This is a genomic window from Microcoleus sp. S13_C3 (genome assembly GCF_036700905.1).
Classification (GTDB): domain Bacteria; phylum Cyanobacteriota; class Cyanobacteriia; order Cyanobacteriales; family Microcoleaceae; genus Microcoleus.
This window is the reverse complement of the sequence record NZ_JAUBPT010000015.1, coordinates 1-57671: the sequence shown is the minus strand read 5'-3', so window position 1 is coordinate 57671 and position 57671 is coordinate 1. Positions and strand designations below refer to the sequence as shown.

General features: G+C 46.4%; 46 protein-coding genes and 1 tRNA gene (1 of these 47 running past the window's edge). 21 read left to right on the top strand and 26 right to left on the bottom strand.

What is annotated here, in order from left to right:
- Nucleotides 1-731, top strand: partial view of a calcium-binding protein gene (locus QUA16_RS06730; RefSeq protein ID WP_333104482.1) — the 3' portion only. The gene continues 172 nt to the left of window position 1, outside the view; 731 of the gene's 903 nt are visible here — the last part of the coding sequence; its start codon lies beyond the left edge, outside the window; the stop codon is at nt 729-731.
- Between the two features lie 180 nt (nt 732-911).
- On the opposite strand, the gene QUA16_RS06725 is transcribed toward QUA16_RS06730, so the two are convergent.
- The 3 genes from QUA16_RS06725 to QUA16_RS06715 all read right to left on the bottom strand — a co-directional run bounded on the left by QUA16_RS06725 (nt 912) and on the right by QUA16_RS06715 (nt 2627).
- Nucleotides 912-1562 (bottom strand): nucleoside triphosphate pyrophosphatase, encoded by a 651-nt coding sequence (locus tag QUA16_RS06725; RefSeq protein ID WP_333104480.1) that lies wholly within the window; start codon nt 1560-1562, stop codon nt 912-914.
- A gap of 169 nt (nt 1563-1731) precedes the next feature.
- Nucleotides 1732-2271 carry a photosystem II reaction center PsbP gene (gene psbP, locus QUA16_RS06720; RefSeq protein WP_333104478.1) on the bottom strand — a complete coding sequence of 180 codons (540 nt, stop codon included), beginning with the start codon at nt 2269-2271 and terminating at the stop codon, nt 1732-1734.
- 143 nt (nt 2272-2414) lie between these two features.
- Nucleotides 2415-2627, bottom strand: a complete 213-nt coding sequence (locus QUA16_RS06715; protein ID WP_193973911.1) for a chlorophyll a/b-binding protein — start codon at nt 2625-2627, stop codon at nt 2415-2417.
- 326 nt (nt 2628-2953) lie between these two features.
- Between QUA16_RS06715 and QUA16_RS06710 the strand changes: the two genes are divergently transcribed.
- From QUA16_RS06710 to QUA16_RS06700, 3 genes are all read left to right on the top strand, one after another.
- The gene (locus QUA16_RS06710) at nt 2954-3571 is read left to right on the top strand and encodes a hypothetical protein (protein WP_333104476.1); all 618 of its coding nucleotides are present in this window, start codon (nt 2954-2956) and stop codon (nt 3569-3571) included.
- A gap of 840 nt (nt 3572-4411) precedes the next feature.
- Nucleotides 4412-4891 (top strand): sulfotransferase, encoded by a 480-nt coding sequence (locus QUA16_RS06705; RefSeq protein WP_333104475.1) that lies wholly within the window; start codon nt 4412-4414, stop codon nt 4889-4891.
- A gap of 400 nt (nt 4892-5291) precedes the next feature.
- Nucleotides 5292-15125: a DUF4347 domain-containing protein gene (locus tag QUA16_RS06700; RefSeq protein WP_333104474.1), complete on the top strand. Its 9834-nt coding sequence runs from the start codon at nt 5292-5294 to the stop codon at nt 15123-15125.
- Between the two features lie 138 nt (nt 15126-15263).
- Here QUA16_RS06700 and larB read toward each other — a convergent pair whose 3' ends face one another.
- Both larB and QUA16_RS06690 read right to left on the bottom strand, forming a co-directional pair.
- On the bottom strand, nt 15264-16043 hold the full coding sequence (gene larB / locus QUA16_RS06695) for a nickel pincer cofactor biosynthesis protein LarB (RefSeq protein WP_333104472.1): 780 nt from the start codon (nt 16041-16043) through the stop codon (nt 15264-15266).
- 171 nt (nt 16044-16214) lie between these two features.
- A complete protein-coding gene (locus QUA16_RS06690) occupies nt 16215-17975 on the bottom strand; it encodes an ABC transporter substrate-binding protein (RefSeq protein ID WP_333104471.1) in 1761 nt (586 codons plus the stop codon).
- 74 nt (nt 17976-18049) lie between these two features.
- Here QUA16_RS06690 and QUA16_RS06685 point away from each other — a divergent pair, with 74 nt between their 5' ends.
- Nucleotides 18050-18226 (top strand): hypothetical protein, encoded by a 177-nt coding sequence (locus tag QUA16_RS06685; RefSeq protein ID WP_333181062.1) that lies wholly within the window; start codon nt 18050-18052, stop codon nt 18224-18226.
- A 115-nt stretch (nt 18227-18341) separates the two neighbouring features.
- On the opposite strand, the gene QUA16_RS06680 is transcribed toward QUA16_RS06685, so the two are convergent.
- From QUA16_RS06680 to QUA16_RS06660, 5 genes are all read right to left on the bottom strand, one after another.
- Nucleotides 18342-18962 carry a PIN domain-containing protein gene (locus QUA16_RS06680; protein WP_333107834.1) on the bottom strand — a complete coding sequence of 207 codons (621 nt, stop codon included), beginning with the start codon at nt 18960-18962 and terminating at the stop codon, nt 18342-18344.
- On the bottom strand, nt 18937-19455 hold the full coding sequence (locus QUA16_RS06675; RefSeq protein WP_333107833.1) for a hypothetical protein: 519 nt from the start codon (nt 19453-19455) through the stop codon (nt 18937-18939). Before QUA16_RS06675 ends, QUA16_RS06680 begins: the two co-directional genes overlap by 26 nt.
- Before the next feature lie 33 nt (nt 19456-19488).
- Nucleotides 19489-19968: a 2-C-methyl-D-erythritol 2,4-cyclodiphosphate synthase gene (ispF, locus tag QUA16_RS06670; protein WP_333107835.1), complete on the bottom strand. Its 480-nt coding sequence runs from the start codon at nt 19966-19968 to the stop codon at nt 19489-19491.
- Between the two features lie 519 nt (nt 19969-20487).
- On the bottom strand, nt 20488-21183 hold the full coding sequence (gene trmD / locus QUA16_RS06665) for a tRNA (guanosine(37)-N1)-methyltransferase TrmD (RefSeq protein WP_333107832.1): 696 nt from the start codon (nt 21181-21183) through the stop codon (nt 20488-20490).
- Between the two features lie 169 nt (nt 21184-21352).
- Complete coding sequence (locus QUA16_RS06660) at nt 21353-21517, bottom strand: hypothetical protein (RefSeq protein ID WP_333107831.1); 165 nt, start codon at nt 21515-21517, stop codon at nt 21353-21355.
- On the opposite strand from QUA16_RS06660, the gene QUA16_RS06655 reads away from it, so the two are divergent.
- The 3 genes from QUA16_RS06655 (at nt 21516) to QUA16_RS06645 (ending at nt 29149) form a co-directional block, all read left to right on the top strand.
- On the top strand, nt 21516-22409 hold the full coding sequence (locus QUA16_RS06655) for a cyanophycinase (RefSeq protein ID WP_333107830.1): 894 nt from the start codon (nt 21516-21518) through the stop codon (nt 22407-22409). The two genes, QUA16_RS06660 and QUA16_RS06655, sit on opposite strands and share 2 nt — an antisense overlap.
- Before the next feature lie 338 nt (nt 22410-22747).
- Nucleotides 22748-25468, top strand: a complete 2721-nt coding sequence (cphA, locus tag QUA16_RS06650; protein WP_333107829.1) for a cyanophycin synthetase — start codon at nt 22748-22750, stop codon at nt 25466-25468.
- 234 nt (nt 25469-25702) lie between these two features.
- Nucleotides 25703-29149 (top strand): DNA methyltransferase, encoded by a 3447-nt coding sequence (locus tag QUA16_RS06645; RefSeq protein WP_333107828.1) that lies wholly within the window; start codon nt 25703-25705, stop codon nt 29147-29149.
- A 17-nt stretch (nt 29150-29166) separates the two neighbouring features.
- Here QUA16_RS06645 and QUA16_RS06640 read toward each other — a convergent pair whose 3' ends face one another.
- Complete coding sequence (locus tag QUA16_RS06640; protein WP_333107827.1) at nt 29167-29592, bottom strand: type II toxin-antitoxin system VapC family toxin; 426 nt, start codon at nt 29590-29592, stop codon at nt 29167-29169.
- Nucleotides 29589-29975 carry a DUF433 domain-containing protein gene (locus QUA16_RS06635; RefSeq protein WP_333107826.1) on the bottom strand — a complete coding sequence of 129 codons (387 nt, stop codon included), beginning with the start codon at nt 29973-29975 and terminating at the stop codon, nt 29589-29591. The genes QUA16_RS06640 and QUA16_RS06635 overlap by 4 nt, the downstream gene beginning before the upstream one ends.
- A 204-nt stretch (nt 29976-30179) precedes the next feature.
- On the opposite strand from QUA16_RS06635, the gene QUA16_RS06630 reads away from it, so the two are divergent.
- Nucleotides 30180-30422, top strand: a complete 243-nt coding sequence (locus QUA16_RS06630; protein ID WP_333107825.1) for a hypothetical protein — start codon at nt 30180-30182, stop codon at nt 30420-30422.
- Nucleotides 30423-30443: 21 nt separating this feature from the next.
- Here QUA16_RS06630 and QUA16_RS06625 read toward each other — a convergent pair whose 3' ends face one another.
- The 3 genes from QUA16_RS06625 to cbiE all read right to left on the bottom strand — a co-directional run bounded on the left by QUA16_RS06625 (nt 30444) and on the right by cbiE (nt 32621).
- The gene (locus tag QUA16_RS06625; RefSeq protein WP_333107824.1) at nt 30444-30833 is read right to left on the bottom strand and encodes a hypothetical protein; all 390 of its coding nucleotides are present in this window, start codon (nt 30831-30833) and stop codon (nt 30444-30446) included.
- Between the two features lie 4 nt (nt 30834-30837).
- On the bottom strand, nt 30838-31182 hold the full coding sequence (locus tag QUA16_RS06620) for a hypothetical protein (protein WP_333107823.1): 345 nt from the start codon (nt 31180-31182) through the stop codon (nt 30838-30840).
- 170 nt (nt 31183-31352) lie between these two features.
- Nucleotides 31353-32621 (bottom strand): precorrin-6y C5,15-methyltransferase (decarboxylating) subunit CbiE, encoded by a 1269-nt coding sequence (gene cbiE / locus QUA16_RS06615; RefSeq protein ID WP_333107822.1) that lies wholly within the window; start codon nt 32619-32621, stop codon nt 31353-31355.
- A gap of 79 nt (nt 32622-32700) precedes the next feature.
- Here cbiE and QUA16_RS06610 point away from each other — a divergent pair, with 79 nt between their 5' ends.
- Nucleotides 32701-32931, top strand: coding sequence for a hypothetical protein (locus QUA16_RS06610; RefSeq protein ID WP_333107821.1), 231 nt, complete (start codon nt 32701-32703; stop codon nt 32929-32931).
- A gap of 188 nt (nt 32932-33119) precedes the next feature.
- Here QUA16_RS06610 and psbA read toward each other — a convergent pair whose 3' ends face one another.
- Together psbA and QUA16_RS06600 are read right to left on the bottom strand one after the other, a co-directional pair.
- Entirely contained in the window at nt 33120-34202 is a 1083-nt protein-coding gene (psbA, locus tag QUA16_RS06605) for a photosystem II q(b) protein (protein WP_333107820.1), read from the bottom strand.
- A gap of 148 nt (nt 34203-34350) precedes the next feature.
- Nucleotides 34351-34599, bottom strand: a complete 249-nt coding sequence (locus QUA16_RS06600; protein WP_333181061.1) for a hypothetical protein — start codon at nt 34597-34599, stop codon at nt 34351-34353.
- A 67-nt stretch (nt 34600-34666) separates the two neighbouring features.
- On the opposite strand from QUA16_RS06600, the gene cofG reads away from it, so the two are divergent.
- Entirely contained in the window at nt 34667-35617 is a 951-nt protein-coding gene (gene cofG / locus QUA16_RS06595; RefSeq protein WP_333107203.1) for a 7,8-didemethyl-8-hydroxy-5-deazariboflavin synthase subunit CofG, read from the top strand.
- Nucleotides 35618-35706: 89 nt separating this feature from the next.
- Here cofG and QUA16_RS06590 read toward each other — a convergent pair whose 3' ends face one another.
- The 3 genes from QUA16_RS06590 to cpdA form a co-directional block, all read right to left on the bottom strand.
- Nucleotides 35707-36483: an SDR family NAD(P)-dependent oxidoreductase gene (locus QUA16_RS06590; protein WP_333107204.1), complete on the bottom strand. Its 777-nt coding sequence runs from the start codon at nt 36481-36483 to the stop codon at nt 35707-35709.
- 162 nt (nt 36484-36645) lie between these two features.
- Entirely contained in the window at nt 36646-38124 is a 1479-nt protein-coding gene (locus QUA16_RS06585) for an alpha-amylase (protein WP_333107205.1), read from the bottom strand.
- A gap of 203 nt (nt 38125-38327) precedes the next feature.
- Entirely contained in the window at nt 38328-39095 is a 768-nt protein-coding gene (gene cpdA / locus QUA16_RS06580) for a 3',5'-cyclic-AMP phosphodiesterase (protein ID WP_333107207.1), read from the bottom strand.
- A gap of 197 nt (nt 39096-39292) precedes the next feature.
- Between cpdA and QUA16_RS06575 the strand changes: the two genes are divergently transcribed.
- The 6 genes from QUA16_RS06575 (at nt 39293) to QUA16_RS06550 (ending at nt 45758) form a co-directional block, all read left to right on the top strand.
- A tRNA-Cys gene (locus tag QUA16_RS06575) sits at nt 39293-39363 on the top strand.
- 309 nt (nt 39364-39672) lie between these two features.
- Entirely contained in the window at nt 39673-40788 is a 1116-nt protein-coding gene (locus tag QUA16_RS06570) for a hypothetical protein (RefSeq protein ID WP_333107208.1), read from the top strand.
- A gap of 2 nt (nt 40789-40790) precedes the next feature.
- Nucleotides 40791-41327 (top strand): hypothetical protein, encoded by a 537-nt coding sequence (locus QUA16_RS06565; protein WP_333107210.1) that lies wholly within the window; start codon nt 40791-40793, stop codon nt 41325-41327.
- The gene (locus QUA16_RS06560) at nt 41327-42499 is read left to right on the top strand and encodes a helicase HerA domain-containing protein (protein ID WP_333107211.1); all 1173 of its coding nucleotides are present in this window, start codon (nt 41327-41329) and stop codon (nt 42497-42499) included. Before QUA16_RS06565 ends, QUA16_RS06560 begins: the two co-directional genes overlap by 1 nt.
- 14 nt (nt 42500-42513) lie before the next feature.
- On the top strand, nt 42514-43800 hold the full coding sequence (locus QUA16_RS06555) for a hypothetical protein (RefSeq protein ID WP_333107212.1): 1287 nt from the start codon (nt 42514-42516) through the stop codon (nt 43798-43800).
- Between the two features lie 5 nt (nt 43801-43805).
- Nucleotides 43806-45758 (top strand): RNA-binding domain-containing protein, encoded by a 1953-nt coding sequence (locus tag QUA16_RS06550; RefSeq protein ID WP_333107214.1) that lies wholly within the window; start codon nt 43806-43808, stop codon nt 45756-45758.
- Nucleotides 45759-45932: 174 nt separating this feature from the next.
- Here QUA16_RS06550 and QUA16_RS06545 read toward each other — a convergent pair whose 3' ends face one another.
- Complete coding sequence (locus QUA16_RS06545; RefSeq protein ID WP_333107215.1) at nt 45933-46403, bottom strand: DUF4079 domain-containing protein; 471 nt, start codon at nt 46401-46403, stop codon at nt 45933-45935.
- 96 nt (nt 46404-46499) lie between these two features.
- On the opposite strand from QUA16_RS06545, the gene QUA16_RS06540 reads away from it, so the two are divergent.
- Together QUA16_RS06540 and QUA16_RS06535 are read left to right on the top strand one after the other, a co-directional pair.
- A complete protein-coding gene (locus QUA16_RS06540) occupies nt 46500-47981 on the top strand; it encodes an ankyrin repeat domain-containing protein (protein WP_333107216.1) in 1482 nt (493 codons plus the stop codon).
- 132 nt (nt 47982-48113) lie between these two features.
- A complete protein-coding gene (locus QUA16_RS06535; protein WP_333181060.1) occupies nt 48114-48266 on the top strand; it encodes a hypothetical protein in 153 nt (50 codons plus the stop codon).
- A 43-nt stretch (nt 48267-48309) separates the two neighbouring features.
- Here QUA16_RS06535 and QUA16_RS06530 read toward each other — a convergent pair whose 3' ends face one another.
- Nucleotides 48310-49254, bottom strand: a complete 945-nt coding sequence (locus tag QUA16_RS06530; protein WP_333107217.1) for a 2OG-Fe(II) oxygenase — start codon at nt 49252-49254, stop codon at nt 48310-48312.
- A 236-nt stretch (nt 49255-49490) separates the two neighbouring features.
- Nucleotides 49491-51038, bottom strand: a complete 1548-nt coding sequence (purH, locus tag QUA16_RS06525) for a bifunctional phosphoribosylaminoimidazolecarboxamide formyltransferase/IMP cyclohydrolase (protein ID WP_333107219.1) — start codon at nt 51036-51038, stop codon at nt 49491-49493.
- A gap of 549 nt (nt 51039-51587) precedes the next feature.
- On the opposite strand from purH, the gene QUA16_RS06520 reads away from it, so the two are divergent.
- Nucleotides 51588-53405, top strand: a complete 1818-nt coding sequence (locus QUA16_RS06520) for a PAS domain S-box protein (protein WP_333181059.1) — start codon at nt 51588-51590, stop codon at nt 53403-53405.
- 204 nt (nt 53406-53609) lie between these two features.
- Here QUA16_RS06520 and glcD read toward each other — a convergent pair whose 3' ends face one another.
- The 3 genes from glcD to QUA16_RS06505 all read right to left on the bottom strand — a co-directional run bounded on the left by glcD (nt 53610) and on the right by QUA16_RS06505 (nt 56632).
- Nucleotides 53610-55085: a glycolate oxidase subunit GlcD gene (glcD, locus tag QUA16_RS06515; protein WP_333107221.1), complete on the bottom strand. Its 1476-nt coding sequence runs from the start codon at nt 55083-55085 to the stop codon at nt 53610-53612.
- A 69-nt stretch (nt 55086-55154) separates the two neighbouring features.
- Nucleotides 55155-56039, bottom strand: a complete 885-nt coding sequence (locus QUA16_RS06510) for a DUF6671 family protein (protein ID WP_333107223.1) — start codon at nt 56037-56039, stop codon at nt 55155-55157.
- 200 nt (nt 56040-56239) lie between these two features.
- Nucleotides 56240-56632 carry a transporter gene (locus tag QUA16_RS06505; RefSeq protein ID WP_333049640.1) on the bottom strand — a complete coding sequence of 131 codons (393 nt, stop codon included), beginning with the start codon at nt 56630-56632 and terminating at the stop codon, nt 56240-56242.
- A gap of 156 nt (nt 56633-56788) precedes the next feature.
- Between QUA16_RS06505 and QUA16_RS06500 the strand changes: the two genes are divergently transcribed.
- The gene (locus tag QUA16_RS06500) at nt 56789-57601 is read left to right on the top strand and encodes a glycosyltransferase family 2 protein (protein ID WP_333107224.1); all 813 of its coding nucleotides are present in this window, start codon (nt 56789-56791) and stop codon (nt 57599-57601) included.
- Nucleotides 57602-57671 lie beyond the last annotated feature (70 nt).

Genomic DNA, 57671 nt, shown 5'->3' with positions numbered 1-57671 from the left:
TTCTGCGGAATACTCCCGGAGGTTTGCGGGCTTTAGAGGGTAACGATTTTGTCAGAGGTTCCGGTGGTGCGGAACTGATGAACGGTAACAGGGGCACAGATACTTTAATCGGAGGTTGTGGCAGCGATACTATTCGTGGCGGTCAAGGTTTTGACAAACTTTACGGAGAATGCGGCAGCGACATTCTCAGCGGCAATCAAGGCAATGACTACGCCTACGGAGGAACGGCAAATGACTTTGTTAGAGGCGGTCAAGGAAATGACAATTTAGTAGGAAACAGCGGCAACGATACTCTGATTGGTGATGCGGGAATTGACAAACTTTGGGGAAGTGAAGGTGCAGATTTATTTGTCCTCCGCAGAGAAGTGGGAGCAACTTCGGGGGAAATTGGTTCGACAGAGCCGGATTTTACTCTAGATATCGTCCCGGCAGATTTTATTCTAGACTACAATCCGGCTGAAGGTGATGTAATGGGATTGGCGTCTGGATTGACGCTAAATGATATTGTTTTGAGCGAAAGGTTGTTGAAGGTTGCTGATGCTAGAGATTTCGACAGCAGTGGCCCTTTTCCTCCGGGCCAGGATCGAACTCTGGATTTTAGAGTGCTCAATACTAAGGCGACGGTGATTAGAGAAGCTAGCACCGGCAATATCTTAGGTTTGGTGAAGGATGTTTCGCCGGATCAACTTCAGTTTATATCTGTATCGGATGCGACGATCGCTCTAGGATAATTACCAACTGGTGGGCAAGGCTAATTTGCATAGCACGGACGGGCTAAACGCCCATTCCACAAGAGGAAAAGCAAAATTCATACTCTTCCTAGGCTATGCCTGGGAACGCATTTCACTGTTGCTCTGCCTCCCGATTTCTGAGATTATGGGCAATGTAAATTCTCCCCTGTCCACCAAACTTTAAGATTGCCAGAAATCCGCCACATCATATCCCATTTCGGTGAGCATTTGCCGCAGCAGAGGTAAGCTCAAACCAATCACATTTGTGTGACATCCTTCAATTTTTTCCACAAAAAAGCCGCCTTTACCTTCCAGTGCAAAACAGCCTGCACAGGCGAGGGGCTCTCCGGTAGCGACGTAAGTCGCAATTTGGCGCGAGGTAACTTCCGCAAAATGAACTTTTGTAACTTGATAGCGAATGACCGATCGCGACCTTGCCCGATCAAAGTCATCGAATCTAGTATCAATTAAAGCATGACCCGTATAGAGTTCGCCAACCTTACCGCGCATTTTCTGCCAGCGCGAGATAGCTTCTTCCGCATCCTTGGGTTTGCCGTGAATTTCGCCATCTATTAGCAAAATTGAATCGCATCCCAACACCAAACACGATTTGGGATGGGGGATTTGGGGGTGAGAATTAGCTAGTAAAAACTTAGCTACAGCCTCAGCTTTTCCCTCTGCTAAAACCTGCACTAAATTAGTGGCATCTTTCATTTGTATTTGCCCTTCATCAAAGTCGCTGGGGCAAATCACAGCTTGAATGCCGGCATTTTCTAGCAGGCGGCGGCGCGCTGGAGAAGCTGAAGCTAATACAAAAGTTGGAATTTTCATAAATTAAGAAGTCAGTTGACAGTTGACAGTTGACAGTTGACGGTTGACGGTTGACAGTTGTCAGTTGTTATTCGTAGCAGCTAACAAATGCCCCATGCCCCATGCCCCATGCCCCATGCCCCATGCCCCATGCCCCATGCCCCATGCCCCATGCCCCATGCCTTATGCCCTAATAAACAGAGAAAGATTTAACAACTTTCTCAAAAGCTTCTTTTACCTTTGGCCAGCGTTCTTCGGTAGTGGAAACGTTAAGCGTAAAAAGTTTGCCGCGGCTGACTGCTACACTCGCTAAGTTGTGCCGTTCTTGGTTTGGCAACTTAACGGCGTATTCTAAAATGTAATAGTTTTTCGATCGCGATTCACGAGCTTCTGCATTGACTAATTCAGCTTCGCGGCCCGAATCACTCGGGGCGATCGCACTTTTGCTGAGCTTGTATCCCACATCCGTCGGCGAGCCCAAATCCGCCAGAGTTTTGTCCTTCGCGACTGGACTGATTACCACGCTGACGTTCTCGGTTTGCTGAATCAAATCGCGGAACACCACATCGGGCCCGTTAGAAACCGCGATCGGCAGCCAGCCGTTAGGATAGAGAAATTGATAACCATCGCCAGTATCAACGTAGCTTTTGAGCCCGGTGACTTTAGACACACAACCGGTCAAGGTGAGGCTGAGAACCACCAGAAGTATTGCCGCAATTCGTTTGAGCATTCTTTTTACGAGTAGGGTAAAACAAAAATATTTAATTTTAATTGTCTCACCAAACCTTGCCGCTAAAAATAGTTAAGCTATGGATCGCTGTTTATGTAACGCCAGCGATCCATAGCCGTATAGTTTAATTGTTAACAAAATCATTACAGGTGAGTCAGCCAGCTAATCAGCCCGTGCTTGGTCGAAACTTCTAAAGCCAAGAGAGAAACAAAGCCAATCATGGCAAGGCGGCCGTTTAAGCGTTCTGCGTAGGGAGTGAAGCCGGTGCGGGGCTCGTCATCGATGTATACTGTCGGCTCGATCGCAAAATTGTTCATTTTGCCTTGGTCGTCCAGCATTAAGCCTCGGTTAGTCATGTTTTTTTTCCTAAATGGTTTTTAGTGTACTGTAAATAAATGTAACAGACTTGTGAAGATATGTAAAGGATTGTGAGAAATTTTTTTTAAATACCCCGATCTGACACCAGTTTATAAAAAAAATGCAACTGTAGGCAAGCTCTCAACCCTTATATAGTCAGTCTTTCCCAATTCTAAAATCTAAAATCTAAAATCTAAAATGGTATGACTGTGGGTAGACTCTGGGTCCCGGAGGGGGGAGGATAGAGTGGAGAGGCACAAAAGTCGATGGTGTATGGCAAATCCAGTCTGGGTTTGACGAAAATTGTGGAACGGAGGAAAAATTTATGCGGGCCAGTCTGGAAATGCGGTGGTTTTATAGCGGTGCACTGCCAAAATCTATCAATCAATGGTTTGGAAGCGAGAGTCTCGGCGGGTATCTTTCGCCTCCTGAAGAGCGGGAAGACATATATTTGCTAGTACCAAGCTGCGACTACTTGGGAGTGAAGCTGCGTGGGAAAACCTTGGAGGTAAAGTGGCGTCAGGGAGATTTGGGGACAATGCAGTTCGGCAACCGCTGGGAAGGCAAAGCCGAAAAGTGGCTGAAGTGGGTTTGTGCAGACACGATAGCGCCGATATCGGCGGATATTTTGGCGACAGGAAAGTGGGTGGGAGTCAAGAAAAAGCGAGCGCAGCGTCTTTATCAAGTTTCGGCCCCTGGTTCCCTGATGTCTGTGCCTGTGGAAGCCCCAATTCCCCAAGGTTGCACCGTGGAACTTACTCAGTTGAACATTAACGGCAGCGCGTGGTGGACTTTGGGATTTGAAGCGTTTGGCAGCGAAAGTTGTTTGACAGAAAACCTGCAAACCGTGGCTAATTGGACTAGCAAGAGCTATCAGGCGCAAAAATTGAAAGCTGAGGATTCTTCTGCTTATCCGATTTGGCTGGCAAGTAAGAGCAACTGAGGTTTTGTGAATAGTTTTGATAGGAATTACGCAAATAGTCCTGGGCCCACGCGGGGCTAAAAACCCGGTTTCTGCGTCAATATCTCAGGCGAGATATCCACTATTTTTCGGAGAAACCGGGTTTTTTTTGCCTTATACTAAATCCGGTGGCATCCGAATTGATATTACCCACAGTTGTAGGCGCGTACGAAGCGTTGCACTGAGCGAAGCCGAAGTGTCGAACCATCAGAACACGGCGCCGTACCCTTGGACTACAATTAATCGGACGAGGGTTATATCTCTCATCGAGTTCGATGGATTATTTGGGGGTAGAGAAACAGCAGGGTGCCGTGTCCAGAGTTGCCTGTTATAGCATTTCTAAATCATTCGTGAATAACAATATCCCCGACTTCTTTAGACCTCTTGCAAAAAAAATATGTGTTATCCTTAAAAGTTTGCTCAAGTGTAGGTCAAACTTTGAATTATTGGGTTGATTGGCATCTCCTTAAACTTGCCCAGCCTGCTAGATTATAAAACTTTCTAAACTTTCTAAACTTTCTATAAGAGCACAAAATTATTTTGCAAGAGGTCTATTGTAAAGATATCGTAAACCAGAAGTGTTGGGTTGCGAAGTGTTAAATAAAAATATGTTATAAAAGATATGTCGGTGGTATGATACATTTAGGTTGCATCTAATGTTAAAGAAACCCATTCCCCAGGAGGCCAGTGAAAGCCCACTTCATATCAGGACTACCCCCCTCATGCTCTACTTTACTGGCTGCACTACTACGACAAAATCCCCGGTTTCACGCAGCTATGACTAGCCCCGTCGGGGGTTGAGTGGAGAGAATGCTGGAAGCCATGAGCGAAGACAATGAGTTTTCCACGTTTATTTCTCTGGAACAAAAAGGGGCACTGATTCTCAGTATTTTTTCTGCCTATTACCACCCGCAAGCTGAAAAAGAAGTGATATTCGACACCAATCGTCTTTGGTGTAGCAAATTGCCCTTAATTCGGGAACTATTTCCTGAAGCAAAAGTCATCTGCTGCGTCAGAAATATCGCCTGGATTATGGATAGTATCGAGCTACTGATTCGGCGCAACGCTTTTGATATTTCCCAGTTATTTAATAATCCAGCGGAACGGTCTACAGTCTACAGTCGCACCGAGGCATTAAGTCAAGGTTCGCGTTTAGTTGGCTATGCCTATAACGCTCTTAAAGAAGCTTTTTACAGCGAACAGAGTGCATCTCTTCTATTGGTAGATTACGACTTATTAACTATAGGATCGGCTAAAACGATGTCGCTAATTTATCAATTTCTGGGCGAAGAGCCTTTTTAGCATGATTTCGAGAATGTTCAATATCAAGAGCCAGAATTTGATAATAAGCTCAAAACACAAGGGTTACATCAAGTGCGTGCCCAAGTCGAGTTTAAACCGAGAAAAACGATTTTACCCCCCGACTTGTTTGAGCGATTTGATAGCTTATCTTTTTGGACAGAGGCAACAAATAGTTGTGCCAGCGCTATTGTAGCGAAGCCACATTCCGGCAGAGAATTCATTCCCTGGCGGACTTGGCGGGCTCACAGCTTAAGTTGACACCAATTGGCACGGTGCCGTGTCCTGACTGTGGGTAATATCAATTCCAATGTCACCGGATTTGAGATTAAGCTTTGATGCGGGGGTTTCAACCCCTGCCGGACTTAAATGTAAACGATAGATATAAAGGATTGCAGCAATTATGAATTTATCAACCCCGAACAAGCAAATTATTTTCGTTGACCCCTCTGTACAGAATTATCAAAACTTGATCGATGGCGCAGATGCTAACGCCAAAATAGTCATTTTAGATGACAAGCGTAGTGGCCTTGAACAAATTACCAAAGCATTGGCTAGTGAAAGTGGCATTGAAGCTGTTCATGTAGTTTCTCACGGCAACCAAGGCAGTTTAAAACTCGGTGCCGAGGTACTTAATGAGAAGGATCTAGGAAATTTCAGTCAAAAGCTAAAACAGTGGGGACAAGCCCTCACCCAAAACGCCGATATTCTATTGTATGGATGCTCCATCGCCAAAGGAGAAGCCGGACTAAAATTTGTCAAACACTTCAGCGAACTAACAGGAGCCAACATCGCCGCCTCAGCCCACCCCACTGGCAGTGCCCAATTAGGCGGAGACTGGAACCTAGAAGTACAAATCGGGGATATTTCCACCCCAATAGCATTTAACGCCAAGGCCCTCAAAACTTACAGCGGCGTGCTAGGCTTCGCCCCCAAAGTTGACTTCCCAACTGGCAATAACCCCCAATCCGTCAGCATCGGCGACATCAACGGGGACGGAAAACCGGACTTAGCAGTGGCGAACTACGACGGCACCAGCGCCTCCATCCTGCTCAACACCACCGCCACCGGAGCCACCACCCCCACTTTCGCCACCAAAGTTGACTTTACTACTGGCAGTTACCCCATATTCGTCAGCATCGGCGACTTCAACGGGGACGGGAAACCTGACTTAGCAGTGGCGAACAAGAACAGCACCAGCGCCTCCATCCTGCTCAACACCACCACCACCGGAGCCACCACCCCCACTTTCGCCACCAAAGTTGACTTTACTACTGGCGGTGGCCCCAGATCAGTCAGCATCGGCGACATCAACGGGGACGGAAAACCAGACTTAGCTGTGGCGAACGCCAGCAGCAACACCGCCTCCATCCTGCTCAACACCACCGCCACCAACGCCACTACCCCCACTTTCGCCACCAAAGTTGACTTCCCAACTGGCGCTAGGGCCTACTCCGTCAGCATCGGCGACATCAACGGGGACGGAAAACCAGACTTAGCTGTGGGGTTAGGTCAGGTGTTAAACAGTAGCGGCTCAGGCATCTCCATCCTGCTGAACACCACCGCTACCGGAGCCACCACCCCCACCTTCGCCACCAACGTTGACTTCACAACTGGCGGTTTCCCCAGATCAGTCAGCATCGGCGACTTCAACGGGGACGGGAAACCGGACTTAGCGACGGACAGCAGCGGCAGCAACACCGCCTCCATCCTGCTCAACACCACCACCACTGGAGCCACCACCCCCACTTTCGCCACCAAAGTTGACTTCACAACTGGCAGTACCCCCAACTCCGTCAGCATCGGCGACATCAACGGGGACGGAAAACCGGACTTAGCAGTGGCGAACCGCAACAGCGACAGCGCCTCTATCCTGCTCAACACCACCACCACCGGAGCCACCACCCCCACTTTCGCCACCAAAGTTGACTTTACTACTGGCACTAACCCCTACTCCGTCAGCATCGGCGACATCAACGGCGACGGCAAACCAGACTTAGCTGTGGCAAACAGAAACAGCAACACCGCCTCGATCCTGCTTTCCACTACCCCCAAAGTTACTGCTGTCACCGCCACCACCCCTGACGGCAGCTACGGTGTAGGTTCTACCATCGCCATCACCGTCACCTTTGATGCTGCTGTCACCGTCACTGGTACACCTCAACTGCAACTAGAAACAGGCACAACTGACCAATTTGCCAACTACGTTTCTGGTAGCGGCGGTACTGTACTCACCTTCAACTATGTAGTGCAAGACGGAGACACTTCCCTCGACTTAGAATACGCCACCACCGCCCTCACCCTCAACGGCGGCACCATTCAAGATAGTTTGACTGCGAATGCTGATTTAACCCTCCCCGCCCTAGCCACAGCCAACTCCCTCGGCGGTAGCAAAGCCATAGTTATCGATGCTCTCAACGACCAACCGGGTTTCACCGCCACCAGCCCAGCGGCAGTCAACGAAGATGCTGGGGAACAAACATTAACAAGTTGGGCTACCTTCAACCCCGGCCCTGGCAATGAAGCCGCCCAAACGGCCACCTACACCGTCAGCAACATCGGCAACGGCGCTTTATTCTCCGGCGCGCCCACTATAAACAACGCCAATGGCAACCTCACTTACACACCCGCCCCCAAGGCCTTCGGCACCTCCACCTTTGACGTGCGAGTCCAAGACAACGGTGGCATTGTTAACGGCGGCGTCGATACCTCGACTACCCAAACCTTCACCATTACCGTTAATGGCATTAACGACCAACCCAGCTTCAGCAATTCCGGCAACCAAACCCTAGCCACCTCGACAAATACCCTCCAAACCGTTCCTAGCTGGGCTAGTGCCTTCAACTTCGGCCCCAACGAAGCGGGCCAAGCCGTCAACGACTTTCTCGTTAACATCACAAACGGCAACAGCTTATTCACCGCCCTCCCCGATGTCGCCAACGACGGCACCCTCACCTACACCCCCAACGGTAGCCCCGGCACCGCCACCATACAAGTCCAACTCCAAGACAACGGCGGCACTACCTATGGCGGCGTAGACACTTCCACAGCATCCAGCTTTACCATCACCATCCCCGCGCCCACCGTCAACCTCTCAGTTAGCCCCACCACCGGCACGGAAGCCGGAACCACCAGCATCACCGTCACCGCCACCGCCGCCGCACCTGTAGCAGGCAACCAAACCGTTGACCTCGCCTTAACGGGAGTTGCCACGGCTGCTGATTTCACCGGCACCATTCCCACCCAAATAACCATCGCTGATGGGGCAAGCAGCGGTTCTGTCACCTTCACCATTACCGACGACCAAATCACCGAAATTGACGAAACTGCCAACCTAACTATTAGCAACCCATCGGCAGGCCTTCAATTAGGAACAACTACCACAGGTAGTTTCACCATCACCGACAATGACACCGCTGGATTTGATCTCCTCCCGATTAGCGGCAATACCAGCGAATTCGGTGGTATTGCCACGTTTGACATCCGCCTGAAAAGCCAACCCACAGCCGATGTCATCCTTGGCTTAACCAGCAACAACACAGCAGAAGGCACGGTTTTACCTGCTAACCTCACCTTTAATTCCACCAATTGGAACGCTTACCAAACTGCCACCATCACCGGAGTAGACGATGCGGTGGCTGACGGTGATATTGCCTACCAAATTATCACCGCCCCCGACACCACCACCGCCGACACACACTATAACAATCTCAACCCAGCAGATGTCACTGTCACCAACACAGACAACGACTCTCCAGGCGTTACCGTCACTCAATCTGCTGGCAGTACCGAAGTAACAGAAGGGGGAATTACAGATACTTATACCCTACAATTGAACACCCTCCCCACCAGCAATGTTGACGTTACTGTGACGGCGGATACTCAAGCACAGGTTAGCTTAGATGGAACGAATTTTGCTGCCACGCAAATTCTAACCTTCACAAATGTTAATGGCCAAACTCCTCAAACTGTCACCGTTCGTGCTGTTGATGACACGCTACCAGAAAACAACCATACCGGTGCACTAACCCACGCTATTACCAACAGTACCGATCCCAATTATCCAACAACATTGGCGATCGGGCCTGTGAATCCACAGATTACCGATAACGATATTACTTACAGCATCGTCGGCAGTACCGCCACAGTGACTGAGGGAGATAGCGGTACTCAAGTGGTAAGTTTCACCATTACCCGCACCGGAGAAACGAACCAAAGTAGTAGCATTGATTTTAGTTTTGGGGGAACAGCAACCAATGCCGTAGATTACAATAACGCCAATGTTACCGGAACCGGAGTCACTGCTACTGGTAGTACAGTTACTTTTGCTGCCAATGCTACCATAGCAACAATCGCAGTGCCCGTTGTGGGCGATCGAATTACCGAACCTAACGAAACTCTAGCACTCACTCTGAGCAACGCCACTGCCCCTGGGACTGGTAACATTATTGGTTCTCCAATAACCACCACGATTCAAGACGATGATATTGCGGGAATTTATATCAATCCCACCAGCGGCTTAACAACGACGGAAGCAGGGGGGACGGCTACTTTTACAGTAGTTCTAGATAGCCAGCCTACAGCCGATGTGACTATTGGGATGACTTCCGATAAAACGGCTGAAGGGACTGTAGATAAACCGAGTTTAACTTTTACATCGGCTAACTGGAATACTCCCCAAACCGTCACCGTTACCGGAGTAGATGAGAGTGTAGAAGATGGGAATGTTGCTTACAACATTATCACCGCTGCGGCTACCAGTACCGATACTAATTACAGTGGTGTTAATGCGACCGATGTCGCAGTTACTAATACTGATAATGACACCAAAGGCATTACGATCACTCCCATCACTGGATTAACAACGACAGAAGCCGGGAGTACGGCTACTTTTACGGTAGTTCTAGATAGCCAGCCTACAGCCGATGTGTCAATCGGGATGACTTCGGATAAAACGGCTGAAGGTACTGTAGATAAACCGAGTTTAACCTTCACGAATGCTAACTGGAATACTCCCCAAACCGTCACTGTCACCGGAGTAGATGAATCAGTAGTAGATGGGAACGCTGCCTACAACATTGTCACCGCACCCGCTACCAGTACCGATACTAATTACAGCGGTGTTAATGCCAACGATGTCGCAGTTACTAATACTGACAACGACACCAAAGGTATTATCGTCACTCCCACCAGTGGTTTAACAACGACGGAAGCGGGGGGAACTGCTACTTTTACGGTAGTTCTAAATAGCCAGCCTACAGCAAATGTCACTATTGGGACGACATCGGATACAACGGCTGAAGGTACTGTAAATAAACCGAGTTTAACTTTCACTCCGGCTAACTGGAATACTCCCCAAACCGTCACAGTCACCGGAGTAGATGACTTAGTAGTAGATGGGAACGCTGCCTACAACATTGTCACTGCTGCGGCTACCAGTACCGATACTATTTACCGCAGTGTTAATGCCAACGATGTCGCAGTTACTAATACTGACAACGACACCAAAGGTATTATCGTCACTCCCACCAGTGGTTTAACAACGACAGAAGCGGGGGGAACTGCTACTTTTACGGTAGTTCTAAATAGCCAGCCTACAGCAAATGTGTTGATCGGGATGACATCGGATAACACGGCTGAAGGTACTGTAAATAAACCGAGTTTAACTTTCACTCCGGCTAACTGGAATACTCCCCAAACCGTCACTGTCACCGGAGGAGGAGATGACTTTGTAGATGGGAACGCTGCCTACAACATTGTCACCGCACCCGCTACCAGTACCGATACTATTTACAGCGGTGTTAATGCCAACGATGTCGCAGTTACTAATACTGACAACGACACCAAAGGCATTACTGTCACTCCAGGTAGTTTCACCATCACTGGATTAAGAACGACAGAAGCGGGGGGAACTGCTACTTTTTCGGTAGTTCTAGATAGCCAGCCTACAGCAGATGTGTTGATCGGGACGACATCGGATAACACGGCTGAAGGTACTGTAAATAAACCGAGTTTAACTTTCACTCCGTATAACTGGTATTTTCCCCAAACCGTCACTGTCACCGGAGTAGATGACTTTGTAGTAGATGGGAATGTGGCATACAACATTGTCACCGCACCCGCTACCAGTACCGATACTATTTACAGCGGTGTTAATGCCAACGATGTCGCAGTTACTAATACTGACAATGAGACTGATATCATCGCTCTTGATTTAGGCTTCAACAAGCTGCAAGAGTCCCTGACCAACAATCTGGCGGCTCAAATCCCGGTGGTGGGTGATAAACTCAACGCCATTGCCCCTGATTTTCTAAACAGTATTAAGAACAGGCTAATCACCGACCTGAAAGCCACGCCAAGCTTGGATAACATGAAGTTTCAAGATACTATCAAGACTTCTCTTGGCAAAGACTTCCCCAACCTGAAAATTACGGGTTCAGTTGGGGCAAACGGAGAAGCCAAAGTTCTGGTCAGCCTCAGCAAAGAGTACGCAAAGACCCTGAGACTGAATGGTAATTTGGGACTGCCAGCGCTGGGATTGAATACTCAGGGCGATGCCAGCGCCAAATTCAAGTACGACTTTTCCTTGGGATTGGGTCTGAATCAGAATGGGATCTTTTTCGATACTACGAATACAAAGCTTGCCCTCAACGCTGAAGTCGGGTTAGCCAATAATTTTACGGGCAAGGCCAATCTAGGTTTCTTGCAAGTGGATCTAGCGAACAACGGTGCTAACCCCACTAAAATTACCGGTGACTTTAAGGCATCTCTGAAAGATTTAACTACCGCCCAAGGAGGGATAAATGACGGGCGACTGACATTCACTGAACTCAGCAAGGGAAACTATAAACTCTCGGACTTGATTGGTACGAGTTTAGACACCAAAGCCAACCTCGGCCTGAGTGCAAAAACCAGCATTAATGGTAGTGCGGCGATTCCGTCATTCAACTTCGACCTCAACGCAGGTTTTTCGCCGCTTTCGTATAAGGATGGGAAAGGCAGTGGGCCGCAAAAACCCAGTGTTGAGTTCAAGAATATGCAGCTTGACTTGGGGAGTTTTGTCACGAATTTTGCGAAACCTGTTATTACCAAAGTCAATGAAATTGTTAAGCCAGCTCGTCCTATCATTAATGCACTCAACAGCGATATTAAACCGCTGTCTGAATTCAATGCTATCAGGAGTTTGTTTGACCAAAACCGTGATGGCAAGGTCACGCTGGTCGAAGCAGGTGCCAAGTTGGCAGGCAAAAATATTGATACTCGATTCCTAGATGGCCTTGAGTCTATCGGCAAGGCTAGTGATTTACTCAAAGATATTTCCTCTAAAGATAGCAACATTGCTATAGACCTGGGTGACTATGCGATAGATTTCGACGCCACCGATCCCAAGGCTGATACTAAAACCGCTAAGACAACTCAAACCAAAACAGCGGCATCTCCTACTGACCAAGCTAAATCGAAGTCGAAGGGAAAGACTCAACAGTTGCTTACCCTATTCCAAAAGATGGATGGGCTGAGTGTACCTATATTGAGCAATCCTGGTACCGCGATCAATTTACTGATGGGTAAACCGGATGTCACCCTGTTCGCCTATAAAGTGCCGAAGCTAGACTTTAAGTTCACAATTGACCAAACGTTTCCTATCTACTCAATTCCCGTTGTAAATGTAGGTGTCAACGGCAAGTTACAGGGAAACTTTGAAGCTAAAGCGAACTTTGGGTTCGGCTTTGATACTTCTGGACTTTCTCAATGGAAACAATCTGGCTTTAAGGCCTCAGATGCCTCTAAAGTTCTCGATGGCTTCTACGTGAGCGATCGCCAAAATGCGGATGGTACGGGGCCGGATGTAAATGAACTCAAGCTCAAAGCTAGTATTAAGGCTGGGGGCGGGGTTGATGCTAAAGTGGCAAGAGCTTATCTTACGGGCGGAATTGAGGCGAATGCTAAGTTTGACTTGCTCGATGTCGGTGAAGACCTGAGCAAGGGCACTAGCGGCGATGGCAAAATTCGTGCCTCAGAAATTACTTCCCGTATTAGCAAACCGCTGAGCCTGTTTGAAATCAATGGTGATGTCAAAGCCGCCCTAGATTTTAAGGCTGAGTATTACAGGCCCTTTAGCTGGAAAACGGCTTACGAGAAACGCTTGGGTGAAATGAAACTGGCCGATTTCCGGTTGGGAACTGGTTCGACGCGCAAGAGTCGTGCCATTGACGGTTACATCAGTGGCGGAAAAGTCTTCTTCGATGGCAACTTCAATGGCGTGCAAGATGATACTGAGTCCTTCGCCTTTACCAACCCTGATGGCAGCTTCGACCTCACAGTAGAACTAGAAAAGTTTGACAACAATAAAGATGGCAAGCTCGACTATACCGAAGGCAAAATTGTCATGGCCGACGGGATAGATATCTCTACCTTTTTGCCCCTAGACACACAGTTGTCTTCTACTCCCGAGTCTGAGGTGGTGACACCTTTAACTACCATCATTGCTGAGTTAGCCCAGCAAGGCATTGACCCTGAAACTGCTGAAACTCAAGTGAAATTGGCGCTGGGGCTGCCGGCTGATGTTGATTTGGGCAGCTACGACCCCCTGGAAGCGATCGCCAATGGGGACGCGAAGGGTGTGGCAGTGTTTGCCTCGATGATCCTGGTGCAAAACACGATCGTCCAGACGGCGAAACTTATTGAAGGGGCTTCGGAAATACCGCTCACTCAACTCGGAAATAGGGCAGCCGCCGCGATCGCCGATACGCTTAAAGCCGGTACTCCAGTTGACTTGAGCAAACCAGAGACAATTCAGGCGATCGTACAGTCGGCGATCGCTGGTGTGGTCACGCAAGACAGCAATCTCATCACACAGCAGTTAGCTAGGGTCACCTCGGCTGCTGCACCAATAATGGCCCTAGGCAATCAAATTGTTCAGGAGCTCGCCGCTAGCGGTCCCTCATTAAGTGAGATCGCTACGGAAATTACCAAATTGCAGGCAGTATCAGTTGGTCAAATCGCAGTCGGACTGGCGCAATTGGGAGCGGGAACCCAGACTATCGAGCAGTTCCTCGCTGACAACACCAAAGAAAAGATCCTGGAGAAGATGGCACAACTGAGCGTGAATGACCCCACCGTTCGCCCCACCTTCGAGACGATTGACCCCAAAGACCTGATCGTTCCCTATCAACCTACCTCTGGCGAAATCGGCACCGAAATCCGCACCGAAACCCCAACAGCGATCGATCCGATCGGATCAGGAACCCCGATACCATCAGGAACCTCGACACCATCGGAAACACCCACACCATCGGAAACACCCACACCCACGCCAACAACTAATAACCTCTCAGACGATGAGTGCATCTGCGACCAAATTACCTATCCCAACTTAAACCGACCCAACTCAGTTGAAAACACCATACTCGGCGCATCCGGCCTTCAAATAGGCACTGCCCAAAACGATGAATTACTAGGTAGCAATGCTGCCAATATATTCGAGGGCAAATCCGGGGATGACAACTTATACGGTGGTGCCGATAATGACATTATTAATGGCAACCAAGGCAATGACTTCATCGCCGGAGGTAAAGATGAAGATATTCTCTACGGAGATCAAGGTAACGACATCATCCTTGGCGAGTCGGGTAACGATTTAATCTTTGGAGGCAAAGGCAATGACTTGTTACATGGTCGCGAAGGTATTGACATCATTTATGGCAACAAAGAGGATGACTTCATCGATGGTGGTAAGGATAATGACACCTTATATGGAGGCAAAGGTAATGACATCATGCTTGGTAGTCAAGGGGATGACTACCTGTTTGGACAGTTAGGTTCAGATACCATCTGCGGCGGTGAAGGCAATGACTTAATCAACGGTGATGAAGGAGCAGATATCCTGGGAGGGTGTGCCGGAAATGATACTCTTTTCGGAGGCGCAGATAACGATACTCTCACTGGAGGGAAAGGCAACGATCTCCTTGACGGAGGCATGGGCAATGATAGTTTGATTGGCGGTAGCGGCAACGATATCTTTGCCTTAAAAGCCGGTCAAGGATTTGATATAATCGCTGATTTTACCCTCGGTCAAGATTTGATTGGATTAGGTGGTGGTTTGAGTTTTGGACAGTTAGAAATAACTCAAAACACTCAGGGAACTATCATCAAAAACCTCTTGACAGGGGAGCAGTTAGGTGTGATAAGTGGAGTGAGTGCCAATACCATTAAATCTGCTAACTTCATGCTGATTTAGGAAAGGAAGGAAAAGTACGATCGCCCTTAAGTAAAAAATAAGTTAAAAAGGGCGATCGCCACAATCTACCGGGATAGGGGCTTTTCAATGGAGATGGCCCCTATAAACGCTATATGTAGATGCTGTGCCTCCAGGACTTTATTTGTTAATTTTGCCCACTTTGCCAGCAGTTCTCAGAATTTGACAAGCCAAAATTGCCGCCCCAAACCCGTTATCAATATTCACCACACCCACACCAGCCGCACAAGAATTAAGCATAGTTAAAAGAGGAGCAATCCCGCCAAAACTCGCGCCGTAACCCACACTCGTCGGCACAGCAATCACCGGACAATCTGCTAAACCCGCAACCACACTCGCCAAAGCACCTTCCATACCCGCAACCGCAATCAACACATCAGCATCGGCAATAACGTGCCGGTTGCTCAGCAAACGGTGAATCCCGGCAACTCCGACATCCCACAAACGTCGCACCTGAAAACCGCAAAGTTCCGCAGTAATTGCTGCCTCTTCCGCTACAGGCAAATCCGCCGTTCCCGCACTGATAATAGTCACAGTACCCGGATGCTGCGGAGTTGGGGAATTAGGAGAAATTGCACAAATTCGAGCCTTTTGGTAGTAGCACAAATCGGGTATTTTTTGTTGCAATTGCTCGAAAACTTCCGGTTCGATTCGCGTCGCCATCACTGCAGGATTTCGCCCCCGCATCGCCTCGATAATTTCAATAATTTGGTCGGGCGTTTTCCCTGGGCCCCAAATTACTTCAGGAAAACCAGTTCTTAAAGTGCGGTGGTGGTCAATTTTGGCAAAATCGCCGACTTGTTCAAAGTCAAAATGCTTTAATTTATCCAAAGCTGCGATCGGGCTAACATCGCCGGCGGCCACAGATTCGAGTAACTTCTGTAAAATTTTAGGTTCCATAAACTAATAACTAATGACTAATAACTAATGACTAATGACTAATGACTAATGACTAATGACTAATGACTAATAACTAATGACTAATGACTAATGACTAATGACTAATGACTAATAACTAATGACTAATGACTAATGACTAATGACTAATGACTAATGACTGCTGACTGCTGACTATTCTGCTATTTTCAGTTCGTACAAATTCCAGAAAGCACCGCCGAGGGCACTGTAGCGAATTCCCGAAACGCGATCGCGCACCGCCTCAAAAGTCAGCGGATTCACCATATAGATAAACGGCACTTGTTCCGCTATAATTCGCTGCGTATCCCCATAAAGCTCCTTGCGCTTCGCCTCATCAAGCTCCTGGGAAGCTTTCACGTAAAGATCATCGATTTTCTGCTCCCAGTCGTCAACTTTCCAACCCTTAATCGGCGGTTCTCCGGCTTGCGGCCCCTGGTTGAAACTGTGCAGTGTGCCGTTAACAGACCAAATATTGTAGCCGCTGTGCGGTTCAGTACCTCCCGTAAAACCGCCGAGGTAAGTATCCCAATTCCTCGTCAACCGCAGCTTTTCCACATAAGTGTTAAAACTCAGGAACTGCGTATCAATTTGCATCCCCAGTTTGCCCAAGTCTTGCTTAATTTGCGTTGCCATTTGTTCCCGCACTTTTTTACCCGCAGCCATCAACAAAGTAAATCGCACCTTGTTGCCTTCAGCATCCAACAATTCGCCGTTACTATTATACTTGAAACCAGCACTTAACAGTAACTCTTTCGCTTTTTGCCGATCGTAACTGTAAGTTTTCAATCCCTGTTCTGGGGACAGGTAGAACGGGCTTTGCGCCGGAATTGGGGAATGTAGGGGCGCGCCCAGTCCGCGATAGATATTGTTAGTCATGGCGGATCGGTTGATGCCGTAGGCGATCGCCTGCCGAAATTCCTTACTCGCGAACCACCGAGACTTAATTGGGTCTACAAACGGCTGATTTTGAGCATTGCGCCCCTTATTCAGATTGAAACACATAAACACGCTGCCAGTATCCGGCCCGCCGTTAAAGACCGTATATTTGCCGCGTTTTTCCTCCCGTTTCAGGAGGGGAAACACTTCCGGCTCCACATTCAGAGTATCCAAGTCACCCGATCGAAAATTCAGCAGTTGATTGTCAGTATTTTCGATAATTTGCCAAACAATTTGCTGGATGTAAGGTTGAGGATTTCCCTCTGCATCTTTGCGCCAAAAATACGGATTTCTTTCCAAAACCACGCGCTGATTAGGAGTATAACTCAGCATTCGGTACTGACCGTTGCCGACAATTTTTTTAGGGTCAGTATCCGTGCCCCAAGTAGTCAGGAATTTAGGATTGCCGTCTGTATCTGTATTTTCGACAGCTTCCTGTAAAATATGAGCTGGTAAAATTGGGATTCCCCCAGCATATCTAATAAATGGAGCAAAGGGTTCTGCAACGGAAAATTCAACGCGGCGGCTGTCAATTTTTTTAACTTTTGGGAATTCGCGACTCATCCCAACTCTCAGAGTATCTTTCAAACCGCTAGGAATTTTGTCATTGAAATAAATCTTTTCATAGCTAAAGATAATGTCATCAGTAGTCAGGGGTGCGCCGTCCGACCATTTCAAACCCTCTCGCAGGGTAAAGACAATCTTTTTGCCATCTTTAGACACTTCCCAGGACTCGGCTAAACCGGGTTCTAACTCCGATGTCAAGCCATTTTCGTTAATCAATCCCTCGTACATATAGCCAAAAACGCTGTATGCAGATTGATTTAGCGGGTAGTTAAAGGTACCCGGACCGCTGGGGGTGGGAACGATGAGCCTGTTTACTAAGTTCGATCGGGCTGGAGTACACGCAGACAGAGTTAGGGTGGCAATTGCAGCCAGTAAAATCGCCAGCCAGCGCAGTCTTGAATGTAGCATCATAGAAATTTTCATAATTTTTTAGTTTACCACCTGCGTGCAACTACGAGGAACCAATCACCGGGAGCATCTCACCTTTGCAGCCCTCCGCTAGAAATTGGAGTTTTGAGGCAGGAGGCAGGAGGCAGGAGGCAGAAGGAAAGAGGAAGAAGGAAAGAGGAAGGAGGAAGGAGCCAGAAGAAGGAAGGAGCCAGAAGAAGTATTTTTACAAATATGAGATGCTCCCCCAATCACCAATAACAAATAACCAATGACCGAAAGTAATATGCTCACAAGCCCCTGGATTCATCTGTAGAGACTTTAAAAAGCTCCGCATCATTCCTAACAAGCCCCCGGATTCATCCGTGGGATGAATCTAAAATCTACAATCTAAAATCTAAAATTGGTTGACTGAGATTGTAACCAACCGAGAAAGTCTTCAGTGCGCGAAAAATACTTGGTTATCCCTACTTCCCGCAAAGCATCTCGAACTTTGGGCAGACCAAATTCTTTTGTATTATTACTCAAAAATACCTTGACTTCATTAGGATGTAAGTGTGCGTGATTCAAGATGCAGTGCAGAATCAAATTGTCTGTAGGGTCTTCTTCAATAAAAATTGAATTCAAACTTGCTTGAAGTATGCCTGCTGTTAAGGAAATCATTTCTATCTTTGTGGCTAACAAATCAAGAGCTGCAAAAAGACGTGCATTAATATCATTTATCAGAGCCTCGTTTTCAGTGAGTGATTGCTCTAAGTGGAAGACAAGAGACTGGGCAGAGGGGGAAGTTTTATCTCGCTTTAGCTGACTAATTTGTTTTTCCATTTCACCTAAAAAACGGTTGCGTCGCTTAATTTCGTCTTCTAAAGCCGAAAGTGATTCCATGCAGCAAATACTTGGTATGGCTATGCTGACTGATGTAGGTACACTCACCAACAAGTTGTTAGCGTCAGGGTCGCGTCCCGTAGCAATGCTCATCAGAAAGTTAGTCTCGATATATAAAATTGCCACCAATTTCTACCCCAGATTTTGTCGTCCCACCTGCTAGCAGTGGCAGCAAGCCGATTTTTGCTATCTGTTCTGACGCGGTTGGAATCTCAGACTTCCAATTATAAGCTAAGTCGCGCAGCCATGCTTCAACCAGTCTAGTTAGGTATCGCTTAAATATCCGTTTGTTGCCAAATTCAGGCTCATAAGGGCGAAGGATCTCAGCAGTGTTTAGAGAGCAAACAGGTTCAGATAAATTTCCTCCGTCCCATTTGAAAATCAGAATCTGTTCGGTGTCAACAAACATCGCATAGGGAATGATGGTGCGTTGCTCGGACATTTTCGCTAACGCAGCTTTCATCCAAGATATCATGTAATCAGCAATCCTCTGCTTTGCTGCTGGTTCTTGAGCTTCAATAATTTTGACTTCGATTAGCACGACTACCCGATCGTCCTTATCCAACGCGATAATATCCGCATCTATGGGTAACTCTAAATCCAAGGTTTCAGTTTGCATGGTTTTGGCCTTCCTAAAACGTAGATTAAAGTTTTATTTTAGCACTAACAAAACTACAGCATAGGCTGCAATTCCTTCTTCTCTCCCCACCGGGCCTAGCTTTTCGTTTGTAGTAGCTTTGATGCCGATTTGGTCTGGTTTCAATTGTAGGACAGCAGAAAGCCGATCGCGCATTTGCTCAATATGCGGTTTCAGCTTTGGACGTTCGGCCACTACCACCGAATCAATATTGCCGATTTCCCAGCCTTTATCTAATATTAACTGATTGACTTGTGCCAGCAATACGAGACTATCAGCACCTTTCCATTTCGGGTCAGTTGGCGGGAAATACAGCCCGATATCTCCTAAGCTCAGAGATCCAAGCATCGCATCCATGATAGCGTGAGTAAGTACGTCGGCGTCGCTGTGACCGAGTAAGCCTAATTCGTGGGGAATGTGCACGCCACCGAGGATGAGGGGGCGTTCAGGAACTAAGCAGTGAATGTCGTAGCCATTGCCGATGCGGATGTTCATGTAAAAGGAAGGTTTGGTAAGTATAGTAGAAGACAATTATTTCATATTTTCAGGGAGATAAGTGAATTTATTTTTTAATGCCGAGCCGAGTGTTAAATATTTTTTTTTGCTGCTTTCCTCAGCCGCTATGGCAATCCTAAAGCTGTTGGAGGGGGGAGAGAAGGGTTAATGCTGGAAACGCTAGAAAATTATGGGGACTTCTCGATCGCTCTCCTGAACTCAAAGACTTACAAACGCGAATCCAAAATTTATTAGGCTTTTAAATATACGGTTTTGGACGCATCAAGACCAAAGAAACCTGGTTTTTTACCGAATCTGTGGACTACAACGAAGTATTACCGCAAAAAACCAGGTTTCTGACCACGAATTTCAAAGGTGGTACCCGCCACGTGATTTATCCGTGGAATCAATCCAAAATCTCAAATCGAAAATCCTCAAGCCCCCGCATTTATCTCGCGCAAGTCAATCGAAAATCGAAAATCGAAAATCGATTGACCACTCGTGCGATCGCCCTTTCTCCTATTCTTCCCTCTCCTGCAACCAAACCTCATACAAATCCGATCGCCTTTGGCGCGTTCTTTCAATTTGCTGTTCCCTGCGCCAGCGAGCAATTTCTGCGTGATTACCCGACAGCAACACGTCGGGCACCTTCAATCCCCGAAAATCCGCCGGTCGAGTGTACTGCGGATAATCCAAAAGTCCGTCCTCAAAACTCTCAAACTTTAGGGAATCTTCCTTCGCCACAGTTCCCCGCAGCAATCGCAAAACCCCATTAATCAAAGCTAAAGCCGGAATTTCGCCCCCCGTGAGCACAAAATCCCCCAAAGACACCTCGCGAGTGACCAAATGCAGCACTCGATCGTCCACACCCTCATAATGACCGCAAATCAACACCAACTGATCGCGCTCTGCAGCCAACTCCCGAAACATCGCCTGCTGCATCGGTTCCCCCTGGGGAGTCAGCAAAATCACCTCCCGCCTCGGCAAAACCGGCAGCGACTCCACCGCAGCAAAAATCGGTTCCGGCTTCATCAGCATCCCCACTCCGCCCCCGTAAGGCTCATCATCGACTCGCTGGTGTTTGTCTGTGGTAAAATCGCGGGGATTGACAAAATTCACCTCAGCAATCTTTTTAGCTAAGGCTTTGCCCATCAGTCCCGACTCTAGGGGAGCCCGGAAAAATTCTGGAAATAGGGTAACAACGTCAAATCGCACAATTATTGGAATTTCATTGAGACTTCACCTCTAGTTTGACCTTTAGAGGGAGTTCAGTTTTCAGTAATTGCTTTATTCTTTATAATTTCTTATAATTTCTGAAAATTTTGGCAAGTTAAATTCTCTTCCTGTGTCGGCGGGTCGGTTTTGTACAAAAATAATCTGTTTTTCATGACAGCGACTGCAAGTAAACTAGCCCCCAAACAACTGCCGGATCGCGCGATCGGCGATCGCACCTCACTTGCACCAACAAAAATTTATTCTTAAAAAGCCCTATTGTACCCACAGCAACGGCAAAATTGAATTTCACATCCAACAGAGGAAGACACACCATGCAGCAGTTGACATCTCAAGCCCTTGAACACAATATTCCCCAGCGCACAAAAACCTCGATAATGGTCATCGGGGGAGCCGAAGACAAAGTTCACGGGCGAGAGATTTTGAACACCTTTTTTTGCCGTGCTGGGGGTGCAAACGCTCGGCTGGCGATCGTTCCATGCGCTTCGCGAGATCCCGAAGGAATTAGCAACCGCTACCGCACAATATTTGACGAAATGGGCGTTAGCGCAGTCAAAGTAGTGGACATCCGCGAACGCGAACAAGGCGAAAACCCCGTCTGGAAAGATTACTTAGAAGACTGTACGGGCGTATTCATCACAGGTGGCGACCAACTGCGGCTTTGTGGGCTGCTGGCAGACACCCCGCTGATGGAGAAAATTCGCAAAGAAACTCTCGAAGGCAAGATTACCCTCGCTGGCACCAGCGCGGGTGCTGCGGTGATGGGATATCACATGATTGCAGGCGGTGGGAGTGGCGCCCCGCCGAACCGCTCTTTAGTAGACATGGCAAACGGACTTAACATTATTCCTGAGATCATCGTAGATCAGCATTTTCACAACCGCAACCGCATGGCTCGCTTGCTGTCGGCTGTGGCTTGCCATCCAGATCGCCTCGCTATTGGTATTGACGAAGACACCTGCGCCTTGTTTGAGGGAGACGATACTATGAAAATTCTCGGTAAAGGCACTGTGACTATTGTTGATTCTAGGGAAAATTTTTATACCAATGAGTCTATGGTAGGAGCGACAGAACCCTTAAGTCTGTTCAATATGCGCTTGCACGTCCTGTGTCACGGAGATTGCTACAATATGCCCCTAGGCAAACCAATGCCATCGGGAGCGTGTTCCGAGTCGGGCTGGCCCCCCGAATGCCGCACAGCCAACTAACGTAGAACATCTCTTGTCATTGATTCGGCAGAAATTAGGCGGCATTCCGGCCGAATCATGGATACCACAATAGAATAGATTCCGAAGCAGCCACGGTCTGACCCCAGGAGGCCGAACCACAGAAAATTCTAGCTTCGAGCTTTGAGTTTTTGCTAGCCATGTACCTGTACTTGTTTTTAGCCGATCGCATGAGCATAAATTTTAAATTGGGTAGCCCATAACTGGAAATTCACTCCCAAACTGTTCGCAGCGAACAGTCTATCGAGCAATCTAGATCGAAATTGAATAAATGCTCCAATTATCTATAAGATTTCGCGCCCCATACCCCTCTAACTGCCATGAAAATACTTAAAATCCAGACCTTACGCGGCCCCAACTACTGGAGCATCCGACGCCAGAAACTCGTCCTGATGCGTCTGGATTTAGAGGAGTGGGCAGATAAAAAAACATCCGAAATTCCTGGCTTCTACGAAGGGTTGATCGCCGCACTTCCGAGTTTGAACGACCATCACTGTTCACCAGGCCATCAGGGAGGATTCCTGCAACGGGTCAGAGAAGGCACAATGATGGGACACGTAATCGAACACGTCGCCCTAGAACTTCAGGAAATGGCAGGAATGCCGGTCGGGTTCGGCCGCACCCGCGAGACTGCGACCCCAGGCATTTACCAAGTAGTAATCGAGTATCAAAACGAACAAGCAGGTCGCTATGCAGCCCGGGCGGGCGTGCGGATGTGCCAAAGCATTGCCGAGACAGGCACTTATCCAGCAGCAGAATTAGTCCAAGATTTGAGAGACCTGAGAGAGTTTGCTGCGTCGGCGGCCCTGGGGCCGAGCACGGAAACACTGATTAAGGAAGCAGAAGCGCGCGGCATTCCTTGGATACCTTTGAGCGCCCGGTTTATGATTCAACTCGGCTACGGGGTTCACCAAAAGCGGATTCAGGCAACTCTGAGCAACCGGACGGGAGTTTTGGGAGTAGAACTTGCCTGTGACAAGGAAGGTACCAAAAATATCCTCGCCAGCGCCGGTGTACCGGTGCCAAGAGGAACGGTGATTAATTATTTGGACGAACTGCGCGGGGCGATCGAAGATGTCGGCGGTTATCCGATCGTCCTCAAACCCCTAGACGGCAACCACGGCCGTGGCATTACGATCGACATCAATTCCTGGGAAGCAGCAGAAGAAGCCTACGACTTAGCCAGCGCCGCATCAAAAACAAAAAGCGTGATAGTCGAGCGCTATTACGTCGGCCGTGACCACAGAGTATTGGTAGTCAACGGGCAAGTCATAGCAGTCGCAGAACGAGTCCCTGCTAACGTCGTGGGCAACGGCAAGTCTACAGTAGAACAGCTTATTGAAGAAGTAAACCGCGACCCGCAGCGAGGAGACGGACACGACAACGTACTCACCCGGATCACGATCGACAAATTGTCGCTGGATTTGCTGGAAAAACAAGGATACGCGATGGACTCGGTAGTGCCCGCCGGCGAAAGAGTATTTTTGCGGGCGACAGCAAACTTGAGTACCGGTGGAATTGCAGTCGATCGCACCGACGAAATCCACCCAGAAAACGTCTGGCTGTTTTCCAGAGTCGCCAAAATTATCGGTTTGGACATCGCCGGCATTGACGTAGTAACTCCCGACATCTCCCAACCCCTGCGCGATGTCAACGGCGTCATCGTCGAAGTCAACGCAGCACCGGGTTTCAGAATGCACGTCGCCCCTAGTCAAGGTTTACCCCGCAACGTCGCCGGTGCCGTCTTCGATATGCTTTTCCCCTCGCCTCAACCCAGCCGGGTGCCGATTTTAGCGGTAACGGGAACCAACGGCAAAACTACAACCACTCGCCTGCTAGCCCACATTGTTAAGCAGACCGGTCAGATTACCGGATACACGACTACCGACGGCACTTACATCGGCGATTATTTGGTCGAAAGCGGAGACAATACCGGGCCGCAGAGTGCTCAATTGATTTTGTCTGACCCAACCGTAGAAGTGGCAGTGCTGGAAACGGCTAGAGGCGGAATTTTGCGATCGGGCCTCGGCTTCGATCAGTGCGATGTCGGCGTCGTCTTGAACGTCGCGGCCGATCACTTGGGAATTGGCGACATCGACACCGTGGAACAGCTTGCCAAACTCAAGAGCGTCCTCGTCGAGTCGGTAATGCCCAAAGGCTATGCAGTTTTGAATGCAGACGACCCGCTGGTATCACAAATGGCGCAGCGTGTCAAGGCTCAAATTGCATATTTTTCGATGAACCCGGACAACGAACTCGTTGCCAAACATACCGCTGCGGGCGGGCTGGCAGCGATTTACGAAAATGGCTATTTGTCGATCTTGAAAGGCGATTGGACGCTGAGAATTGAGCAGGCTGTGAACGTGCCGCTGACGATGGGCGGGCGCGCGCCGTTTATGATTGCCAATGCTTTAGCAGCTTGTTTGGCTGCTTTTGCCCAAGGATTGAAAATAGAAGATATTCGCGCTGCTTTGTCAAGCTTCCAAGCATCCGTCGGTCAAACTCCCGGAAGGATGAACTTGTTTAATTTGGGCAGCTATCACGCTTTACTCGACTACGCCCACAACCCCCACAGCTACAAAGCTTTGGGCAGTTTCGTGCTGAATTGGCCGGGGCAGCGGATCGGGGTAATCGGCGCCCCTGGAGACCGGCGAGATGAAGATTTTGTCACCCTGGGCAAACTTTCGGCCGAGATGTTCGATCGTATCATTGTCAAAGAAGATATTGACAGGCGCGGGCGAGAACCCGGTGTTGTGGCAAAGTTAATTTGCCAGGGAATTGCCGAGGCGATTTCTGCCGGAACCGCAAAGAAATCTCAAGTTGAATACGAGTTGATTCTCGACGAAACAACGGCGGTTAACAAGGCTTTAGACGAGGCGCCGGCCGGCAGTTTGGTAGTGGTTTTACCTGAAAGTGTCAACAAAGCTTTGAGTTTAATTGAAGCCCGGAAACCGATTAAGGAATCTGTGGAAGTTCAAAATGGTTTAGATCGCTCTAAGTCACAGGAAAGTTTAAAACCGACTGTGGTGAATCAAGGCTAAACTCTGAAGTTTGATTTCATTACATTATTAATAGGTTGGGTTACTTGTGTTAAACCCAACCTATTTATTTTAAAATTGTTAGCCATTTCCGTTTGATTGGGACTTGTATGATGGTAAATTTTGTAGGGGCGGGTTCACCTACAATAATTGCCCATAATTTACAATCTCATAAACCCGCCCCCGCGTGCGTCGAGGACTATAGAATCAGGAAAAAGCAAGCAGCAGAATTGAAGCATGAATGAGGCCGATCGCCTGCGTGTCGAAACATTCATCACGCGCTGGGCAGGTTCTAGCGGTAACGAACGGGCAAACTACCAGTTGTTTTTTGCCGAAATGTGCGATGCGCTGGGAGTCGACCGCCCTTTTGATAAAGGCAGAATTCCCAACGATCCCTACTGCTTTGACAAAGATGTCAAAATTTTTCACCCCAGTGGCAAAGTAACTCCGGGGTTTATTGACTTTTACAAAGCCGAGCATTTTTTAATCGAGGCAAAACAGGGCGGAACAACGAGCAAAAAGGGAACGGCAAAGCGGGGGACAAATACCTATTTGCGAGAGATGGAAAAAGCGTTTGTGCAGGCAGTTGCCTATACCCGCAGTCTCAGCAGCAAACCGCCGTTTTTGTTAACTTGCGATATTGGCGATCATTTTGAATTATGGATGGGTTTTAGCGGCGATTATGGCGGCTATGGGGCGCGGCGAGAAATCGGGCTAATCGAGTTGCTGAAAGCCGATGTTTTCGATTTGTTTGTCGATATTTTTAGCAATCCGCAGCAGCGCAACCCAGAGAAAATTGCGGCGCGGGTGACGCGGGAAGTGGCAGCAGATTTGGCAGAGTTGGCGAAGCGGATGGAGGCGAATGTCGATCCGCAGCAAGTCGCCCAGTTTTTGATGCGCTGTATTTTCACCATGTTTGCTGAGGATGTGGGGTTGCTGAAAGAACATTTGTTTACGCAGGCGCTGGAAACGCGATGGATTCACAACCCGAAGACTTTTAAGCCGGAGGTAGAGGCGCTGTGGGAGGCGATGAATGAGGGGACGAGTTTTGGCTTTCATGGCAAACTGTTGCGGTTTAATGGGGGATTGTTTGCGGAGTCGCAGGCGTTTGCTTTGACAAAGGCGCAGTTGGAAGTGTTGTTGCAGGCGGCGAAGCGGGATTGGTGCAATGTGGAACCGGCGATTTTTGGGACGTTGTTGGAAAGGGCGCTGGATTCTAGGGAACGGAGTAAGTTGGGGGCTCATTATACGCCGCGATCGTATGTGGAACGGTTGGTAAAGCCTGTGGTGATGGAGCCTTTGGGCGATCGCTGGATTGCGGTACAAGCGGAGGTTAAACAGTTGCTAAACGCGGGGGAATCGGAACCGACTGCAAATCAAAGGAAAAAGGCGAGCTCAGTTTTAGAAGCATTTCTGACGGAGTTACAACAGGTGAAGATTCTCGATCCGGCCTGCGGATCGGGTAATTTCCTTTATGTGACGTTGGATTTGTTGAAGGGGTTGGAGTCGGAGGTGTTGCGGCGCTTGGAGGATGTCACAGGGGCGGCGCAGTTGCGGTTAGATATTGCTCAAGTTAATCCGAGTCAGTTTTTGGGGATTGAGATCAATCCTAGGGCGGCGGCGATCGCAGATTTGGTGATTTGGATTGGGTATTTGCAGTGGCATTTTCGGCGGTTTGGGGACATTCCGCCGATCGAACCCGTGTTGCGCGAGTACAACAATATTGAATGCCGGGATGCAGTGTTGGCCGATGACGGGAGGGAACCGGATGTGGATGCGGCGGGGAAGGTGAGAACTCGCTGGGGCGGACGGATGATGAAAAGTCCGGTGACGGGCGAGGATATTCCCGATCCGACAGACAAAGTAACGATTTATCGGTATTTGAATGCAAGGGCGGCCGAGTGGCAGGAGGCCGATTATATTGTGTCGAATCCGCCGTTTATTGGGAATGCGAGAATGCGGGAGATGTTGGGAGATGGCTATGTTCAGACATTGAGAGAAATCTACAAAGAAGTTCCGCAGACAGTAGATTATGTCATGTACTGGTGGCATAAAGCAGCCACTCTTGTTCGTGATTCAAACTTAAGTTCAAATCTAAAAATATTCGGATTTATAACAACTAACTCAATTGGGCAGCCTCGTCTTAGGAATCTGCTAGAGCATCACATGAACAGTAACGAAAATCCTGTCGCAATCATTTTTGCGATTCCAGATCATCCTTGGTCTGACAATGGTGCAGCAGTTCGGATCTCTATGACAGTAGCGACAACTTTAACAGAGCAAACAAGATCGATTGCTGTAAAATTAGGCAAGGTTGTTCGTGAAATAAAAACTGAAATTCCCGAAGATGACTCTCAGGAAGTAGTGTTGGATTTCAAAAATGTAGGAAAAATTTTCAGTGACCTTACGACAGGGACTGATACAACTATTGCCAAGCCACTTTCTGCACAGTCAAAGCTATGCTGTAACGGAGTCAAGATATATGGCTCTGGATTTATATTAATCGCAAAAGAAGTGAAACAACTAAACACATCAGACATGGGATTGATTAAACCGTATCGTAATGGAAAAGATTTATCTGGAAGCTGTAGAGATGTATTTGCTATCGACTGTTATGGCATAAAAAATAAAGATTATTTACAGCAAAATTATCCTGCCATTTATCAAATATTGTTAGAAAGAGTTTATCCGCGTCGAAGCGTTGAAAAGGACAAAACTATTAGAGATAACTGGTGGCTTTTTGAAAGAAATAGACCGGAATTAAGAAATGCTGTATCTGATATAAGTAGGTACATCGTGACTCTCGATACGTCAAAGCACAGATTCTTCTTGTTTCTAGGAAGTGATGTTTTACCAGACGTTCAGCTTACAGTTATTTCTCTTGAAGATGCTTACTTTTTAGGTGTTCTTTCTAGTAAAGCTCACGTTACTTGGGCATTAAGAACAGGTGGAACTTTAGAAAACAGACCTCGTTATAAGAAAAATCGTTGCTTCGACCCATTCCCCTTCCCCGACCCCACCGACACCCAAAAACAAACCATCCGAGAACTCGGAGAACGCCTCGACAGCCACCGCAAACGAGTCCAAGCCACTCACCCCGAAGTCACCATCACCGCGATGTACAACCTCCTCGAAAAACTCCGCCAAGGCGAACCCCTCGACGACAAAGACAAAGCCTTCAACCAAAAAGCCCTAGTCTCCACCCTCAAACAAATCCACGACGAACTCGATGCCGCCGTATTTGCCGCCTATGGTTGGGAACCCACCCTCACCGACGACCAAATCCTGGAAAACCTCGTCACCCTCAATGCCCAACGCGCCGAAGAAGAACGCAACGGACAGATTCGCTGGCTGCGTCCCGACTACCAAGCCCCCGGCGAAACCTACGTGCAACCATCCCTTGCAGGCATCACCACCGAAACCGAAACCTCGATCGCCCCCACGGAACAACAACCTTTCCCCAAAACCCTCAAAGAGCAACTTTGGGCCATCCGCGACTTATTCCGCACCCAAAGCGGCGAATGGACAGCCGCCCAAGTCACCGCCCATTTCAAAGCAGCCAGCCGCAAACAAAAAGTCATTCTCGACTGTCTGGAAAGCCTGGAAGATTTGGGGATTTTGCTCAGTCATACTGAAAATGGGATGACTTTCTGGCATCTGGCAGAAGTTGGAAATGCCACATAAGCGGGGCTTGGCAATTGTTATGTCCAATCCTCCAAAACCAGTCCTGGCACTTGTGCAAAATCTTGTCGATTTCGCGTCACTAAAATTGAGTTATTAACCAAAGCAATGGACGCAATCCGCAAGTCTTGTGTCCCAATTCGTATTCCCTGACGGCGCAGCGCCAAATATTGCTCGTAAGCTGACTCGGTAAAATCCAGAACGAGAATATCGTTGAGAAATTTAACAGCCGATCTCAAACCTACATAAGCCCAAGTTAAGCGTTGCTTCTGTCCGGGTTGCGAAGCTTGACGAATTGCATTGAACCAGCCCTGAATCAATTCCTCAACATTGATGACAGTAATAGCAACCTCCCTGGTATGGAGAGCTTCAAAACGTTGCAATATGAGTGGATTAGAGTGTTGCAGCAGTGTGATATGGTCGGTATCGAGAATATATTGAGTCATAGGGTCTCAGACTCAGGAAAATCGATATCGGCATTTCGATCGTGGCGATATGCTTCAACATATTTCGTGACTTCATTCAGCAACGGATTACATCTCAAAAGAGGTGAAACATTCAACATCGGACGCGCCTCATACCAAGCAATCCGATCGTCAATTTCTGGCTGATTATCCAGATAAAAGCTAATGGCATCAAACACTTGAGCCGCCGTCACGAGTTGAAGTAACTTCTGTGGGATTTCTTCAGGCTTTGTTCCCGATTTCCAAAACACCACAATATCCCGTACAGTAACTTGAGTGTCTGCAATAATCGGTTCCCCCTGCAAAACTTCAGGATTGCGGGTGACATAGCGAGAAAGGCTTGTAGATGATAGCGAACTGGTCATAACGACCTCATAAGACAATGTAAACCTGCCTTCATCTTAGCGTAGTGGACAGAAGATGCCTATTTAGTCAGCCACGAGGAAATGTTTGATGCTTATGCTGTTCAAAGATTATGGGCATAAACTAGACTATTATCGCCAATGGCATTGACCCAATCGATTGTAAAAGAGTAAAATAAATTATAGAGTTACGCCCAAAAAGTTTCCATGCCTCCCCAAGAAATCCTCCTACAATACTGGCGCGAACTTGCCCCCGCCGATCGCGCAAAAGTCCTTCAGTTTACCCAAGCTCTAGCGCTCAAATCTTCACCTGAATTTACCCCCAAAACACAACTCGGTCAAACCCTGTGGAAACTTCGCCAACGGGCGATCGCCAACGGTATGAAACTCCTCAATGAAGTTGAGTTAGAGCAAGAAATTGCCGATGATCGAGGTGGCTACGGTGTCTAGTAAACTAACTTATCTGGAACTCTATTCCATCTGCAAATATTCCAAAACGAGCAGCCGCAAATAGTCTAGCATTCGGATATAAGACCGCATTTGAAGATAGCCCGATCGCGTTTCAGCATAAAACTCAGCAATCGCAGAACGATCGAACACCCTAAGCTGATGTAAATTTGCGATCGCTTGCTCGCGATTCTCAACCTCTGCGCGCTCCTCAATCTGACTAGCATAACCGCGAATACTTACTGTTACTAACTCAAGCTCCTCCAGAAACGAAAAATCTTCCTCAGAACCAAGATACCTCTGAGATATCTCTTTGCGCTCTGATTTAGTGTTTTGATAGTCAACCCTCAACTGTGCCAAAAGTTGCACAATAATATCTTGTTGAATCGCTAATTTGTTCTGAACTTGTGCCATATCGCTATTCCTCATTAATGCCATAAGTCACGATTTTCTCAACACCATACTGGTCAGGTCGCACAATTAAAAACTCATAGCCCTTTCGGTAAACAGCGGCTCCATCCTGCCGATATCCCATGCGAGGAACTCTTACAGCACCTCTGGTGTTGAAGTTGTGTGCTTTACGCAAATATTTGAGTGGATCAAATCCTTTTCTTTGTGAATGGTCTAACACACTTTGGGCCACAGTTCGATAAGTTCCTCTATCCCATTCAGACAGATATTGCTGTAGTTCGAGAACTTCAGTGTTGGAATAGTCTTCAAACAGTCGATCTAAATAAGGATCTACAGATGATTCGTCTGGCATTATCACTCTCATTTCAGAGGATATTATTGATTATAGCTTTATTGGAAAAAGATCGATCGCCTTTTATATCAAATCCACTCTTCATCGGAATGATTCATCTCTCTCATCTCTTCCTCTGTGTTCTCTGCGTACTCTGTGGTTAAATCATTCCGATCCCATCAGAATTGGTATTACCCCTTAACAACCGCCCACTGAGTCACCGGCGCAAGCGGCTTCCAACCCTGAAAAGAACCGATCGCCCCTACTCGCTGAATACCAATTCTAATTAGTTCCCCACCATAACGATCGTGCCATTGCAAAACTTTAAACTCGCTCTCAACTGTCACCGCATTAACAACTAATCGCCCGCCTTCACCTAAAGCATTCCAACAAGTTTCCAGCAAAGCTTCTGCAGTGACACCGCCACCGATGAAAATAGCATTCGGTTGAGGCAAATTTCTCAGGGCTTCCGGCGCTTCTCCCGCAACGATTTCGAGTTCGGGAACGCCGAAAGTCGAGGCATTTTCAGCGATGTATTCCAATCGAGTCGGATGGCGTTCGATCGCGATCGCCCTGCACCGAGGATGACTCCGCATCCATTCGATCGCGATCGAACCGCAGCCCGCGCCCACATCCCAAAGCAACTCTCCGGGAATCGGTGCTAACGTTGACAGAGTAACGGCTCGAACCTCCCGCTTGGTAAGTTGTCCGTCGTGGCGATAAGCAGCATCCGGCAAACCGGAGGTACGAGGGAAAATCACAGTTGGTCGATCGGCTGCAACTGCGATCGCGATCGTGTTCAAATCAGCCAAATCCGCTGCATTCCAGGCTGCTGCTACCCCTTCGATCCGCCGTTCCGATCCCGCTCCCATCCGCTCGAACACGGTCATCAAACTGCTGCCAAACCCCCGCTGCGTCAACAATTGGGCAACTTTTGCTGGCGTATGTCGGTCAGCGCTCAACACCAGCAAGCGCGCCCCCGGCGACAAAGCAAGGGCGATCGATGCGATCGGGCGATTTGTCAAACTGAAAGTCTCAGCTTGGGCCAGCGGCCAACCCAAACGGGCGCAAGCAAGACTAAAAGCCGATGCTGCCGGAATCACAGTCATTTCCGAAATGGGAATCTGGCGCGACAGCGTGACGCCGATGCCGTGACACATGGGATCGCCGCTTGCGAGCACGCACACAGATTGTCCCCGCCGACGGAGAATCTCGTCAACTGTTGTCTGCAAAGGCGATGCCCAAACCAATTTTTCGCGGGTGTCATCGGTTGGTAGCATTGCTAGGTGACGCGCGCCACCAACAACGATTTGAGATCGAGAGAGGAGGGTAGAGGCGATCGGGCCGAGCCCCGAAAGTCCATCTTCGCCAATCCCCACCACCGAAAGCCATTTGTGCATTGAATCCTTACCGCTAATCTCGTTTCCGGCTGCATCGGAATCATCAAACTCGATCGTCATCACTCATTAGTTATTAGTTATTAGTTATTAGTTATTAGTCGTTAATCATATTATGTCCGCTCGAACAACCAGAATAAAATTGGTTTATAGTGAGGACGGAAGTCCTCATAAAACTCGCTCGGACTTCCGTCCTCACTACAAAAGTTATAACGGTTATTTTACCAGACTAGATAGGGAGCATCTCAGTTTTGCTTTTACTCTGGGTGCGATCGTCCCCCTCGCTATATGTATATACTGTGCTGTGCGGGATGCTCGCACTCCAAAAAAACGGTTTTTACTCGCAGCACAGATGCTCCCACTAGATATGTGATATCAAATCCGGTAGCATCGGAATTATTCATCTCTGTATTCTCTCCCTCTGCGTTCTCTGCGCCCTCTGCGGTTAAATCATTCCGATGCAACCGGAAACGATATGAATAAAGTCTAAAAAAATATTTTTTCCCAAACAAAAAGCGCCCCTATTTCTAGGAGCGCTTTTTGTCAATCTCAGACTAAAACTTAGCCATTGATAGAAGGAGCAACCAAAGCTACTGGAGTGACTTCACTAGCAGCCAAGTCGAGAGGGAAGTTGTGAGCATTGCGCTCGTGCATTACTTCCATACCCAAGTTAGCGCGGTTAATGACATCAGCCCAAGTATTGATGACACGACCTTGAGAGTCGATAATCGATTGGTTGAAGTTGAAACCGTTCAAGTTGAAAGCCATTGTCGATATACCCAAAGCGGTAAACCAGATACCGACAACTGGCCATGCACCTAACAAGAAGTGCAAAGAACGGCTGTTGTTGAAAGAAGCGTATTGGAAAATCAAACGACCGAAGTAGCCGTGGGCTGCAACGATGTTGTAGGTTTCTTCTTCTTGACCGAATTTGTAACCGTAGTTTTGCGATTCGGTTTCGGTTGTTTCACGAACCAAGGAAGATGTTACCAAGCTTCCGTGCATGGCGGAGAACAAGCTACCACCGAAGACACCAGCAACTCCCAACATGTGGAACGGGTGCATCAGGATGTTGTGCTCTGCTTGGAACACGATCATGAAGTTGAATGTGCCGGAGATACCCAAGGGCATACCGTCAGAGAACGAACCTTGTCCAATTGGGTAGATCAAGAATACTGCGGTTGCTGCTGCAACAGGTGCAGAGTAAGCGACGCAGATCCAAGGACGCATACCTAAGCGGTAGGACAATTCCCATTCACGACCCATGTAGCAAAATACACCGATCAGGAAGTGGAAAATTACCAATTGGTAAGGGCCGCCGTTGTACAACCACTCATCGAGGGAAGCTGCTTCCCAGATTGGGTAGAAGTGCAAGCCAATGGCGTTAGATGAAGGAACAACAGCACCTGTGATGATGTTGTTACCGTACATCAAGGAACCTGCAACGGGTTCGCGGATGCCGTCGATGTCCACTGGAGGGGCAGCGATGAAGGCGATGATGTAGCAGATGGTGGCGCTCAGGAGGGTAGGAATCATCAAGACGCCGAACCAACCGATGTAAATCCGGTTGTCGGTTGATGTGACCCACTCACAAAAGCGTTCCCAGACATTGGCGCTTTCGCGTTGCTGTAAGGTTGTTGTCATTTGTTTATGATTGCTTTATTTGGTTTTCAATGTTCGTGACGGCTTTGTGTTCCGCCATGTAAATAAACATAAAGCTTTTATTTCAGTTTGTAAAGGCCTTTTAAGCACAGTTTTTCTTATAGGTGTCATAAACTATGCTTGTTAAAAGCTACAAAGCCTGCTGTATAAGGACTTTAAAAGCAGGAGGCGGAATTGGTGGACGATCGCCCACCAATGAAGAATACTCATAATCTACCGGGGCAACGAGATTCGGGAGGGGCGTCAGTGTTAAGATAGATGAAGGGTTGCGATCGCCAACCGCAAAACTCGCAATGCACAGATATATGTTACTGCGTAAGGAATGAGAATTAAATAACTTCCACTCTTGAAAGTGGGACGGGCGGGACGCCCATCCCACAATAACAATTAAAATTGTAAGTTATTTAATTCGCGATCCTAAGTCCGATCGATAATTATCCCAAGGAATGTCCCGCAACGTCACCTACAGCCCTGCTTATACTCTGGTTCCCACTTACGAGTGTTTTAACCGCTGCACCTATTGCAATTTTCGGGCAGAACCGCTGCAAAGTCCTTGGCTGACACTCGCAGAAGCCGAAAAACAGCTTTTGCTGCTGCAAACTCAAGGTGTAATTGAAATTCTCATCCTCAGCGGCGAGGTACATCCTCAAAGTAAACGGCGAAAAGCTTGGTTGCAGCGGATTTACGATTTGTGCGAACTGGCACTTGCTCTGGGATTTTTGCCGCATACTAATGTGGGGCCGCTCAGCTTTGAGGAGATGGCACTGTTAAAAGAGGTAAATGTATCGATGGGGCTGATGCTAGAACAGCTTGCCCCACATTTGTTACAAACTGTTCACCGACACGCACCGAGTAAAGTGCCGGCGCTGCGGCTGCAACAGTTAGAATGGGCTGGGGAATTAAAGATTCCGTTTACAACTGGTTTGCTGCTGGGAATTGGAGAAAGTGAGGCTGATTGGATTGAGACGCTGGAGGCGATCGCCCGCATTCATTCGCCCTGCAATCACATTCAAGAAGTTATCATCCAGCCACACAGTCCGGGAAATCAGCAAAGTTGGGACGGTGAAGTTTTTGATGCTACAAAAATGCCCGAAGTAGTTGCGATCGCCCGCAGCATTTTACCATCTGAAATCAGGCTGCAAATTCCCCCAAATTTAGTTGCACAGCCAGACATATTACTTGCTTGTTTAGAAGCAGGTGCTAGAGATTTAGGAGGAATTGGACCGCGGGATGAAGTTAATCCCGATTATCCTCACCTGCAACACCAAACTTTAACAGAAATTTTAGCAACATCGGGATGGCAACTCGTAAAGCGTTTGCCTGTTTATCCTCAGTACGATAAGTGGCTGCCCCAGACATTGCAAACTGCTGTTCAACAAAGGAGAGTTAGTCATTAGAAATTCTTATTTCTTAGTCCGCGCAGGCGGACTTCGTTTGACAAGAAGCGGTTTCAACCGCCGAGTGATAAAAATAAACTATAGAGATTTTAAATCAAAGAACCGCCACCATCAATCCAGACTTCAGTACCTGTAATGAAGCTGGAGGAATGTGATACCAGAAACAACACTAATTGGGCGACTTCTTCGCTAGAACCTGCGGTATTATCCGTCAAAGGAATCATGTCTTGAATGGAATCAGGCGGGACTGGAATGCGATCGAGATGGCGCTTAACGGTGCTTTCTTCAATTGCAGTTAGCACACCGCCTGGACAGATCACATTGACTCTAATTTGGCAGGCTGCGAGTTCTAGCGCCAGCATTTTTGCAAAGGCTACTTGGGCAGCTTTTGAACAAGCGTAGGCCGTTGCACCAACTTTCCTGAAACTTCTGGTGCCATTAATCGATGATGTAATTACAATTGAACCTCCTTGTTTTTTCAGATGAGGAATAGCATACTTAACAGTCAAAAATGTTCCTCTGATGTTGGTGTTAATTGTCCGATCCCACTCATCGGGTTCTATCTCCTCTATCGGCGACCATACACCGTTAATACCAGCATTTGCAAACACAATATCAATTCTTTGATATTTGTCAAAAATTGTTTGAAATGCTTGTTGCATTTGCTGAGAATCCCCAACATCTGCGGCAATAGCCAGCCCGCAGCCTCCTTCATTGACCAACTGGCGGACGGTTTCTTGCCCCGTTTCCAAAATGTGATCGATAATAGCAACTTTTGCACCTTCCTTGGCCATTAAAATTGCTGCTGCATGACCAATTCCCGACCCACCGCCGGTAATAACTGCAACTTTTTCTGAAAGTTTCATAATTTTTTATGTAAAATAATATTATACACGATCGCATCGCCTAAAAATAGGACTAAAGAGAGAGCTTTAGTCCTAACTATAGATAGATTTTAGCTATTAAAAATATGAAACCAAAAAGTAAAAAGATATCTTGCTTTTTACTTTTTGCTGTTAACACAGTCCTTACGCCTGCGGAACCCAGACAGAAACAGAACCGGCGTTACACCGAAAATCTGCCCAACCATCCTCATTCGTGGTGATGGGTTCTTTGATGTGTTCGGTGATGTCAATATAAGTTCGATTCGGTTGTCCGACTTCCATAAACTTAGTGCCATCGCCTCCGTTACTGAGTACCACAGCCATGCCGCCCGGATGTTCTTCATTTCCGAGTCGCGTCCAGCCAATAGTGTTGGCGTGGTCGAAGTAATCGTACTGATTGCCGTAGGAATAGGTTTGGCGCGCGAACAAGAATTTATCTACCATAAACTTATGTTTGTCTAACCAAATCTCGTATTCATTGCCATCATTTGCTGTATCCTTATAGTTTGCGCCGTAATAATCCGGGTAAAAAATGCACGGATATCCTTCGCGCCGCAGCAGGATTAAAGCATAAGCAAGGGGTTTAAACCAAGCCTCGACAACTGATTCTAGGGATTGTAAGGGTTGGGAATCATGGTTGTCAACCAAGGTAACGGCGAGGGCTGGTTGTTGTTGGACGAGGGTATTATCAAAAATTGTTCGCAAATCATAGCTATTACCGGCTTTGCTAGCAGCGTGGAAGTTGTAGTGGAGGGGTGCGTCAAATAAGGCTACTTTACCGTCCGTTGCTTCTAGGAAGTAGTGCAAAGCTTCCACTTCATAAGACCAATATTCGCCGACGGCAAATAGGTCGCGTTGGGCATAGTGGCGGACGTGTTCCAACCATTCTTGGAAAAATTCTGCTGCTACGTGTTTGACGGCATCGAAGCGAAAGCCGTCAACGTTTGTTGTATCGACATACCACTCACCCCAGTATTTTAATTCCCCGGTGACTTCTGGGTTGTCCATATCTAAATCGCAACCCATCAGGTAGTCATAATTGCCTTTTTCTAGGTCTACTCCTCGATCGAATTCTTTACCTTTAAGCAGGTAAACGGCATGGGTTTCTGTGTTGTAAACGTTGTAATCAATGGCGTCAAAATGCCACCAATGCCACTCCATGCTGGAATATTTTTTGTCGCGGCCGGGGAATGTAAAATGCGTCCAAGCTTTGATGTTTTGATATTCGCCTACGGTGTCATTCCGGTTGTCGGGATTGAAGGGTGTGGCTTCGGCTTCTTCTTCTGCATCTGCACCTAATTTGTGGTTGAAGACTACATCGGCATAAATCCGAATTCCTGCATCTTGGGCAGCTTTTATCGCGGCCAAATACTCATCTTTTGTCCCGTATTTCGTGCGTACTGACCCTTTCTGGTCGAACTCGCCTAAATCGAATAAGTCGTAGACGCCGTAACCCACATCCATACCGCCGCCGGTTCCTTTATATGCTGGCGGCAACCACAGGGATGTAACGCCTATTTTGGCTAAATCTTTTGCTGATTTCGCTAGCTGATTCCACAGGCTGCCGTCAGCGGGTGTGTACCAGTGGAAATACTGCATCATGACGCCATTTAGTTCAGACATATATTTAGTTTTTCCTGTTTTGTAATGTTGCCAGATAGATTTTTGTTCGTAGCTTGCTAGTTTACGTAGGTCTGCAATCTATCGTTAATAAATATAATAATAGATGGGGTTGCTCACCACAATCTATCTGTTGATGGATTGACAAAAAAATGTAAATTTGATAATAATTATTTTAAGGCTATGGAAAATTATTAAAAGGGTGGCTATGCTTCGGCAACTCGCTCAAGTCTGGTTTTCCAAGTACCGTCGATCGCCAATTCAAGCAATCTAAATCCCGGCGGGATTTCGTCAAGGATAATGGGATGGCTTTTGGGTAAAAGTTGGATGCAGGTGCTGGGTGTCCCCAAGTAGGTAACTGACCCCCGCTGTTGTTGAAATTCTTGGTGAATGTGGCCACAAAGAACGATTTTGATTTGAGGGTATCGATCGACAATTGCGAAAAATTCATCGGCATTGTGCAGCATCATTCCATCCATTATTTCAGAGTCGATCGGCAAAGGATGATGGTGCAAGGCAATGATAACAGGTCGATCGCCCGTTTGTTGCAGTTGAGAGTCGAGCCAATGCAAGCTTTCTGGGGAAAGCCGCCCGCCGTCGCATCCGGCTTCCACACTCGAAAGTAATAGAAATTGCCAGTTTCCTAGCATCCATGATTTTTCTGGGGAAAGAGGCGACTGATTTAATATTTCTGCCATAACTGGGATGTTGTCGTGGTTCCCAGGTATCCAGTACGCGGGTATTCCGAGGGGGGCGATGAGGGAGACGAGGCGCTGGTAGGATTCTGGTGTTTCGTCTTGGGACAAGTCGCCTGTGAGTAGGAGTAAGTCGGGCGGCGGCTGTATCTGTTGCAAGCGATCGAGAACTGCTTGGAGGGTGCGGGCTGTTGAGAGGCCTTTCCATTCTCGATCGATCTCTGCAAACAAGTGAGTGTCGGTGATTTGGGCGACGAGTAGGGGAGAAACTGGTGTCATGGCTGGTGTTACGGGTCGTTGCTATAGTTCTAGATTACCTTCCCACAAGGGTTTTGGGGATATGGAAAGGGCGATTCCCTACCCTTGGGAAACCCAGGCGCGTTGGGGATAGCTGCGCTTCACGAAATTTTTGACAGGTATGTTAAAATTTTCGAGATTTGGTGTACTATAAGAAAACGTCAAATTTCAGACGTGACGGCGGCATAGCCAAGTGGTAAGGCAGAGGTCTGCAAAACCTCCACCCCCAGTTCAAATCTGGGTGCCGCCTTTTTTAATTTCTACAGTAACAAACTGTTTGTCACTGATGACAGAGTTTTGTCCATTGAGGGAGAAGGAACCAGAGTTTACGCATCCGGTTTCGCCGTGGAGGTTTATGCTGTGGTGAAACTCATTCATGGCGATCGATCTGGTAGAGTTTGATATGGCAAGGGCGATCGCTTCCTTGAGCTGTGGTGAGCCTGTGATTCCGGTTTGGTGCGATCAGATACATCAGCGTTTAGTAAGTCGATTGAGGGGGTAAGTGCGATCGCCAGTAAACCTTAATTTAAAAACTAGAAAATGTTAGGTATGATATGATATGAATCAAAATTCAAATCCACAAAACTTAAACACAGTCACATTTTCACAAATTGTAGACAATGAATTTGACATTACTGAAACCTATTGGCATCCTGATATGGGTGGATTAGTGCCTGAATTAATCCATGCTACAGAGACAATAGATCCTTGGATTCCAGGCTTGCGTCAGATTATGGAGCAAAACCTGAAACAATCTGGTCAAACTGTTGGCGCTCCAGCACTTTTGAGACGAGATGAATGGGCAAACATTGAATCGCAATGGTTTTGGGATAATTATATTGCCGGAAATATTGGTGCTGTTGATGGAACAATTATTTTTCCTCACACTAAGTTTGTGTTAACTCAAGTTTTTGCCGTAGGAGTTGGAGTCTATAACTCAGCCGGGAATACTGACACAAAATTAACAGCAACTAGAACAGTAGCGAATTTTGTGCAACCACCGCAAGGAATTCCAACTACTGAAGAAATAACGAAGGCAATTGAGCAAACTAAATTTCTCACACAGGAGAAATCTTGGCCTAATACATGGAGGGAGTATAAAGAACGAGTAGCGGCTATTGAAACTCAGGAACCGATTATCTATGTGGACGGACCCATTATTACTCAAAACCTAGTAACTCAGGAAAAGGGTCGTCAGATTATGCGAGATTTACATAATACAGGCAAACTCTGCGTTGGAGTGATTAAAGATATTCGTCAAAGCCAGCAAACACTTAGATGGTTTAGTAGAGCTTTACAACAAAATGAAGTGTTTTTAATATCTAATGTTGGAAATTTATTGCGAGAGCGGCTACAAGACTGGGGTAGCAATCCTAGTCTTGTTAGTTTTTTAGATGATGTAGCTAACCAATATGTTCGAGGCATTTACCAGCCAGGTAAAAAAGTTTTTGGTTTTGAATGTCCAGTTAATCAACTACCAAGGGCTATCGCAATGCTGTTTCAAGATTGTAATGGAGTGGCCGGACATGAAATACCATATATGTTAGATAAAGTAGATTCTGATATCAGAGGCAAGTTTAGACCTGATGAAGCTGAACAGTACCTTTATGGGAAACTAGCTGAACAATATCCCGGACAAACTTTGGATGAAATGAACGAACGTCTTATGAGGTAATTATGACTTATAGCAATGATTCTTTAAGTGAAACAGAGTCCATAAATAATCAACAAAATCAAACTCCCCCTAACTTTACACCAATTGCCCCATTGGTTACTTGGTCTGATAGCTATGGTGCGAACCCCGCTTATGTTGAGTTGCTAGGCTTTCCTAATAGTTCAAACTATCAACGGATTGAAGCACTAGATTTTGTAATTATTGAGGATGTTTGGGATAATCCACAATACCATTATTTTGCTAGGATTGAAGAAGCTAATCTTAACCTCCCTTTAATGGGATTAAGTCGAGAAAATCCTACCCGTATTGTTACCCAAGAAAGATATTTAAGAGGGATGCCAACTCCTTCTACTCTGGGTGAATGTGTACACCTGTTTAAAGGGAAGATTATTACTCGCCTTCATAACGGAATATCTTCTTCACCTCGCACAAGACCTAATTGGAATAGTCCAACAAGATTAGCAACCGATCAAGAAATTATTGACAATCTTGGTCTTCCTGATACTAACCCGGATTTTGAAATAGGAGTGATTGCATAATGTCCGAAAATACAATTCCAATTTGTTTAGATAATCAAGTGCTACGTCATCATGGTGCGGTAGCTGGTACCACTGGCTACGGCAAGTCTAATACCAATAGTAATATTGTCAGGGCTGCTATTAATATGGGTTATTGTGTTTTCTTATTTGACCATAAGCCGGACTACCAAGATTTAGAAAAACCCAACGATGAGAAAGATAAATTTACCGATCCTAAGTGGGAGCCTCAAGCATTTGATTGTACGCTGCGCTATTTTTCACTATCGGATGATAATTCTCGTAAAGCCAACACCAGCGAAAAGTTAATAAATGTATATGCCAGCAGTTTCGATCCTTATCAACTTGCTTCTGCTCTTTTTCATAAAAGAGGGGAAGAAGTCCCCCAGGAAAATATGACTTTGCTACTGAATGCCTATAAAGACAAGCAAGAAGAAAACAATAAAAAGAACTGGGCATTAAAAGATGCAATTGAGTGGATTAGTAAACTGCAAAAAAATGAGATGTCCAACATATTAGGTGGTGGTAGTATTTCTGAGAATAGTATGAGACCCATGCTCCGAAAACTAAAAGCCCGATCACTGCCTTGGATGGATAGGATGGAAGATTACACGGAGCCCGGCCAGTTACCAGGATTAGGAATCACTAAAAAAAGTCCTGCTCCAGAAATTGACGTGCCATCATTAATTAAAGAAAAAACTGTAAATGTTATCCGAGTAGGGCAAACTCAAGGGCGAGATTATGGTTTATTTTTATCGTTCTTGTTAGAGCGAGTTTACAATGCTAAAGCGTCTAGCCCCGATCTACCGCCAATTTTATATTTAATTGATGAAGCACAAGATATCTTTAGCGGTTCTAAGCAGTTGCGCGAAGCTTGCGAAGATATGCTCGATGCTAATATGAGAAAGGGGCGTAGTCTTAACATCGCTTTTTGGTACGGTTTGCAAAGGTTTAGTGCATTGCCAGAAAGTATTAGTATCAATATCAACTCCCGCATCATTATGGCTCATAAGCAAGCAGATGAAGTAAAGAACGCTTTACCAGGAGCCTCAAAAGAAATTCTTGGTTTGGTTACACAATTAAAACGTGGAGAAGCCTTAGTTAGTTTGTTTGGTTCCACTTCAATTGTACAAGCTAAAATGCACCCATCGAAAGCACTTTTAAGTAAGGAATAGTGACCTAGCGAACAATGGAAAATAAAAAAATAGCAGTAGAAGAGCTTCATCTAGGTCTTGTTAAAACTCCTCCTACAGAAGCAGAAATTGTGAAATACTTAATGGATGCTAAGTCTGATTTAGCTAAGGTCAAGAACATCTATGATGCTATTTGTGTTAATAATGCCACGAAAGCAATTGAGGAGCTAACCAAACAAGTTGAGATATCACGGGAAATTCGTTTAGATGCAACAGAACTCCGCATTCGGTCTGAAAGAGTATTAGGACTGCTGATAGAGTCCATGCCATCGAAAAAAAAGGCAAATCATCAACTATCTAACGGAAGCGCCGATCGATCGGGTGGATTTATAATTGACTCACCAGAAGCAAGTTTTCCTACACTCAAAGAATTAGGTGTTAGAAAAGATGAGGCTAACCGTTGCCGTAAACTTTCTAGGGTTCAAGAGGAAACTTTTGAAGCAATCTTGACTGACGTTAGATTGGAAGTAGCAACAAGGAAACGGAAAACTCTGTCTGTTACTGCTCTTGTCAATGCGGTTCGACAACTAGAAAAAGGTAAATCAGAATCTCTTTTTAGTCCTCTCATCAAACCTTCTGATAATTGGAATTTTGCTCAAGTTAAATATGGTCGAATTGACGAACAAGATAGCGAAACAGAAACTTGGGGTTATATTCCAGGGGAACTGTACGCGAACTGTTTTTGGTACTACGTTAAACCTAATGATTTAGTTGTTGCACCAATGGCTGGATCTGGTCAGGTTTGTCGGGTGTATGAAGCTCGTCAAGAGTGGATGGGAAAACACGTTTACGATTTTGATATCAAAATGTTGGATCTGACTCCACGTGGGAAGTACAAAGATTTAATTACTCAGCATGATTTGATAAAAAGTTTTCCAGTTGCCAATCCTGATTATATTGTTATGGACATTCCTTATTATGGAATGGTTGCCCAACAGTATTCTAATAAGTCGGAAGATTTAGCCAATATGTCTTTAGAAGATTGGCAGATAGCAATCGCTAGAATTGCTAAAAATTGTGCCACCGCACAAAAAACAGGAACTCTTTGCACTGTTATTTCTCCAAATTATCGGGATGTAGCCAATGGTTTAATTGTAATGGTTACAGATATAATCCGCTCTTTGTGGGAGTCTGCTGGCTATATTCTTCACGATAAGGCTTATTCAAGTCGAAGAATCCAGCAAAACCAAAGTCCACACATGGCTAGAATGAATAATAAAGCTAAAGCTAATCGAATTATGTTGACTGACATTACAGAGATTTTGACATTTCGGAGGCTATAAAGGAAATGGATTTAGAAACATTACTCGATCGCATAAACCTTGGAGAAGACCAAGACATTGAATTTAAGTCTGCTGAGGGTGGTTTCCCCAATGAAGTTTGGAAAACTGTATCAGCATTTGCAAATACAGATGGCGGCTATATTGTTCTTGGGGTCAAAGAAACTCGGATAGGGTTTGAAATTTCTGGTGTCCGCAATCCTAATGTTTTAATTAAAGAGTTTTGGAATAATCATAATAATTCGCAAAAACTGAACTTCTCAATTTGCGGCAATTCTGACTTGCAAACTTTGAAGATAGAAGCTCATAATTTAGTTGTCATTAAAGTTCCCAGAGCAACAAGAGCGCAACGCCCGGTTTTTATTAACAATAATCCCATGATTGGGACATATAAGCGCAACCATGACGGGGATTACCGTTGCACTGATGCTGAAGTTCGCCAAATGTTGCGCGATGCCAATGATACACCTCAAGATATCCAAATTTTAGAAGGTTTCGACCTTAACGATATCGATGCAGAAACATTAAAATCCTTTCGTCAACGGTTTAGTTCTAGAGAACCGGATCATCCTTGGCTGGCATTAGACGATTCTGACTTGTTGCGTCAGTTAGGGGGATGGAGTCGCGATCGCAGCACAGGTAAAGAAGGGTTAACTATTGCTGCTTTGTTGATGTTTGGTCGGGAACGAAGCATTTTAGATGCACTGCCTCACTACCAACTTGATTATCAAGAGCAACTTTCTGACGATCCAGAAACACGATGGACTTACAGACTAACACTTGATGGTAAGTGGGAACCTAACCTGTTTAACTTCTACTATCGCGTTTATACTCGTTTAGTTAATGATTTAGAACTTCCTTTTCAACTCGACAAAGATGCCGTTCGTCGAGGCGAAACTCATGTGCATGAAGCTTTGCGAGAGGCTTTAGTCAATACTCTTATTCATGCAGATCATCAATCTACTCGCCCTTTAACAATTACTAAGTACAAAAATGGTTTTTCGTTTTCTAATCCGGGTCGTCTGAGAATTTCTCTCCAGCAGCTTTACGAAGGTGGCGTTAGCGATCCTCGCAATCCTAACTTGCAAAAAATGTTTCAAATGCTTGGCTTAGGAGAAAAAGCAGGATCGGGCTTTGGAAAGATTATCCGCGCTTGGATAGAGCAGCAATGGTTTCCCTTGGTATCAGAGAAGTTAGAGTTAGAGATGACTTTTGTTGCTTTACCAATGGTCAGCATGATTCCCGAAAATGTCGAAAAAGAGTTAAGGGAAATCGTGGGAGATGACTACTGCCAACTAACAGAATTAGAGCGCATTATTTTGATACTGGCACATCAATCAGGAGAAATTAGCAATGCTGACATTCAGTGTTATAGCCGAGAACACCCCAGAGATATAGGGGAATGTCTCAAGCGATTCGTAAATAATGGTTGGTTAGAACGCTCTGGTCGTGGACGTGGAACTCAGTACGCTTTACCAAATAAAGGTCAACCTGATTTACTTTCCCTGATTCCAAGCTCCGAACATTACGAACCAAGCTCCGAACATTACGAATCAAGCTCCGAACATTACGAATCAAGCTCCGAACATTACGAATCAAGCTCCGAACATTACGAGCGTCTGCGAAAGATTGCTGCACCGATTCGCGACAAAGGTCGTACCAGCAAAGAGCTTGTCGAGCAGGTTATTTTAGAACTTTGCTCCGAACATTACTTACAACTCCGAACATTAGCTGACTTATTGGGTCGTGCTCCAAATAGTGTAAGGAACCACTATGTAAATCCGATGTTAAAACAGGGCTTGTTAGAGGCACAATACCCTGACGAACCAACTCATCCTCAGCAAGCATACAGAACCTTATTGTCTCCAAGAATCAGCAAGATTTCTGATACTCCGTCATCTCCCCAAACCCCAGAAAACATCGTTGACACCAGCTATCCGCCCGCAACGCCCGAACTTTAAACTTTGCGCCCCAATTGAGATGACAGTAAACGCAACTAATGCCTCACGCACCCCGTCGCTATTTTAAACTGCCACTCTATTGTATAACAAGGAGACTCAGGATAATCTGACAATTAAATTGCTAATCACTAATCGCCCCAAAACAATTAGTGATTAGCAATCTTACCCAAATCCTCACATTTTGCTGATAATTCTTTGCAGGATTTCCACGCCTGTTACCGCTTGCCAGCCAAACAGCCCCAAGAGCACAACATTCAGAAAGATGTGAGCGTTTCTCGCCCAATCATTGCCTTTTTGCATCAAAGGAGTCAGCGAGGCTGCGATCGCAATTATGGCCATCATTCCCAACCCTGCTAGCAAGTGCGGGCCGACAAATAGCTTGCCGTTATTGATGTAGGTGACAGCCATTCCCACGATCGCCACCGTAACCATCAAGGCTAACAGCAAAGAACCCATCTGGTGGTGCTTGACGTTGAATTTGCCCTTAATTAACTCTTTTTTGAGTTCGCCTTCCGCACTTCTGGTACGTCGGATTTGAATGCCCAGATACAAAGCATAAAATGAGATGGCCAGCAGTACCCACATTAAAACTGGGTGGATGAATTGGCTCCAAACTTTCACTGACTGAGGAATTTCGAGATTCATAGTGTTCTGAGGATTAGCAAACATACTTCATAAAACTTAGCATACCAGTCAGGCCGTCTCGTGCGACGGTAAAAATATACGGTATGAGAGACTATTATGCCTGCCACTAAACAAGACGCTGTATTGATTCAAGCCGCCAAGACTGGCAACATTATTCACGTCCAAGCTTTACTCGCTAAGGGTGTTAACGCTAACGCCAAAGACTCTGAGGGGACGACGGCTTTGATGTTTGCGGCCCAAAAGGGCTATACAGAAATCGTGCGTATTTTACTAAACAATGACGCTAATGTCAACCATGTGAGCAGGCGTTTTGGCTTGACGGCTTTGATGCTGGCGGCGGCTCACAAACAGGCTGACTCTGTGCGGCTCTTGCTCGCTGCGGGTGCTGATGTTAATGCTAAAAATGATGATGGAAGTACCGCTTTGATGGCTGCTTCTCTGAAAGGTGATATCAATGTTATCCGGCTTTTACTTGATGCTAATGCTGATGTAAATGTGCGAGATAAAGATGGAGATTCAGCTCTGAAAATAGCTGGTTTATCGGGTCATCAAGCTGTTGTCAAAGCTTTGGCAGATGCGGGTGCTGTTGCTGACAATTCTATGCTGTTTTTAGCTGTCCGTCAAGGTAGCGCTGAAATTGTGCGAATTTTGCTCAATTGTGGGGCGGATGCTAATGTTAAAAATCTAGAGAGCAAAACTGCTTTGATGCTGGCTGCGACGGCGGGAAATTTGGCTGTTGTCGAGGCGCTGTTGGCTGCTGGTGCTAATGTAGAAATTCCCGACAAAAACGGCGAAACTGCTTTAACTTTGGCAGCGGATTCCGGCAATACTGATGTGATGCAAACTTTGCTTGGTGCGGGTGCTAATGTGAATGTGAAAAATGGAGATGGGGGCACGGCTTTGATGGCCGCTGCTGCTGGGGGAAATGCGGCGATCGCCCATATCTTACTCGATGCTGGCGCCGATATCAACGCTAAGGATAAAGATGATGAAACTGCTTTGAATTTTGCCGTGGTTGAAGGCTGCGAAGATGTCGTGGAATTGCTCTTAAACCGAGGTGCTAGTGTCGGTTCGAGAAATCGGTTGGGCGATACGCCTTTACTGGTGGCGGCTGTTCACGGCCATAGTGCGATCGTATCGGCTTTGCTGCAAAAAGTAAACTCAAATCGGGCTGAGTTTCTGAATGCGAAAAACTTTGGGGAGACGGCTTTGACGCTGGCTGCTTTTCACGGACATACCGAGACGGTGAAGGCTTTGCTTGACGGCGGTGCTGATCCCAATGTCCCGGCGGATTTGGGGAAAACGGCTTTAATGAAAGCGTGCGATCGAGGTTATGTGGCGATCGTCCAATTATTAGTCGAAAAAGGTGCGGATGTCAACTTGCTCGATGATTCGGGCGCAACGGCTGTAATGTGGGCTGCACATCGGGGCTGTGTCGGTGCTGTACAGGTTTTAATTGATGCTGGTGCAGAACTAAACCACAAAAATCCCGGCAATTATACAGCTTTAATGCTGGCTGAGTTTAAACGTTATTCCAGCGTGGTGAAATTGCTCAAAAGTGCTGGAGCACTGGAGTAAGAATTAAATAGTTTTGAGTAAGGTAATTCTGTCATTCTGAGGGTAGGCTTTGGGAAGTGAAGAATCTCAGATATCGGGACTTACGCATTGTAACGGTGTGGCAATAGTTTGAGATTCTTCGCTTCACTCAGAATGACAAAATTATGTGATATCGTTTCCGGTTGCATCGCAATAATAAAATCGAGGCAACAGTTAACACTCAACCATTCAGTTTTTCGACCACCAGTCAACAGTCAACAGTCAACAGTCACCAGTCAACAGTCAACAGTCAACAGTCAACAGTGAACAGTCAACAAGCATTCCGGTGCAACCGGAATCGATATTAACCTCAATTTGCTTTGCGTACCCAGCCGTTAATAGTAAAGCGGCTATCAGCAAAAGCTTTCGAGGGACAGCTAACTCGCAAAACTTCGTGCATATAGCGACTCAGAAAAAATACGATGCTGTTATTGCGAGGTTCAACAGTTCTGAATGTCTTATCCGCAACATAAAAATTGTTCTCGATTTTGCTGTCATAAATCAGCAACTCGCCACCAGAAAAAGCCTTGGGTTCTCGATAGAAATAGTAAACGTAAGTAAAAAACCGGCTGGCTGTATCTGGCGAGCCACTGTCGTTGTGAAGTTTGTAAAAGTTGTTGTCATTGTGCATGGTTAACTGAGCTTCTATCTCACCCAGGGGAAATGAGGGAATATTTAATTTTTGCAGCACGTCGGGGAGAATTGCTTTGATGCGATTAACCATCAGTTCGGAAAATTCGGGGAACGAGTGGAGTACCATCGAACGGCGGTAATCTTCGGCATTGGTTGAGGTGCTGGTAGTGACAAATTGTGATTCTTTTGCTAAGACATATTTAAGGAGTTTGTTCTTTTCGGCAGGGGTCAAAAAGTTGTCTATTTGGGCGTAGCGAGATATTAAGTCGTCATTTACCGGCGGCGCAGGGGCAGGAATTTCTGCGGGAATTTCTGCGGGAATTTCTACAGGAGTTGCAGGCTGCTGCGGTTGCAGTTGCTGCAAGTAAATTGGGGGTTCTGTGACTAATCCGACTAGGTGTTCGGCGGGAAAAAAAAGGGTGGAACGCCCGTCGTCTATGGGGATTTGAAATAAGGGCGAAAAACTGAGTGTTTGTTGGGTGCGATCGACTAATGTTTTGATCAGGCTGTGCAATAGTGGTGTATCAGATTTGAGGGTGACGGTGCATTGATGTCCCCCGGTGAGCAGGATTTTGACTTTTACGTCTTGGGGTTTAATTTGCGGTTGAATTGTGCTAGTCATAGCCGTTAGTTATAGAAGAAGAAGGAAGTTCGGCAACGGATTCTGTAACGGATGTAACGGATGGAGGGATGGGAGAAGAAAGAAGGAAGATGCAAGAAGGAAGATGGAAGAACAAAAATTCAATCATTGCTTGAGGGCGGGCTAGAAGCCCAACCCACAATAGAATTAACTCTTTGTGGAACAGGCATCTTGCCTGTTCATAATAGAGGTGCAAAATGTCATTGCTACGAACTTAATTAATGCAAGAAGTGGCGGATGTCGGTGAAAACCATTGTGATTCCGAGTTGGTTGGCGGCTTCAATGGAATCTCGATCGCGCATACTTCCTCCCGGTTGGACGATCGCAATTATGCCCGCCTCAGCCGCAGTTTTGACTGAATCGTCGAAGGGGAAGAAACCATCGCTGGCCAAAATCGCTCCTTTGCTTTTGTCTCCTGCTTGTTCCAATGCTAGTTTAACCGATCCCACGCGATTCATTTGTCCGGCGCCGACACCGATTGTAGTGCGATCGCGCGTCACAACGATCGCATTAGATTTGACGTGTTTGGCTACTTTCCAAGCAAACAGCAATTCTTCCAACTCTGCCGCCGTCGGCTGTTTCTCAGTAACAACCCGCCATTTGCTAGTTTCTTCTACTACATTATCTGAGTCTTGCACCAGCAAACCGCCTGCAATAATTTTAACTGTTTGTGGCGGCCCTTGAGTCAAATCTGGCAAAATTAATACTCGAACTTTCGCCTTTTTATTGATAATTTCTTCGGCTTCTGGTTCGCACCCCGGCGCGACGATACATTCTAAAAATGTTTGAGTTAAGGCCGTTGCGGTAGCAGCATCAATCGGGCGATTGAGGGCGACAATTCCGCCGAAAGCTGAGACTGAATCGGTGTCGAAGGCTTTTTGATACGCTTCAGAAATAGTTGTTCCCAAGGCAGTGCCGCAAGGATTTGTATGCTTCAGAATAGCGGCGGCGGGTGTGTCGGGAAATTCTACGATTAGCCGCCTTGCTGCTTCTAAATCTACTAAATTATTGTAGCTTAATTCTTTGCCTTGCAGGATGGTGCTAGTCGTCCAGCCTGTCGGGGTACTTCCGCTTTGATACCAGGAGGCGGCTTGATGGGGATTTTCGCCGTAGCGGAGAGTTTGCAACTCTTTTCCTGATAAATTAAACTCGTCTGGTAGCGAAGAGCCTTCAGCGGATTGGCTGCTGCTGAGATAAGTTGCGATCGCGCGATCGTAGTTTGCTGTATGTTTGAAGGTTTCCAGCGCGCATTTTTGCCTAAACTCTAAGGATGCTTGACCGCCATTTTCCCGCAGTTCTTTTAAATAAGTATTGTACTGTTCTGGGTCGCACAACACTGTCAAATGAGCGTGGTTTTTGGCGGAAGCTCTCAACATTGCTGGGCCGCCGATATCTATCTGCTCAATTGCGTCTGCTAGAGTAACTCCTGGTTTAGAAATTGTCTCTTCAAATGGATACAGATTCACTACAACTAGATCGATCGCCCGAATTTGATTTGCGCTTAAATCTGCGAGGTCTTCCGGTACATCGCGGCGTGCTAAAATGCCACCGTGGATTCGTGGGTGAAGTGTTTTGACTCGCCCTCCCAAAATTTCGGGAGAACCAGTATATTCCGCAACTTTGGTGACTGGGATGCCTGCTTCTTTGAGGGCCGTTGCTGTCCCGCCACTACTAATTATGTCAAATTCAAATTCTTCTACTAGACTGCGCGCTAAGTCGATTAGTCCGGTTTTATTGGATGTGCTCAGAAGTGCTAGACGTGCCATTGGTTTGAAGTTGCGATCGCAAAAATAGACAAGTTATATTCTATACCAAATCTGGCGGCAGGGAGATGATTTGGTAATGGCTAATTATGATTATTTTTAATAAATTAAAGATGAGTCTGCTTAGCTTGAACCATATTTTTTGTCAAACTTATATAATATTTTATACTGACCAGTGGCTTCTAAATATGTCGAACTTGCGCGTGGAACTGATTATTTTGTGAGTGCAAGGGGATTGAAGCCATATCCAGCTTGGCACAGTTGGTGTCGCTACGTAAGTGTCAATGTTGGTGAAATTACTTAATAAAACTTAATAGATAAATCTATGGCAATGCTCTTGAATTTTAACGATGTCTTATGATGAATTCTAAAAGTAATGTGCTAGCATCGGGAGTAAATTGCTCTCACCCTAAATTTTCCGGAAATTTGGGCGATCGCAATACCTTAATCTAAACAATAATTTGGTAGGGTTGAAATATGTTTTTTCAAGAAGGCGATCCCGAAAATAAGCTCAGTAATATTAGCAGGAATCCTAAAAAAACGGCTCACAATATGACCCATAGAACAGACTACCAACAGATTCCCAAAAAAAGAGCCGAGAATTCGACCGAGGCCAACATTTCCGAAGCTTATAGTCTTAGTCTGTGCGAAATGCAGCAGATGGAGCGAGCAATGGAACAGCTAAAGCAGGATTTGAAAGCTAGCGAATCTCGGTTTCGGAATGTGATAGAAAAAAATGCCGACGGCATCGCAATCGTTAACAAGCGAGGACTTGTTTGTTTTGCCAACCAGTCAGCAGAAGCGCTGTTTAACTGCACGGCAGAGGAACTTCTAGGTCAAGCATTTTTTGGCAATTTAGTAGTAGAAGTTTCAGCTTGCGACCTTGAGATGGCGACGGATATTATTCCACAAGTTGGAAAAACAGAAGCACCAGGAACTCGCGTCGTGCAAACAGAAGTTGAAGCTATTCGCAAGCAAAAAGCAAATGCTGTAGTAGAAATGCGGGTGGTGGAAACGGAATGGGACGGAGAAATGGCTTATTTAGCTACGCTACGGGACATTACCGATCGCAAGCGCGCAGAAGAAATGCTTTGGTTGTACGATCGAGCTATAGCGGCTACTAGCACCGGAGTTACAATTTCTGACGCCACTGACCCCGAAAATCCAATTATTTATTGCAATCCCGCATTTGAAAGCATGACAGGTTATCGGCGGCAGGAAATTATCGGAAAAAACGGCCGATTTTTGCACGGAAGCGATACCGATCCGGCGGCAGTAGAAATAATTCGCCAAGCCTTGCAAACAGAAAGCGAATGCAAGGTAATATTAAAGAATTACCGCAAAGACGGAACCGCTTTCTGGAATTGTTTCTCAATATCTCCTGTGCGCGATCGCATGGGCAAATTAACTCATTTTATTGGCGTACAGAGAGACATCACTGAGCGCAAACAAGCCGAAGAAGCATTGCATAATTCCGAAGCACAAAGCAGAGAACAAGCCGCTCAACTAGCAGCCGCACTTAACGAACTAAAAGCCACTAATTCCCAATTAGTTCAAAGCGAAAAAATGTCTAGTTTGGGATTGCTACTTGCCGGCGTCGCTCACGAAATAAACAACCCCGTCAGCTTCATTTACGGCAATCTCGCTCATCTCACAAATTATACTCAAGACTTGTTTCACCACCTAGAACTTTATCAACAGCACTATCCTAATCCAGTCGCCGAAATTCAAGAGGAAAGAGAAAAAAATGATCTCGATTTTTTAGCTGAAGATTTACCTAAAATACTCTCTTCAATGAGCGTTGGTGTCGATCGCATTTGCCAGATTGTGCAGTCGCTGCGGAACTTTTCGCGGCATGACGATTCACAGATGAAACCCGTTAACCTCCACGAAGGTATTGACAGCACGCTGTTAATTCTCAATCACCGTTTGAAAGGGAACGGAGAAAAGCCGCCCATTCAAATTGTAAAACAATACGGAGAATTGCCGACTGTTGAGTGTTTTGCTGGGCCGATCAATCAAGTCTTTATGAATATTCTCAGCAATGCGATCGATGCTTTAGAAGATGCGAACAGCATGGAAAATTGTCCAGAAATGCTAGATAACTCCAGCCAGATTAGGATATGCACGGAAGTTGTCGGCAATTTTGTAGAAATTAAAATTGCCGACAACGGGCCGGGAATAACTGAGGAAGTCAAACAGCAGATATTCGATACATTTTTTACTACCAAGCCCATTGGCAAAGGCACGGGAATGGGTTTGTCAATTAGCTATCAAATTATTGTAGAAAGACACAAAGGCGAATTATATTGTACTTCGGAATTGGGCAAGGGCACGGAATTTACTATCAAAATGCCGATCGCACATTAGTGCCGAATGTGCAATCTGCACCTTACCAACGTGATATATAGGCAAGCAAGCGAGCGGGATGCTCGCATTCCTAAAAAACGAGAAAAATCGTTTTTTCTCGTTCCCAGACTCTGGCTGGGAACGCATACTTAGAGGCTCTGCCTCCCCATTGTAGAGACAATTATCAGGTGCTTTTCTGCTCACCTTACCCGAATACATAGCCAATTAAAAAACCTCTGCACCCTCCAACTTCTTAAAAGTTTCAACCTTAGCCCTCGCCGCTTCCCCGCAAGTCTTCGGCGTCGGAAACATCTTCCCAGGATTCGCCAAACCTTTCGGATTAAACACCTGACGCACCCACTGCATCGTCTCCAAATCTACCTCCGAAAACATATCCGGCATAAAACACTTCTTGTCAGCACCGATGCCGTGTTCCCCCGAAAGACTTCCCCCAACTTTCACGCAAAGCCTGAGAATTTCCCCGCCCAATTCTTCCACCTTTTCCAGCGCACCTTTTACCGAGTTATCGTACAGAATCAGCGGGTGCAAATTCCCGTCTCCCGCATGAAATACATTAGCAATTCGATAACCGTATTTCTCGCTCAAGCCCTCAATTTCTTTCAAAACATAAGCCATTTGCGTTCGTGGAATCACGCCGTCTTGCACGTAATAATCCGGGCTGAGATGACCCGCCGCCGCAAAAGCAGCTTTCCGCCCTTTCCAAATTTTTAGGCGCGTTTCCGCGTCGGTTGCCGTGGTGATATTTCGTGCTCCGTTATGCTTGCAAATATCAGCAATCCGCTGTTTGTTTGTGGCAACTTCCACTTCTAAACCGTCGATTTCTACGAGAAGAATTGCCGCTGCATCGCGGGGATAACATCCAGTTGCTACCACATCTTCCACAGCATTGATGCTGATGTTGTCCATAATTTCCATGCCGCCGGGAATAATACCAGCGCTGATAATATCGGAAACTGATTCGCCCGCTGCTTCTATACTGGAAAAATCCGCTAGGAGAACGCAAATTGATTCCGGCGCTTTGAGAATTCGCAAAGTAACTTCTGTGGCGATTCCTAAAGTGCCTTCAGAACCGACAAATACACCAGTTAAATCGTAACCGGGCATTTCTGGAATTTCGCCACCGACATCGACAATTGAACCGTCGGGAAGTACCAATTTTAATCCTAAAACGTGATTCGTTGTGACTCCGTATTTGAGACAGTGAACGCCGCCAGAATTTTCGGCAACGTTGCCGCCAATCGAACAAATAATTTGACTGGAAGGATCGGGCGCGTAGTAGAAACCGGCGCCGCTAACTGCTTGCGTTACCCAGTTATTAATTACTCCCGGTTGCACGACTACTTGCTGATTTTCTAAGTCTACTTTCAGGATTTTTCGCATCAGGGCAGTAACAATCAGCACGCAGTTTTCTACAGGCAAAGCGCCGCCGGAAAGGCCGGTGCCTGCGCCTCTAGCCACCCAGGGAATTGAGTTGCGATCGCATATTTTGACCACTTGCGCCACTTCCTCCGTAGTTCGAGGCAATACCACCAGGGCGGGGCGCTGGCGGTAGCTGGCGAGTCCGTCGCACTCGTAGACAATCAATTCTTCGCGGCGCTGTACGACGCCATTTTTGCCAACTACAGCCTCAAATTCTTTAATAACGGGTTTCCAGTTGCGTTCTGTTTCTACGGCTATCATTAGTGATTTTTATTAGGGAACTATCAATAATATTGTTGCAAATTTTACTGAGTTTAGCCAATTATTTTTCTAAGGGTTGCAATATTGACACAGGGAAGGATCGGCAGTCTCTCGACCGTCGGGAAATAGTTTTTCTTTAGTATAACCGCAGTTTTTGCATTTAGAGATTGCCGATCGCACTAGCTGAGTCGGAAAATAGCAAAGTTCGCAGGGCAATCCGATTTTCGTCTCAGCAATATCGAATCCCGGCCAACCGCACTCCGGGCAGAATTGCTTAAATTTTTTAACTAAATCGAGAGTTGCATTTTCGATGTTTTTCATCCGAGTTGGATTGTACATCGCCCGCATATCTGTTTCGATGTGAACTCGACCGGTTGACGATTTTTTTAAGCCTGCTGTCACAGCGTCAAAAAATTGTTTTTCTGTCTTAATGCCCTTGACAATTTCGCCGTTACCGAGGGCAGCCTCGCCAACTATAACAACCAGTGCGTGTTCGGGAAATCCCGCTTTTTTCGCAAAATCATCTGCTTCTTCTATACTGGAAACTAACTGGTGACTGTAGTTAGTTTCAACGGAGAAAGAGTCGCCGATTAGTTCGAGATTGTTGGCTCGATCTAATAAAATTACTATTTCTCGGTTAGCTGCCAGATACGGCATCATTGGGTGAGGGCCGAAAAAACCTTCGCTGGCAAAGGCAAGAGTTTCGCCCGCAATTTCTAGGGCTTTTTGTGCTTTATGGCGAGCCGCTTCTATTTGTGTTCCTAAGCGTTTAACTTCTCTGGTGAAGGTGCCAAAAGTGTCAGTGTCAAGCTCCGCAGGTACTAGAATATTTACGCCCAATTCTCGTTCTAAAACGGGAGCCATCACCCGTTCTTTTTGGTGCATGGTAGCAATAACTGCGGTGCGATCTCTCAATAATTGATTGGGATTCACAGGCTCAGAAATATTAGACATACAGCAGCATTATTTTAGGAAAAAAAACTCACATACACCCTTTCCACCGCCCCACAACCGATAGAAACCCTGACTTAACTTCCGAATCTAAATTTTAGAACTCAGTTAAATATCCGTGATATTCACCTGTGGACTTAATTTAAAATTCTCCAATCGTCAATCTAAAATCTAAAATCTAAAATCTAAAATCTAAAATCGTATTAGTTGCCTCCAGTCACTCCCCCAGCTTGACCTCTGAGTACAAAAATTACTCCTGTCATAATTAGCCCTACGCCTACCAACCGCAGCGGCGGCAAAGGCTCGTGAAATATAAGTTTGCCACCTAAAACAGTAAATAGGTAACTAATTGACAGTAAAGGCGAGACTATGCTAAGGTTTGCCCGCGACAAAACTACAATAAACCCGATCGAAGAAATTGCATACAAAGAAAGACCACCTACTATCAACGGCTGAGTAGCCATTGCTATAATTTTTTCTATTAAATTAGCAGCGCCAATGGGCCCTAATATTTTAGCTCCTGCCTTCAGACTAAATTGACCTGCGACGCCGCACAATATGGCAGCCAGCAATAACAGAAAAACGCTTCTATTCATAAGTTTACTAACCTATAGTACAATCAAAAATTGCCGTTCCCAAAAACCTGAAAAACTTTAATTAAGTTGTGTTAGGTTTTATTCACCACTAATATTTTCAGCAGAGATACAGGAAAATCAAGTATGGTCGAGCGCGATCGAGAGTGAAACAAATATATGGCAGAGCAGACCAACCCAAGCGGAGAATACACTCTAGAACTATCGATACTCATGCCTTGTCTGAACGAAGCAGAAACTTTAGAAATCTGCATCGACAAGGCACAGAAGTCACTGCGCGAACTTGATATTGCAGGCGAGGTCATCATAGCAGACAACGGCAGCACTGACGGCTCTCAAGCTATCGCTACCAGAATGGGAGCGAGAGTTGTGCCCGTAGCAGCCAAAGGCTACGGCAGCGCCCTGATGGGAGGCATCATCGCAGCGCGCGGAGTTTATATTATCATGGGCGATGCTGACGACAGCTACAATTTTTCAAACCTCGGCGCTTTTGTCAACAAATTGCGAGAAGGTTTCGACTTAGTGATGGGAAACCGCTTTCAAGGGGGCATCAAACCGGGTGCAATGCCGCCGCTGCACAAATATTTAGGAAATCCGGTGCTGACATGGGTTGGGCGGCTATTCTTTGCAAGTCCCGCCGGCGATTTTCACTGCGGACTCAGGGGTTTTAGGAGAGAGTCAATTTTGAAACTCGACTTGCAAACAACGGGGATGGAATTTGCTAGCGAAATGGTAGTCAAAGCATCTCTGTACACATTGCGGATAACTGAAGTCCCAACCGTACTTTCTCCCGACGGCCGCAGCCGTCCGCCGCACTTGCGAACTTGGCGAGATGGCTGGCGGCACCTGCGATTTTTGCTGCTTTACAGTCCTCGGTGGCTGTTTTTGTATCCGGGTACTGCGCTGATGATTTGGGGTCTAATTATCGTGGTTTGGCTGTTAGCCGGTACTCAAAAGATTGGGAGTAAGTAGGTAGGCGTAAAAAAACCAAATCATGTTAAGATAAGTAAACACTCAAGATTTGATTTACAAAATCAACAAA

What these genes read in the sequence shown, in the direction of transcription:
- larB (WP_333104472.1), bottom strand. Translation starts at nt 16,043, where the DNA reads ATGGAACCTAAAATTTTACAGAAGTTACTCGAATCTGTGGCCGCCGGC.
- QUA16_RS06590 (WP_333107204.1), bottom strand. Translation starts at nt 36,483, where the DNA reads ATGAAACTTTCAGAAAAAGTTGCAGTTATTACCGGCGGTGGGTCGGGA.
- QUA16_RS06535 (WP_333181060.1), top strand. Translation starts at nt 48,114, where the DNA reads ATGACAAAATTATGTGATATCGTTTCCGGTTGCATCGCAATAATAAAA.
- QUA16_RS06570 (WP_333107208.1), top strand. Translation starts at nt 39,673, where the DNA reads ATGAATCAAAATTCAAATCCACAAAACTTAAACACAGTCACATTTTCA.
- QUA16_RS06565 (WP_333107210.1), top strand. Translation starts at nt 40,791, where the DNA reads ATGACTTATAGCAATGATTCTTTAAGTGAAACAGAGTCCATAAATAAT.
- QUA16_RS06505 (WP_333049640.1), bottom strand. Translation starts at nt 56,632, where the DNA reads ATGAATAGAAGCGTTTTTCTGTTATTGCTGGCTGCCATATTGTGCGGC.
- QUA16_RS06545 (WP_333107215.1), bottom strand. Translation starts at nt 46,403, where the DNA reads ATGAATCTCGAAATTCCTCAGTCAGTGAAAGTTTGGAGCCAATTCATC.
- QUA16_RS06705 (WP_333104475.1), top strand. Translation starts at nt 4,412, where the DNA reads ATGAGCGAAGACAATGAGTTTTCCACGTTTATTTCTCTGGAACAAAAA.
- QUA16_RS06635 (WP_333107826.1), bottom strand. Translation starts at nt 29,975, where the DNA reads ATGACCAGTTCGCTATCATCTACAAGCCTTTCTCGCTATGTCACCCGC.
- glcD (WP_333107221.1), bottom strand. Translation starts at nt 55,085, where the DNA reads ATGATAGCCGTAGAAACAGAACGCAACTGGAAACCCGTTATTAAAGAA.
- QUA16_RS06625 (WP_333107824.1), bottom strand. Translation starts at nt 30,833, where the DNA reads ATGGCACAAGTTCAGAACAAATTAGCGATTCAACAAGATATTATTGTG.
- QUA16_RS06620 (WP_333107823.1), bottom strand. Translation starts at nt 31,182, where the DNA reads ATGCCAGACGAATCATCTGTAGATCCTTATTTAGATCGACTGTTTGAA.
- QUA16_RS06725 (WP_333104480.1), bottom strand. Translation starts at nt 1,562, where the DNA reads ATGAAAATTCCAACTTTTGTATTAGCTTCAGCTTCTCCAGCGCGCCGC.
- QUA16_RS06690 (WP_333104471.1), bottom strand. Translation starts at nt 17,975, where the DNA reads ATGATGCTACATTCAAGACTGCGCTGGCTGGCGATTTTACTGGCTGCA.
- QUA16_RS06585 (WP_333107205.1), bottom strand. Translation starts at nt 38,124, where the DNA reads ATGTCTGAACTAAATGGCGTCATGATGCAGTATTTCCACTGGTACACA.
- QUA16_RS06630 (WP_333107825.1), top strand. Translation starts at nt 30,180, where the DNA reads ATGCCTCCCCAAGAAATCCTCCTACAATACTGGCGCGAACTTGCCCCC.
- QUA16_RS06540 (WP_333107216.1), top strand. Translation starts at nt 46,500, where the DNA reads ATGCCTGCCACTAAACAAGACGCTGTATTGATTCAAGCCGCCAAGACT.
- QUA16_RS06530 (WP_333107217.1), bottom strand. Translation starts at nt 49,254, where the DNA reads ATGACTAGCACAATTCAACCGCAAATTAAACCCCAAGACGTAAAAGTC.
- cpdA (WP_333107207.1), bottom strand. Translation starts at nt 39,095, where the DNA reads ATGACACCAGTTTCTCCCCTACTCGTCGCCCAAATCACCGACACTCAC.
- QUA16_RS06550 (WP_333107214.1), top strand. Translation starts at nt 43,806, where the DNA reads ATGGATTTAGAAACATTACTCGATCGCATAAACCTTGGAGAAGACCAA.
- QUA16_RS06710 (WP_333104476.1), top strand. Translation starts at nt 2,954, where the DNA reads ATGCGGGCCAGTCTGGAAATGCGGTGGTTTTATAGCGGTGCACTGCCA.
- purH (WP_333107219.1), bottom strand. Translation starts at nt 51,038, where the DNA reads ATGGCACGTCTAGCACTTCTGAGCACATCCAATAAAACCGGACTAATC.
- QUA16_RS06520 (WP_333181059.1), top strand. Translation starts at nt 51,588, where the DNA reads ATGACCCATAGAACAGACTACCAACAGATTCCCAAAAAAAGAGCCGAG.
- QUA16_RS06660 (WP_333107831.1), bottom strand. Translation starts at nt 21,517, where the DNA reads ATGGTGTGTCTTCCTCTGTTGGATGTGAAATTCAATTTTGCCGTTGCT.
- QUA16_RS06640 (WP_333107827.1), bottom strand. Translation starts at nt 29,592, where the DNA reads ATGACTCAATATATTCTCGATACCGACCATATCACACTGCTGCAACAC.
- ispF (WP_333107835.1), bottom strand. Translation starts at nt 19,968, where the DNA reads ATGAACATCCGCATCGGCAATGGCTACGACATTCACTGCTTAGTTCCT.
- QUA16_RS06645 (WP_333107828.1), top strand. Translation starts at nt 25,703, where the DNA reads ATGAATGAGGCCGATCGCCTGCGTGTCGAAACATTCATCACGCGCTGG.
- QUA16_RS06560 (WP_333107211.1), top strand. Translation starts at nt 41,327, where the DNA reads ATGTCCGAAAATACAATTCCAATTTGTTTAGATAATCAAGTGCTACGT.
- QUA16_RS06510 (WP_333107223.1), bottom strand. Translation starts at nt 56,039, where the DNA reads ATGTCTAATATTTCTGAGCCTGTGAATCCCAATCAATTATTGAGAGAT.
- psbA (WP_333107820.1), bottom strand. Translation starts at nt 34,202, where the DNA reads ATGACAACAACCTTACAGCAACGCGAAAGCGCCAATGTCTGGGAACGC.
- QUA16_RS06655 (WP_333107830.1), top strand. Translation starts at nt 21,516, where the DNA reads ATGCAGCAGTTGACATCTCAAGCCCTTGAACACAATATTCCCCAGCGC.
- QUA16_RS06675 (WP_333107833.1), bottom strand. Translation starts at nt 19,455, where the DNA reads ATGCAAACTGAAACCTTGGATTTAGAGTTACCCATAGATGCGGATATT.
- cofG (WP_333107203.1), top strand. Translation starts at nt 34,667, where the DNA reads ATGTCCCGCAACGTCACCTACAGCCCTGCTTATACTCTGGTTCCCACT.
- cbiE (WP_333107822.1), bottom strand. Translation starts at nt 32,621, where the DNA reads ATGACGATCGAGTTTGATGATTCCGATGCAGCCGGAAACGAGATTAGC.
- psbP (WP_333104478.1), bottom strand. Translation starts at nt 2,271, where the DNA reads ATGCTCAAACGAATTGCGGCAATACTTCTGGTGGTTCTCAGCCTCACC.
- QUA16_RS06700 (WP_333104474.1), top strand. Translation starts at nt 5,292, where the DNA reads ATGAATTTATCAACCCCGAACAAGCAAATTATTTTCGTTGACCCCTCT.
- QUA16_RS06555 (WP_333107212.1), top strand. Translation starts at nt 42,514, where the DNA reads ATGGAAAATAAAAAAATAGCAGTAGAAGAGCTTCATCTAGGTCTTGTT.
- QUA16_RS06500 (WP_333107224.1), top strand. Translation starts at nt 56,789, where the DNA reads ATGGCAGAGCAGACCAACCCAAGCGGAGAATACACTCTAGAACTATCG.
- QUA16_RS06715 (WP_193973911.1), bottom strand. Translation starts at nt 2,627, where the DNA reads ATGACTAACCGAGGCTTAATGCTGGACGACCAAGGCAAAATGAACAAT.
- cphA (WP_333107829.1), top strand. Translation starts at nt 22,748, where the DNA reads ATGAAAATACTTAAAATCCAGACCTTACGCGGCCCCAACTACTGGAGC.